Raw genomic sequence first — 49,608 nt, 5'->3', positions numbered from 1 at the left:
CTGGAATCGTACGCATTATGCCCACTGACGATGACATAGATGGGTTGTTTTCGAGTGCATCGAAAGATGCTGGCAAAGGTGAGGGCACACCCGACAGGTACGGCTCAGGCATCGTCTGGGAGGAGTTTCACATGCCTACGAATTACAGGCAGTGAATAATTGGATCGGACACACTTTTTGAAACATAACCCCAATCCTGCAACCTTCTGCCTCACGCAAAAGAAACCACCCCGGAGGGTGGTTTCCTGCATCAGCTATGGTGCCCCCAACGGGAATCGAACCCGTGTCTCAGCCTTGAAAGGGCCGCGTCCTGACCTCTAGACTATGGGGACCTTTGCGTTTTCGTCTCCGAAAAGCAGCCTGAATATTATTGCAAAGGTTTTCTCAAATTGCAAGAGATAATTTTGGAGGAATATTTCAGGGCTTTTTCTCCTGCGCGCCACGGCGTCAACGAAGCGCGGCCGTTTGCGGTATGATAGACGACATGGACAACGAAACCAAGCCAACACTCCTATCGCCGGACATCGAAAAACCCGGCGCATCCTCGGACGAGGCCCTTGAGGCGCGCGCTGGACAATCGCTCGAAGCCGAAGCGAAGCCGGCAGCCAATGCCGCACTCGCCGCGATGGAGCCGGAACCCAAAGAGCCTCGCAAGCCCCTTGTCATCGTCATGCACGCCTCCGTCGGTTCGGGGCATCGCAGCGCCGCGAACGCCGTGGCTCAGGCGTTCGACCTCATGCGCGACGAGCGAAACGCCTACGCCCAAACGGACGCCGACCAAACCGACGAGACGCTTGCCAACCTGGTGCCCGAGGATCTGGAAGTCGAAGTGCTCGACGTGCTCGATTTCGGCCGCGTGGTGTTCGACGGAAACAAGGCGGCATCGCTGTTCACGGGCGCAACGCGACCCATCTACGACCTCACCTGGCGTTTCACGCTGACGGGCCGTCTCCTTTGGGGCGGCGGAACCATATGGAATCACTTCATGTACGGCGCGTTCACCGACTACGTGGAGAAAAAGCAGCCGATCGCGGTGGTCTGCACGCATATCACCGCGGCCAACGTCGCGACGGCCGCGCGCATGCTAACCGGGCAGCGCTTCCCCATCGTCTGCGTTCCCACGGACTACGAGACCGAAGGCCTTTGGCCCCATCGCGCCGCCGACCTGTTCTGCGTGGCGAACGAATCCATGGCCGAAACGCTGCGCCCGCGCAAGGTCGCCGAAGATCGCATCCTCATCACGGGCATCCCCACGCGCGACGATTTCCGCCGCGACTACGATCGCGTCGCCACGCGAGAGCGGCTGGGGCTTCCCCAGAACAAGCGCGTCGTGCTCGCGCTGGCCGGCGCGTACCTGCCGCAGCCTTACGTGCACTTCCGCACCGCACTCGACAAGCTGCTGCCCTACCTGCACAGCCTGAGCAGCACGCTGCACTTCGTGTTCATAGCGGGAAACGACGCCGAGTACGCGCGGCACCTTCGCCAAGAGTGCCAGGAACTGAGCATCGAAAACGTCACGGTGCTCGACTACGTGGAGGGAATGGCCGCGCTCATGGCTGCAAGCGACCTGGTCATCTGCAAGTCAGGCGGCCTTACGGTGACGGAATGCCTGTGCTCGCAGGTGCCGATGATCCTTCTGGGCCGCGCGTACGGCCAAGAAAAGGTCAACGTGCAAATGCTCACCTCGCTCGGCGCGGCCATGCACGTAACCACGGCACGCGAGCTTCTTGACGCTTTGCGCCATATCGCGAAGAACCCCGACAGCGCCCGCGCCATGCTGGTCAACGGAAGCTTCCTGAGACGGCCGAACGCGGCCCGCGACATCGCAGCCGCCACGCTGCGCCTGGCCGCTGCGCCGAAAAACGGCGACGACCCCATCTATCGCAAGCATTTCCTACATTTCTACTGGGGCGACAAGCCCGCACACATTCGCTAAGGAGAACCATGTTGCAATTCAACGAACTCGGCCTGTCCGACCAGGCCCTTGAAGCCGTCGCGCGCCTGGGCTACGAAGCCCCGACGCCCGTTCAGGAACAGGCTATTCCACTTGCGCTGGAAGGACGCGACCTCATCGCTGCAGCTAAGACCGGCACCGGCAAGACCGCTGCGTTCTCGTTGCCCTCCCTTGATCGCCTGGAGCATGCGAAGGGCGGCCAGGGTCCGCTCATGCTGGTGGTCACGCCCACGCGCGAACTGGCGCAGCAGATCGGCGAGGTGTGCACGACCATCGCCACCTCCACGCACCATCGCATCCTCACCGTGGTAGGCGGCCTGTCCTACGAGCCTCAGATCAAGAAGCTCAAGCACGGCGTCGACGTGCTCATCGCCACGCCGGGACGCCTGGTGGACCTCATGGAGCAGCAGGCGGTTCGCCTGGGGGACGTGGAGGTGCTCGTGCTCGATGAGGCCGACCGCATGCTCGACATGGGCTTTTGGCCCGCCATGAGAAAGATCATCGGCGCTACGCCCGCAACGCGCCAGACGCTGCTGTTCAGCGCCACCATCGACGCCTCCATCAAAAACAGCGTGGGCAAGCTGCTCCACGACCCCGCTTTCGTAGAGATCGCGCACAAAGGCGAAACGGCCGACACGGTGGACCAGTACGTCATCCACGTGCCGCAAGCCGTGAAGCCGGCGCTGCTCAAAGCCGTGCTCGCCGAGAAAGGCGCCGATCGCGTCATCGTGTTCGCCCGCACCCGCAGCCGCGCCGACGCCACCTGCCGGCGTCTCAAGCGCGCCGGCTACTCGGTCGAGGCCATCCACTCCGACCGCAGCCAGAACCAGCGCCGCCGCGCGCTCGACAACTTCGCCGCCGGAACGACCGGGATCCTGGTAGCCACCGACGTGCTGGCGCGCGGCATCGACGTGGAAGAAGTCGAGTACGTGGTGAACTACGACCTGCCCACTCAGCCCGAGGATTACGTGCACCGCATCGGCCGCACGGGTCGCGCAGGCGCCGCAGGCTACGCGGTGTCCTTCGTCAGCCCTGAAACCGTCGATGCGCTGCGCGACATCGAAAAGCTCATCAAGCGCCCCATTCCGGAAATGCAGCTCAACTCGTTCGACATGCAGGAAGCCGAAGAAGACGCCGTTGCCAAGGCGCAGCGTGCCGACGCCCGCCGAGACCCGGAGATCAAGCAGGCGGCCAAGGAGCAGGCGGCTCGCGAGCGCAAGAAAACGAAGGCGCGCGAACAGGCCCAAACGGAATCGATGCCGAACACCGGCGGGCCGAAGCGCCGCGGCGGCAAGAAGCCCGCAGGAACACAGGGAGCACAGCCGAACAGGCAAAACCCCGGACAAGCCAAGTCTCAGCGCGCCGGCGGCAACGCGGCCAAACCCGCCGGGCGCAGCACGAGCAGCGGGCGCCCGACGCAAAGCGGCTCGCCCAAGCGCACCGGAGCAGACCTTCGTCCGGGACGCGCCCATCGCGCCGACGTTGCCCAGCAGCGCTCCAGCGGACGCGGCAAACGTCGCTAGCCCGCGCACCGCGCACCGCGCACATTGTCGCCCGAAACGCACGGTTTCCCCTTCGATTCCGTACGTTTCGGGCGACAATTCGTTTTACACCGCCGTTACGGCACGCTTTTCGTGGCGATTACCGCCACGCCGGTACGGCAAACATCTTCGATCAGCACCGCACCAGCTGAAACGGGCCCCTCCAGCCGCAGCGCGCTCAGCGCGGCCAGAACGTCGGCCATGCGGCCCTTCGGCACCGGTTGCGAGGTCTTCACGCTCACCGGTTCCAGACAGCCCGCAACGGGAAGCACCGCCGTCACCATCCGCTCGGGACTGACGGCCTCCTGCGCCGCGTACTCGGCTCCGCGCTTGCATGTGTGACCAGACACTTCGGCCACGGTTCCATCCTCGGCAAACGACACCTCGACCGGACACCCCAGCGGGCAGCGAATGCACGTGAACACGGCAACATCGGTCGCGAACTGCATCAGTCGGCACCTCCCCCGGTCATAGACGGGACGGAAGGCGCTCGATCCTCGTCACCTGCACCCTCGACGCGCACCCGCACACTCTCCCAACGGACAAGCTCAGCCGCGCTCACGGGGATCTGGACCATTTCAGCAGGCACGGCGACCATCGTCTTCGCCCGCTTCACCGTGTGCACGCGTCCCTGCGCATCGACGCCCTCAACGACGAATCGAGGGTTGCGAACGGAACGCGAAACCCGCAGCGAAATCGCCACGTTGCCACTCGGGGAACCCGTCGCGTCCACGGCATGAGGAACCACGTAGCGCACACCCTGCGCGGCCAGCACGGGCACCGACGCACGCCGACGCTCGCGGCGCGCCTCGATCTTGCTGAGCGCGTAAGCCGCAGCGGAAGCACCGGCCAAGTCGCCCTCGGCAGACGCATGGTCCGCCAAATCGTGCACGTGCAACGCGTTTCCGCATGAGAACAAACCCGCCACGTTGGTTTCCAACCGGCTGTCCACGCGCGCGCCGCCGGTAACGGCGTCCAGCTCCACGCCAGCTGTCCGAGCCAGTTCGTTTTCGGGAAGCAGCCCCACCGACAAAAGCAGCGTATCGCACGCCACGCGTTGCTCGGTACCGGGAATCACCTGCACGGTATCGGGATCCACGTCCGACACGTACACAGCGCTCAACCGGCCTTCGCCTTCCAAGCGCGTGACCGTACGGCTCAGGAACAGCGGTATGCCGAAATCATCCAAGCATTGAACGACGTTGCGACGAAGCCCCGACGGATGGGGCATGAGCTCGTAGACTCCCGCCACCTCGGCCCCTTGCGAAACCAACCGCCGCGCCATGATGAGCCCGATATCACCGGACCCTAAGATGACCGCGCGCTTTCCCGGCAAGCACCCTTGCAGGTTCATGAAGTTCTGGGCGCTGCCCGCACTGAACACGCCAGACGGACGCGACCCTGCCACGTTGAGCGCGCCCAAACCCCGCTCGCGCGATCCCGTTGCCAGAACCACGGCCCGGGCGCGAACCGCATGCGCGCCGCGAGGACCCACCACGTGAACCGAAAACAGCCCGTCGGCTCGTTCCCGGGGCGCATCGATCGACATAGCCGTAGCGTCTCGCAGCACGCAAACGCCGGATGCGTCCAACAAGGCAAGCTGATCGGTCTCGCGTTGGGCGTACTCGGGGCCCGTCAGCTCCACGCCGAACCGATGCAGCCCGAACCCGTTGTGCACGCATTGCTTAAGAATGCCGCCCAGCTTCGCCTCGCGGTCGATCAACACCACGCGAGCGCCGCGCATCGACGCCGCATGCGCCGCAGCAATGCCGGCAGCACCGCCTCCCACCACCGCGACGTCGCACTCCTGCGCCATAGCAGGCGCGCGCTCGGCGCGCGCAGCGCTCGCAGCTTCGGCCCCTTCGAAGCTCTGAACGACGCTCGCGTAGTCGCTGCGCGCCGATGCCACCACGGGCGACCCCGACAGACGCTTGTCCAGGCGATCGGGGGTCACGCCCGTTTCGCGCGCGACGATCTTCGCGATCTCGGGCGAGCAGAACCCGCCGTGGCAACGGCCCATCATGGCGCGCGTGCGCCATTTGAGCGCATCGAGCGACAGTACGGGCAACGGTCCCCGCAGGGCCGCTACCAATTCCGCTTCGGTCACCTGACAGCATCGGCACACCACATGGCCCCAGCGGGCATCGCGCGCAACTGCTGCGGCGCGCTCGGCCTCGTCCATGTTCGCAAACGCCTTGAAAACCGTTCTTTGAGCGCAGAATGAATCGTTGATCCGAACATCCAGCAGCGCGGCAACCTCGCCCGCGATGTGCTCTCCCACAGCTGGCGCCGATGTAAGGCCGGGAGAATCGAAACAGGCTACGTTGAAGAACCCGGGGGCATCGTCGGGCTGGCCGATCACGAAGTCGCACCCTTCAGCATTCGACGCGCGCAGCCCGGCGAAATTGGTGATCAGTCCGCGGTCGTTCGCTTCCGGCCACGTTTTGCGCGCGGCGTCCAGCACGAACCGCAATCCTTCGGCCGTCGTCGATGCGTCGATCTTGTCAGCTTGATCCACGGCGTTAGGGCCTACCAGCAAGTTTCCGTGCACCGTAGGAGTTACGAGCACGCCCTTCCCCGCCGACGACGGCGCCTGGAACATGGTATGCGAGAACACGGATCCCTTGTCCGTGTCGTACAGGCAGTACTCGCCCCGGCGCGCCACGATGCGCAGCTTACAGGCACTGGCCATATTGTTGATCTCATCGGAGAACACGCCGGCAGCGTTCACCACCGCACGCGCCGCCACCGCCAACCCCCCAGCGGTGCTCACACGGTACCGATACGGAGCAGCGCTTCGGCGCACCTGCCCGCGCTGCTCGGCAACACGCTCCGCCTCGGCGCTATCCTCAGGCGTCAGACGGTCGAGAGCCGTCACCTTCTGCTCGAACAGAAAGGCAGCGCCGTGCAGAGCCGCCTGCTCGGCGGCGAACAGCGCCACCTCGTAGGGATCGCACACGGCGCCCGTCTCGGCAAGCAGGCCGCCTCGAACATGCGGCGAGACGGAGGGCTCGAGCGCGCGCACGGCAGCCGCATCAAGCTCGCGCACCCCTTCGATGCCGTTTCGGGCGGCTCGCTCGATCAGCTGACGCACCGCGGCCAGCTCCTCGTCGGAGAACGCGAGCACCATCGACCCGTTTCGATGATACGAAAAGCCCAATTCATCGGCCCAGCGGGAGAACAGCTGCGAACCCCGTGCATTGAACCGCGCCTTAAGCGTGCCGGGAGCGGGATCGTAGCCAGCATGCACGATCCCCGAATTCGCGCGCGTTGCACCGCACGCCACATCGTTTCCCGCTTCGAGAACCGTGACATGCACCTGCCAGCGAGCAAGCTCGCGCGCCACGCAAGCGCCCGCCACGCCCGCGCCGACAATCGCAACATCCGTTGTGAGAAAAGATTCAGTATCCATGTCGTTCAGCTTACTATTTATCCCCGTTGGGCGAAAGAGCGAACTTGGCTTGCACGAATAACGGTATCGTAAGCGCAACGAATCGAAGAAAGGAACGAGATGCGCATAGCCGTGGCTAGCGAAGGCCTGAAGGTATCTCCCGTGTTCGGGAAGTGTGCCAGCTTCACCTGCTACAGAATCGAGCGCGGCGTCATCGTTGAATGTCAGAACATGCCGAACCCACTCTTTCCCCCGAACCGTCTTGCCTCCCTTCTGCACGAGCTTGACGTCCGGGTGCTCATAACCGGAACGATCGAGCGCGAAGCCGCGGAAGCGCTGCGCGCCGTCGACATCGAAGTGGTGCCCAACAGGGGCGGTACCGCGCGCCATGCAGCCGAAGTCTACCTGGCCCGCACCCTGATCGGCTCGGACGAAAGCGATGAAGAGGAACTTGACGTCGTAGAGGCGTGAAATCTCGCAAGGCGACCGCAGGGGTCGGCCCCGTTACCGCTTCGCACTATGGCGCAGCCGCGCTGATCGACGCACGAACGGAAAGACCCACGCAGACTCCCTTCGCCCTCGAAGCAAACGAAAGGCCCCTCTTCGGGGCCTTTCGTTCGTGCAGAGCATGAATGCGGTCCGCCGGTTACCGCTCCATGCCCGGCGCGCCCCAAGCAAGAAGGCCCCGCTCGGGGCCTTCTTGCGCGAAGCCAGTGGATCGCCTACGGCCTACGGCGTCTAGAGCGCGTTCGTGCAGGTTGGCGTAGTAAGACAGCGAGAAGCCCCCTCGCGTCGATAATCGACCCGTCTCGCGGCTGAGCGTGCTTTGCACGCGAGGGCAAGCGAGAGAGGGGCGAGGATCGATGCGAGGGGGCTTCGCAGCGTCGAGCGGTTGCGCCGACCTACCGGTCGGCGCAACTAAAAACTACAGGGCCTTCTTGGCAACCTCGACCACGGCGGCAAACGCCTCGGGATCGTTGATGGCCATGTCGGAGAGCACCTTGCGGTCCAGCTGCACGCCGGCCTTCTTAAGGCCGTTCATCAGCACCGAATAGCTCAGGCCGTTCAGGCGAGCAGCCGCGTTGATGCGGGTGATCCACAGACGACGGATCTCGCGCTTCTTGTTGCGACGGTCGCGGTACATGTACTGCAGCGAATGCTGCACCTGTTCCTTCGCAGCACGATAAGAACGGGACTTGGCGCCGTAGTAGCCCTTGGCACGATTGAGGACGGTGCGACGCTTCTTATGGGCGCTGACTGCGCGCTTAACACGAGGCATGTTGTATCACTGCTCCTTTTAGACTAGCGAAGGCCGAGATTACGCGCGATAACCTTGTTATCGGCCTTGGCTACTTCGGTCTCATGACGGAAATTACGCTTGCGCTTCTGGCTCTTCTTCGTCATGATGTGGCTCTTGAAAGCCTTGGAGCGCATGATCTTGCCGGAGCCGGTAACGCGGAAACGCTTCGCGGTGCCGCGATGGGTCTTCATCTTAGGCATTGCCTTCGTCCTTCCCTTCTTCTTTCTTCTCGTTCTCTTTCTTTTTCTTCGCCAACGTCGCTGCAGGCAACGGGGCGATGAGCATGTGCATGTTGCGGCCTTCCATCTTAGGCTGGGTCTCGATGACCGCTACGTCCTTCAGATCGTCGGCCAGCCGCTCCAGGATGGTGAGGCCCTGTTCCGGATGGGCCATTTCGCGACCACGGAACATGATGGTGATCTTGACCTTGTTGCCGCCGTCGAGGAAGCGCAGAACATGCTTCTTCTTGGTGGTGTAGTCGCCCACGTCGATCTTCGGGCGGAACTTCATTTCCTTGGTCTCGATCTTGCTCTGGTTCTTGCGAGCCTGCTTCGCCTTGATGGCCTGGTCGTACTTGAACTTGCCGTAATCCATGATGCGGCACACGGGCGGGTCGGCGTTCGGGGCGATCTCGACCAGGTCAAGGCCCTCGTTATCGGCGATTCGCTGGGCCTCAGATGTAACGTAAATACCCATCTGCGTCCCGTCGAACCCGATCAACCGGCACTCGCGCACGTTGATTTGTTCGTTGAGCCGAGGCTCCTGAGCAGCTATCGCGCTCACCTCCCTTTCTAGCACGCTTTCGCGCGTCAATAAAAAACCCGCAGCTCCGAGAGCTTGCGGGTTTCGCTTTTCGATCAGGCTATGAAGCCGAATATTCGAGCGACCCGTCAGCTGCCGAAGCGCCGAAACAGGTGGAAGATTTCTCCTCACTTGTGTAAACAGCTTGAACATAATACCACAGGGAGATCCAAATGCAACACGCATCGAGAACTTTGCTTCGGCTTTTTCACCGATCTACACAGGGCCCTCAAAAACCAGAACATTCGTAGAGATTATGGACCTGCGGGGAAACCCCCGTGTGCGCCAGAATGCTTGTTTGCTATACTCACGGCATCAAACAAGCCTCCCGCCCTTTGGCGAGCACATCGTTCGACGGAAGGAACCCATGAGTCGCTTGACCCGAATCCTCATGCTCGCCGGAGCCTGGATCGCCTGCATCCTGGGTTGCGTCGGCGTGTTCATTCCCGTGCTTCCTACCACGCCCCTGCTTCTGCTAGCCACGTTCCTCTTCGCCAAATCCTCGCCGCGCTGCCATGCCTGGATCGTTTCAACGAGGGTCTACAAGTCCTATGTTGCGGCATTCAAGGAAGCGGGCGGCATACCGGCCGCCACCAAGGTCCGCATCCTCACGGTATCGTTCGTCGTTATGGGTGCGAGCGCGCTTCTGGTTCAAAAGCCCCTCGTCTGGGGCATCTTGGGGTGCGTGGCGGCATTTCTGGTCTACCTCATGTTCGTGCGCATTCCCACCATATCGCTGGAAAACGTGCAAACCGTCCGTCAAGCTGAAGAAGCCGAATAGAAAACCGCGCTCGGGTCCGCACCCGCAAAAAGGAAAAGCCCGGCCTTCGCTGCTGCAAAGACCGGGCTCGATGCTAGCTCTTGTCTTCGTACAGTTCGATGACGGCACCGTCCATCTCGACAAACGCAAGGCGAATCCCCGGACCCGCATCCATGGGCCCGCAGATAACGCGATCGACCTGCTCGACGTAGCGATCCAGATCGTCCACCGCGTAAGCAACGTGCCAGCGACGGTGCAGCTCTTCGGGGAAAGGCGTGCCCTCCTCGAACTTCAGGTACTCGATCTTCATATCGTAATCGTCCACGTTGGACACCCAGAACTTCATGTCCTCGTTGTAGGTCATGTTCGGCTTTTTCTCCGTGATGGGAATGCCGATGTGCATATAGGTTGCAGTCATGCCGGTTTCCTCTCGTCTCGAGTCGTCCGCAGCGTCAGGCCGACGGAGCCATGGAGAACATATCCATGGCGGCCTCGGCGTCGGCCTGCATGGCCTTTGTTGCCGCGTTAGCCAATGCATGGAAGTACTTGGGGTGCGATTCGGCGATGAGCGCCTCCACGGCACGCACGCCCGCATTGCTCATGTAGCTGAAATAGTTGATCTTGCGGATGCCGGCCGCAATGGCCGCGCGCGTGTCCTCGCGCGAAAGACCGCTGCCGCCGTGCATGACGAGCGGGACGCCGCACACGCGCTTGAGCTCGGCTATGCGATCGAAGTCAAGCTGCGGATCGGCCTGGTAGAAGCCGTGCACGGTACCTACGCTGGCAGCCAGCGCATCGATGCCCGTATCGGCCACGAAGCGAGCGGCCTGCGCAGGATCGGTGTACACGTTCTCGCGGTCGTCATCAGCCTCTTCAAGCCCTTCATGCCCCGTGGTGAACCCTATTTCGGCCTCCACGTCGGCCCCGTAATGGCGCGCCAGCTCCACCGCCGCCCGTGCGAGATCGACGTTTTCCTGGTACGGCAACTGCGATCCATCGATCATGACGGCAGAAAACCCCAGATCGAGCGCACGTTTTACATAGTCGAGATCTTCGCCGTGATCAAGCATGACGCACACGGGCACGCGCGCCGCCTTGGCGCGCGCAACCATAATGGGACCGATCACGTCGATGGACGTCTCGTGCTCGTGCAGTTGAGCGTGCTGAATGATGACCGGCTCGTTGCGGGCTTCGGCAGCCGCGATGGCTGCCAGCAAAAGCTCGAGGTTCGGCGTATCGAACGCCGCCGCAGCGCAACCGCGCTCCTCCGCCCAATCAAGGACGGCACTCATGGAAGCGAGCATACCGACCCCTACTTCTTGAGGTACGGCGTGTTGCAGGGAGCGTTCCACAGGCGCAGCAGCTCGTCGTCCATGCGAGCCATGAACATCTGGAAGCCGGCCTGCTCCTGAACGGTCAGCATCTCGCCGACGAAGTTCGCAACCACCTCGATATCCTGCTTCGCCAGCTCCTTGACCGCGGCGCGGTACACGATAAGCTGCTCCATGAGCGTGGTGGCCCCGGATCCGTTGACGATGAGCATGACGCGCTCGCCCGGCTGGATGCCAATGTCCTTCACCAGCGCGTTCACCATGACCGCCGCCGTTTCGTCGGCCGACTTCATGGGCTGGCGGCCGCCGCCTTCCTCGCCGTGCTGGCCCATGCCGATTTCCATCTCGTCATCGCCCAGCTCCGCCAGAAGCGTTCCCGTCTGAGGATGGGTGGCACCGCGCACGGCCACGGCCAACGTGGCCATGTTGTCGGCGAAGCGCTGCGCAACGGCGGCCACGTCTTCCAAGCTCATGCCCTCGGCGGCCGCCGCTCCTGCGATCTTGTACGTGGGAATGCATCCCACCAAACCGCGGCGGTCGTCGCCGTTTTCGCGCGGAGCGTTGGCGATGTCCTCCTGCGTGACCACCTTCACCACGTTCAAGCCCTGCTTCTTGCACTGCTTCATGGTCATGTTGCCCGTCAGCATGTCGCCTGCGTGGTTGAGCACGATGTAGAGCACGCCCTTTCCCTTGTCGGCCAGCTTGATGGCGTCGACGCACGCCTGCGGACCGGGCGCGGCGAAGATGTCGCCCACCACGTCGATGTCGACCATGCCCTCGCCCACGAAGCCCTCGATAGCCGGCTCGTGCCCGCTTCCGCCCTGTGTGACGATGGTCACGCGGTCGGCTTCGGCCAGCTTCTTGTTGATCACCATGTTATCCTCGCCCAGTTCGAGGATGTCGGAATTGGCCAAGGCCAGGCCTTCGAGCAGCTCCGCGGTAAGATCATCCGGGTCGTTGATGAACTTCTTCATGCTCATAGTACTCCTCCTTGCAAGATGGACGATGAAAAAGAAAGGCCCGCTGCGCTCGGCAGCAGGCCCGATTCCTGAATCAGTGCGACGCACCCTCGGCGAGACCGCGCAAGAACAACGAAGTTGAAACGGCGCCCGCATCGGGCGTACCGATAGTCTGGTCACCGTAACTGCGAGCGCGGCCGAATTTGGAAGCGAAGCCCTCGCTCGCCTTCGCGCCGGCCTCGGCCGCCGCGGCTGCCGCGGCAAACACCGCAGCCGGATCGTCCGAAGCGCACGCCTGCGCCGCCTCGACCGCAGGAATCAGCGCATCCATCATGGTCTTGTCCCCCACCTGGGCATTCGTGATATCCTGCATCTCGGCCAAGCAGCCAGCGAACATCCGGCGCGCCGCATCTGCATCGATAACGCTCTCATCGTCGGCAAGATCGACGCCCAAGCCGCCGATCATCGTGCCGTAAAGCGGGCCGGCTGATCCTCCGCGCACCGCCATGGCGGCCATGCCCAGATCATCGAGGAAGTCTTTGATCGACTGGTCGGAATCCCGTCCCGCAACCTGCTCTTGGACGAGCTTGGCTATCTTGGTGATGGTGATGCCGTGATCCCCGTCGCCGAATTTGGAATCGATATCGCTTAGCACCTCGGCGTTTTCCAGCAGCAAGCGGGCGCTTTCGTCCAGCATGCGCCCGAACGCGTCGCGATCGATCATAGGACCCCTTTCCCGATGAAAGTCGATTGCCCTAACTCTAACGGTAAGCGTAGACGAAATCAATGAGGAAACGAAAACGCCGCCTCGAAGCGGCGGCGTTTTCGCAGAGGTTTCGCAGAGCCCGTCCCTGTCGTAGCAAGGACCAATCCTTACGCGTTGACGTACACGTAGATGATGCGGATGGTGTCGGCCAGGTTGCCCGAGGTGTTCGCCGTAGAGTAGTTGTACAGAAGAACGCTCGACCACTGATGGGGCGCGCCGCCGAACTCCACGGTACCGGAGAAGGAGCATGTTTCCTTCACGAGCGTCGTGCCATCGCTGGCGTACTCGGAGTACGTCGACTTGTCGGACGGCAGTTCCACGGAGCCCTCCGGCACGCTCACGCCGGCCTCTTGCAGCGTTTTCTCTACAATGTGCTCGTTTTTCACGGCATCGACGAAACTCAGCGAGCCATAGCCAAGCGATGCGGTGGCCGCCGAGTAGCCAGCTTGAATGACCTTGCCCTCTTCGTTCAGGCCCAGGTACACCGTAGGCGTGCCCGAACGCGTATCGGCAGGCTCGTCGGTAAGCGCCACCGTCACGTTGGTCTTGACGGGGTTGCCCTCCTCGTTGACCTCCTTGGAGCTGGTTTCGGTCGCGCCGCGCTTGAGTGCTGTCACGGCCTCGCCCTTCGTCATGCCAAGCAGGGACGTGAGCGAGGGGACCTGCGTTTTCTTCGCCACGGTGGTGCTGGCGTCCTTGGTTTCGCTCTGGCTTTGCTGCATAGCGCCGACTTCCTGGGCGCTTTGCTGCTCTTGAGCCTGCTGAGCGGCCACCAGCCTGCTCTCCTCAAACCACTGCCACACGAAAAAGCCCAGCGCGCCCATGAGCAGGATCAGCAGGATAACAATGGCGATGAGAATCTTGCGCATGCGACGTGATTTGCGCTGATGAGGAGGAACGAAGGGCTTCTCCTTCTTGCCGTGCTTGCCCTTGGCCGGTTCGGATTGGACCGCAACGGGATCGTCCCCGAACAGCAAGGGAGGCGCCTCCACGGGCTCAAGGCTCTCGAAGGCGTCAGGGTATTCGTCGGCGTTGTCCCCGCGGTAGCTGAATCCGCCTGCATGGGCGCCGTCCGCCACGGGAGCGAACGCCTCGGTCAGGCCGATTCGCCCCTCTTCGTCAGAACGGTCCTCTGCAGGATCGACGGCGGCGCTCACCGGGGAGAACGCCTCGGTCAGGCCGATTCGCTCATCGGAGGCGAAATCGTCTTTGTGGCTCGAAGTGCCGTTGGGTTCGTTTGCAGCGTGTTTGGGCATCGAAGCACCTTCCTACTGGGCGCAGGCGCATTCGCTAGCGCATAAAGAGTACATAGTACGCAATGAAGCCGACGATGGCCAGAAGCGCCACCGCGATGATGATCTTCTGCATCGCAGGCATCGGTTCGACCTCAAGGTCTTCCGCGGTCGTCTCGCGGTAGCCCTTCTTCGAGTCTGCGCTCGAAGACCTCACGTCGTCGGTCGCCGGCGCCTCCCGCTCGTCCTCAGTCGAAAGACCCACGGCGAAAGAGGGCTCGGACGGCGTCGCGCCGTACGCTTGGACGGACTCGGAGGCATGCGCGGACGGGCGAACGCCCGCCTGGATCACAAAATCGTCATCGTCGTCAGCGTTAACGGTGATATGGGAGAATTTGGTATCGCCAGAAGCCACGGAGTCGTCCTTTCACGTCAGCAAGATTATAGAGGATTATCGGGACGTATACCCTTGTCCAAATAATATCCATCGGGCGCGAAACGCTTGCGATACGTAAGAAAGCAGGCGGAAACGATGGCCACCGTATTGGCCGCCGACAGCATGAGCATGACCACGATCTGGTATTTCGCCGCCGCCAAAGGATCGGCTCCCGCCAAAAGCTGGCCGGACATCATACCGGGAATGGCAACGATCCCGGCCGCCGACATGGTGGCCAGCACCGGCGTCATGCCCGCACCGATAGCCGCCTTGATCGACGGGAACGCCGCTTCTTTCGGCGTAGCGCCAAGCGCCACGAGCGCGAACATCTCGCTGGAGCGCGAATCCATGTCCGCGAACAGCCGGTCGATGGCAACCGCGATGGCCGACATCGCGTTTCCGATGATCATGCCCGCTATGGGAACGAGCTGCCGCGCGTTGTACCAAGGATCGGCGTGCATGACCCCTTCCACCACCACGAAGCCCACGGCGATCGACGACGAGAACAGCGACACGAACACCGCCGCACGAAGCCCCGGCACCGAGCTTTTCACGCGCGAGGCTGCAATCTGCGTGGCCGCCGTCACCATCACGGCCAGCGCCAAGAGGACAAGCCACCAGGTCTGATGCTCGAACAGGTACATGAGCACGAATCCCGCCGCCAAAAGCTGCGCGAACATGCGCGCAGCGGAAACGGCAATGCGCCGCGTCTGCCCCAGCTCGAGCCTCCACGACACCAGGCCCGCCACCAACATGAGCGCGCTCGCGGCGAACAGCTCCACGTACCCGATATCCACCACGCCGCTCACGAACGACCTCCGCTTCTCGCAGCAACGTAAGACAGCGCGCCGCCCTCAAGCGTATAGGTTCCCGCAGCATATCCGTCGGCCGACCGATGCCGGATGCGCAAGCACGTTGCATCGGAGCCGACGTAATCCCTTGTCAAGCGACTGATCGCCTGCGAGGAAGCGGAATCGAGCGCCGCGTCCACCTCGTCGAGCAGAAAGACCTTCGGCTTCGTGGCAAACGAGCGCAGCAAAGCCACGCGCGCCTGCTGTCCGCCCGAAAGGCGCGACGCGTCCCGCGAAAGCTCCACCTCTTCAAGGCCGGCAAGGCACAGCAAGCGAGCAAGTTCGCCGTCGCTCGGAGGCTGGGACGCGGCGTTCACCTTGAGACGCCACGGCAACACGAGATTGTCTCGCACCGTCCCCGCAACAAGAGCGGATTGCTGCGGCACGAGGCACACCTGCCGTCGCCATTCCTGCGGCCCGAACTCGTCCGAAGACCGCCCCTGCAAGTACAGGCTGCCAGCATCTCGAGCGATCATGAGCGCGCACGCGCGCAAAAGCGTGGACTTGCCCGACCCGGAAGCGCCCGTCAAGTCGTAGATGAGCCCGCCTTCCAAGCGCAAGCACGCATCGTGGAACAGCGGTACGGTCCGCCCATCGCGAACATGGGAAACCGAGATATGGTCGGCATGAAAAAGGATCATGCCGACCATGGTACCATCGAGCGGCCGCCAGCGCCACGGCGTGCGCTACAGCCCCTCGATGCGCGGTATGCTGGCGAAGCCGACGGCCAGCTCCTCGTCGGTGGGCTCGTAATCGCCCAGCACGCCCTTGTTGTAAGCGTCGTACGCCTTCATATCGAAGTAGCCGGTTCCGGTTAAGCAGAACAGGATGGTCTTCTCCTCGTTCGCCTCCTTGCACGCCCTTGCCTCCTCCATGGCCTGATAGATAGCGTGCGCGCTCTCGGGAGCGGGCAGGATGGTCTCAAGCCGCGCGAACTCCACGGCAGCGGCGAACACGTCGGTCTGCTTCACGGCGACCGCATCCAGAAAGCCGTCGTGCTTGAGCTTCGACACGATGGGGCTCATGCCGTGATAGCGCAACCCGCCAGCGTGATCGGGACTGGGAAGGAATCCGTTTCCCAGCGTGTACATCTTCGCCATCGGACAGGTGCGGCCCGTGTCGGCGAAGTCGTAGGCGAAGCGCCCGCGCGTCAAGCTGGGGCAACTTGCAGGCTCTACGGCCACGAAACGCGTATCGGGCCTGCTTCCGCGCAGCTTGTCGCGCATGAACGGCGCGATGAGCCCGGCAAGGTTCGAGCCGCCGCCCGCGCAGCCGACGACCACGTCCGGGTATTCCCCCAGCTCTCGAAGCGCAGCGTAGCTTTCCAACCCGATGACGGATTGATGCAGCGCAACCTGGTTGAGCACGCTTCCCAAAGTGTAGCGGCCCTTGTTCTGCGGAATGTTGAGCGCTCGCTCCACCGCCTCGGAAATGGCGGTTCCCAGCGAACCGGACGAATCGGGCCGCTCGGAAAGCATCTTGCGGCCGATTTCGGTGGTGTTGGAAGGAGAGGGCGTCACGTTCGCGCCGAACGTCTCCATGATGTTGCGGCGAAACGGCTTCTGCTCGTAGGAGCACTTCACCATGAACACGTCGAGATTCAGGCCGAAATGCGCCGAGGCTTCCGCAAGCGCCGTGCCCCACTGCCCCGCGCCCGTTTCGGTGGTGATCCCGTCGAGGTCCTGAGCCTTCGCGTAGTAAGCCTGCGCAATGGCGGAGTTCAGCTTATGCGAGCCCGACGTGTTGTTGCCCTCGAACTTGTAGTAGATCTTCGCGGGCGTGCCCAACGCGCGCTCCAGGTTGTAGGCGCGACACAGCGGAGAGGGCCGGTAAATACGGTACATCTCCCGAACGGGATCGGGAATGTCGAAGTAAGGCGCGGCGTCGTCGAGCTCTTGGCGCACCAGTTCGTCGCAGAACACGGGTGCCAGGTCGGCGGCTTCGGCCACGCGACCGTCGGGCAAACGCAAAGGCTCGGGCTTTTCCGGCATGTCGGCCCGCAGGTTGTACCATTGGGTCGGGATCTGGTCTTCGCGCAGGTACAGACGGTAAGGGGCTTGCTCGGTCATGCTGGTTCCTTTCCTGGAATGGGCTCCTGCTCGAACGTTGCAGGAAAAACGGATGCTTGCTGGACGCGCAAAAAAAGAGCCCTCGGATCTCCGAGGGCTCTTCTGATGATCGGTATGCGAGAACAGAAGCCTATGAGACCCGGGATCGATTTCTTCCGTTCCACCACCATGCGCAAGCGAACGCCGTCGCAGGTGCGACGGTGGCAAGAAGCGCGTTGCAAGCGGTCGTGGTCAAAAGACGCCTTTCGTGATAGGACGTTCCGGGTACGCGGCAAGTCTAACCCTCCCGGCGCGGTTTGTGAAGGGGGCAATCGCCGGTTGGCGCAGCAAGGCAAAACGCACGGCGAAAGGAACGGCGAGGCGGCTCATCGGGCGGCGCCGCGGAACCGCTCGAACGGCGGCGGGCGGGACAATTTGCGAAAGCGGTGAACGCGCCGCGCAAGCCGAACGCGCGCGAAGCGTTGTGCGACAATGGAGGAAACTTTCAACGAAAGGCGGAAACGAGCCATGGACCTTGCCAAAGATCAAAAGCTGCACGGCTTCACCGTGCGCACGTGCGAACCGCTGCCGGAACTAGACGGCAACGCCTACACGCTCGTGCATGAAAAGAGCGGCGCAAAGCTGCTCTACCTGAAAAACGAGGACGCCAACAAGTCGTTCTCCATCGCGTTCAAGACCCCGCCCGCCGACGACACGGGCGTGTTCCACATTCTGGAGCACTCGGTGCTGTGCGGATCCGAGAAGTTCCCGGTGAAGGAGCCGTTTGTCAACCTGCTGAAAAGCAGCATGCAGACGTTCCTGAACGCCATGACCTTCCCCGACAAGACCCTGTACCCCGTAGCCAGCACGAACGACCAGGATCTTCTGAACCTGGCCGACGTGTACTTGGACGCGGTACTGCATCCGATGATCTACCGCAAGCGCGCCATTTTCGAACAGGAGGGATGGCACTACGAGCTTGCCGGCAGCGCGGATCGAAACGGCGAAGCGACCGACCCCGCCGATGGCGCGCCCGAGCTTGCGCTCAACGGCGTGGTGTACAACGAGATGAAAGGCGCGCTGTCCGATCCGAACTCGGTGCTTTACGACGAGCTGCAAGCGGCGCTCTTCCCCGACACGGCCTATCGCTTCGAGTCGGGCGGCACGCCGCGCGCCATTCCCGATCTCACTTACGAGCAGTTCCTCGACGAACATGCGCGCCACTACCGCCTGAACAACAGCTACCTCACGCTGTACGGCAACCTCGACCTTGAGACCATGCTGGCGTTTTTGGACGAGCGCTACCTCTCCCCCGTCGCCGACGAGGAAGCCGCCCGCGACGAGGCGCGCCTTTCCGCCGGCGATGCGCCGCTCGAACCGCATGAACTGCGCGAGCAGATGCCCGTGGAAGCGCTCGGCGTACGTCGCACGATGGCGACCGCGCCCGAAAACGCATGCATGGGGCTTGGATACGTGATCGGCAACGTAAGGGACCGCACGCGCATGGTAGCCGTGGACATCCTCATCGATGCCATCGCCGGAAGCAACGAAGCCCCGCTGAAGCGCGCGCTGCTCGACGCGGGCCTGGCCGACGACGTGCAGGCGTTCTTCGCCGATTCGCTGTTGCAGCCCTTCGCCGTGATCCAGCTCAAGGGGCTGGCAGACGGCGCCCCCGCGCGCTTCAGGGCCGTCGCGGAAAGCGCGCTGCAGTCGCTGGCCGACGGGAACTTGGATCGAAATCTAGTGGAAGCATCGCTCTCGCGCGCCGAATTCGTCATGCGCGAGCGCGACTTCGGCATGGCCGACGGCGTGGCGCTGTCCATGGCCGCGCTAGCTGGCTGGCTCTACGACGACGAGTTGGCAACGTCGTACCTGCGATACGAAGACGACTTCGCGTTTTTGCGAACCGCCCTGGACGAAGGCTATTTCGAGCAGCTTATCCGCGACGTGTTCCTGGCCAACAACCACCGAGCCGAAGTGGAGATCGTGCCCGTCGACGAGGACGAGGACGCCTGCGAGGCCGAGCGCCTGGCAAACGTCGCCGCGCGCATGGAGCCCGAGGACTTCGCCCGCGTAGCCGATGAGGAAGCGGAGCTTCGCCGCCTGCAGGAAGAGCCCGACTCCCCGGAGGCCCTGGCCACCTTGCCGCGCTTGTCCGTGTCCGACATCGGGGCCGCGCCGGACGAGCCGGCCTACGGCCTGGAGGAAGGCACGCCCGTCCCGTGCCTTCGCCACCGCGCCGCCGCGCACGGCATCGCCTACGCCTACCGCTACTTCGACCTCAAGGGCGTGCGCTTCGAGGACCTTCCCTACGTGACCGTCCTGAGTATGGTGCTGGGAAAGCTGGACACGGCAACCCGCACCGCATCGCAGCTGGACACGCTCACGAACGGCAAGCTGGGCAACCTGTCCTTCTTCTCGGAAATCTACGAGGACGAGCATGACCCGCGCGCAATCCGCCCGATGTTCGTGGTAAGCGCAAGTTCGCTGTCCGAGAACGTGGAGCATCTGGCCGCCCTCCCGCGCGAGATTCTACTGACGACCGACTTCTCCGACACGGGCAAGATCAAAGACGTGCTGCAGCAGCGCCGCATCGCCATGGAGCAGGGCTTCGCCTCCGCAGGCCACGCCAGCGCCATGGCTCGGCTGGCATCGTACTACCTGCCCGCCGGCGTCGTGCGCGAGCAGCTTGGCGGCGTGGAGTTCTACCGCTTCTTGAAAGACCTGCTTGCCTCCTACGACGAGCGCGCGCACGACCTTTCGCATCGCTTGAACGATCTTGCGACACGCCTGTTCGTCGACGACGGATGTCTGGTCAGCTTCACGGGAGACGAAGACGACTACCGCCGCTTCCAGGATTGCGGCGGCGCACTCGGACGCTCGAACGGTGCGCGAGACGAACGGCTGCGGGTTCCCGATCCCGTCGTGCGCAACGAAGCCTTCATCGTGCCCACCGACGTGTGCTATGCAGCGCTCGGCTTCGATCGACGCTCGTTCGGCGCAAGCTACACGGGAGCCTGGCAGGTAGCTGCGAAAGCGCTTTCGTTCGACTACCTGTGGAACGAAGTGCGCGTCAAGGGCGGCGCGTACGGAGCGGGCTTTCAGGCGGCACGCACCGGAAATCTGCGGTTCTATTCCTATCGCGACCCGCACCTTGACGAAACGCTTGAGCGCTTCGCAGGGGCCTCCGCGTGGCTGGCCGCGTTCGAGCCAACCGACGACGAAATGGAAGGCTACGTGGTGAGCACGGTGGCCGGGTTCGACACGCCGCTCAAAACGCGTCAGCTCGTGCGCCGTCAAGACGGCGACTGGATTGCCGGCAGGACGCCGCAAGCCCGTCGCGAAACGCGCGATCAGATGATCTCCACCGATGCGCGCGCCGTGCGCAAGCTGGCCGAAACCGTTGCCCATTCTGCCGAAGCCGGAGCTTTCTGCGCCTTCGGCAGCAAGGACCTCCTGGAAGGATCCTCTGCAGGATTTCAGGTAATCGACCTGCTGAACGAATAGCAAAGGCCCCGAAGATCCAGCCACCTCGTACGCCCCCGTCTGCATCGGCAGGCGGGGGCGCATTCGCTTTTTCGATGACATTCCCGCCGCTCGCAAAGCTATTTCAAGCTAGAATAAACCGTTGAGAACCAGAGCGCGCACCACGGCGGTTTTGCGCGCTGCCGGTCTTGACGAGATCCGGCTTAAATGATAGTAATAGAGTATCATTTAGACGAGAAGAGACGGAGAAGCTCATCATGCTGGAACTGAAGAACCTTACGTTCGAGGTGCCCTTGCAGGAAGGGTCCAAAGAAACCAAGCGCATCATCGACGACCTGTCGCTCTGCATCCCCGACGACCGCTTCACGGTCATCACGGGCCCGAACGGCGGAGGAAAGTCGACGCTCGCCAAGCTTATCATGGGCATCGAACAGCCTACCTCCGGGCAGATCCTGCTCGACGGCGAAGACATCACGGACCTGCCCATCTCCGAGCGCGCCAAGCGGGGAATCGGCTACGGGTTCCAACAGCCTGCCCGCTTCAAGGGCATGAAAGTCAAGAAGCTCCTCGACATCGCAGCAGGCAAGAAGCTGCCGATGCTCGCTTGCAACGAATACCTGGCCAAAGTGGGCCTGTGCTCCGCGAACTACCTCACGCGCGAAGTGGACAAGAACCTGTCCGGCGGCGAGGTGAAGCGCATCGAGATCGCCACCATCCTGGCGCGCGACCCGAAGCTGGCCATCTACGACGAGCCTGAAGCCGGCATCGATCTGTGGAGTTTCGATCGCCTGACCGAAACGTTCCGCGATATTCACGAAGCACGCGACGGGCGCTCTATCGTGATCATCTCCCACCAGGAGCGCATCATTCAGCTTGCCGACGAGATCGTGCTGCTGAAAAACGGCAAGGTTGCCCAAACCGGCAAGCCCGAGGATCTTATGCCCACGCTCGGCTTCGTAGCGAAGGGTGTTCCCGGCTGCAAGCTGAGCACCCCCACCGAGCTGCACATCACGGAGATCCCCACCACCTGCTAACCCTAGCGCGGGCCGCGCGTCCGCCGCACTGCATACGAAGGAGGCCATCATGGCTGTTGACCTATCCCCCATCGACGAGGGCCTGCTCGCCGAAATCGCCAATATACACGGCATGCCGAAAGGCGCCTTCAACATCCGCAAAGACGGGCAGCTCGTCGAACGCCATTCGTCGGCGAGCATCGAGATCGCCACGAAGACGGACAACCCCGGCATCGACATTCGCATCGCGCCGGGAACCAAAGGCGAAACCGTCTACATTCCCGTCATCGTCACGCAATCAGGCCTGAAAGACGTGGTGTACAACACGTTCTACATCGGGGAAGACTGCGATATCACCATCATCGCCGGATGCGGCATCCACAACGAAAGCCACGCCCCGTCCGAGCACGACGGCATCCACACGTTCCACTGCGGCAAGAACAGCCGCGTGAAGTACGTCGAGAAGCACTACGGGCAGGGCTCGGGCACGGGAGAGCGCATCCTGAACCCCGTCACGAACGTCATCATGGAAGAGAGCTCGCATTGCGAGATGGAGCTCGTGCAATTGCGCGGCGTATCATCCACGGTGCGCGACACGAACGCCGAGTTGGCTGCAGGCGCGAAGCTCGTGCTGATCGAGAAGCTGCTCACGCATGACGAGCAGACGGCAACGTCGAACATGAAGGTAGAGCTTAAGGGCGACGACTCCAGCGTGCAGGTTATTTCGCGCTCGGTCGCACAGGACAATTCGAAGCAGGTGTTCAATCCGCTGGTCATCGGCGAGGCGGCTTGCCGAGGCCATGTGCAGTGCGACGCCATCATCATGGGAAAAGCAAAGGTCACGGCCATCCCCGGCATCGAAGCTGCCAGCGAAGACGCCATCTTGGTACACGAAGCGGCCATCGGAAAGATCGCCGGCGACCAGATCACCAAGCTCATGACGCTCGGCCTTACGGAGGAAGAGGCGGAGCAGGAGATCTTGGAGGACTTCCTGAACTAGCATCGCTTCGCCGGCTCCGATCAGGGTGCGCCCTAATCGGAGCCGGCGGATTCTCACGCCTCGAAACGATCCGCGAAGTGCCAGATGAGCGCCGCGGACGTTGGCGTGCAGCGCTCCCCCGGCAGCTTGGAATCGCAAACGGGAATGCCGCGCGCAAGAATGGCGGCCGTAGCCGGCGCGGGAACGGCCAGCTCGCCATGAGCGCACGCGACCACGCCCTCTCCCGTCTGAACGCTCGTGCAGACGATCTCGTCGGGCGCGAACGCTTCGATCGCAAGGCAAAGATGGAGCGCGTTTCTTATTCCGGCAGCATTGCCAACTTCGTGAAAATGCGTCTGATCGACCGTGCAGCCATGAGCTGCCGCTTCGGCTTCGGCAAGGATGCGGTATACGTCGCGCAGATCCTGCTTCACGCGATCGCTCGCGCAGAGCGCGTCCACCACGGCATGCACCTCGGCCAGATCGTGGCAATGCCCGTCCGGCACGCCCGCCGCGCAGCACCGCTCCTCCACCGCGCCGCAGGCCTCGTCGTCAAGCTGGCAGCAGGTCGCCTCAAGAAGGGCGGCGCGCGTGGCGCTCTCCCGTACATTCCAGAACAGCGTTTTCATCACGCACTCGCTTTCGCATGGTTGATCAGGTGCGCTTGATAGCCAGCACCGAAGCCGTTGTCGATGTTGACCACCGACACGCCGGAAGCGCATGAGTTCAGCATGGCCAGAAGAGCGGCCACCCCGCCGAAGCTGGCACCGTAGCCCACGCTGGTGGGGACCGCGATGACCGGGCACGATGCAAGCCCTCCCACCACGCTTGCCAATGCCCCCTCCATGCCGGCGACCGCCACCACTACGCGAGCGGCCGCGATTTCGTCGGCATGGGCCAGCAAACGGTGCAGACCGGCTACGCCCACGTCGTACAGGCGCGTCACGCGATTGCCCAGCATCTCAGCCGTAACCGCAGCCTCCTCGGCCACAGGCAGGTCGCTCGTACCCGCAGCGGCCACGACTACGCTTCCGTTGCCATCGGGCTCCGGAGGGTCGCCCAGAATGCCCAAACGGGGCAGTTCTCGATAGTCGAACGCCAACGCATCGCAGCCGCCTTCCCTTGCCAGGTCGTTGCGGACCTCCGAAGCCTTCCGTGCTTCCAAGCGCGTGATCAGCACGCGCTGCTGGCCGCCCTCGACGAGGGCGCGGCACACGCCTGCTATCTGCTCGGCGGTCTTTCCCTCGCCGTACACCACCTCCGGCACGCCCTGGCGCACGCCACGATGATGATCGATCTTGGCATAACCCAAATCCGTGAACGGAGCGATGCGCAACGCTCGCTCCGCGTCGTCCACCGAAGCCGTCCCCGCTGCCACTCGCTCGAGCAGTTCGTGCAAATCGCGTTGATCCATGCGCGCTCCCTTGTCGTTCGATTGCAAAATCTATTGAACCACTTGAAGCCCGGTCAGGGTCAAGCCCTGCACGAAATCTCGAAAAGCTCACGGCCGCACCGAACTCCCAAGCCTTAACCTAAAAACCCCGAGCAGCGACTCAACGCTGCTCGGGGCGACAAGGAGCGCGATCGCGAAAGACTACAGATCGCCGCCGGCAATCCAATCAAGGCCCGGATACTCCAGATGGGCGTTGTGCTTCTCAAGCTCGCGCGCAATGGTGATGCGCTGGATGGTGGGAGACCCTTCCTCCAGCCAAAGCGCGCGGCAATCACGGTACAGGCGCTCGGTCGGTCCGTAAGGAGAGTCCTCAAAGTAACCGTCGCCGCCGAATATCTCGAGCATTTCGTCGGACACGAGCTTGACCGCATCAATCGAGAACAGCTTGCACATGGCCGCTTTCTCGGCGATATAGGGATTGCGATGATCCAGGTCGTAATCTTCGGCGAAATCGATCACCATGGTGCGAAGCGCATGGGTCATCGTAGCCATGTTCGCAAGCTTCATCTTGATGGCCTGACGCGTGTTGATGGTCTTGCCGAACGTCACGCGATCGCGGGCGCGCGCAAGCGACATGTCCAACATCCGCTGGCACATTCCCAGATTCGAATCGGCAATGTGCACGCGCGAAATGGCAAGCGAATGCATGGCGACCTCCATGCCCTGGCCCTCTTCGCCCAGCAGATACTTCGGTTCCAGCTTCACATCGGTGAACTTCAAACCCGCGTGCCCGGCACCGCGACAGCCCATCATGTGAGGCATGGGAACCAGCTCGAATCCGGGAGCGTCCATCGGCACGAAGAAAGCGGACAGACGCTCGTCGCCGGTCTTCTCGGGGTCGGTGACGGCGATAACGTAGGCGAACTGCGACACGTCGGTGTGCGAGATCAGCCACTTCTCGCCATTCAGGATGTAGTTGCCATCAGCATCCTTAACCGCCGTGGAATGCACGTCAGCGCCAGTACCGCCGGTCTGCTCGGTCAGCGCGAAGCAGGTGAACACGCTTTTGTCGCAGAACTTGTGCATGTACTCGGCTTTGAGTTCAGGGCAACCGTAATCGTCGAGAATGCGCCAGTTAAGGTCGGCCGCGTAATGCAGGTGCATGCGCATACCGCCGGGACCGCGAGAGAACTCCTCTTGGACTTGCAGGATCTCCTTCTCGGTAAAGCCCCATCCGCCGTACTCCACCGGAAGAGCGTAGCGATACAGGTTGCTGTCACGCGCGAGGTCGATGAACTCCTGCGGGAACTTGTTCGTGACCTCGACCTCCTTCTGCATCTCCTCAAAAGGCCCCTCAGCGAGCTCGCGGCAGGTCTTGAGGAAGCCCTTGAATTCCTCCTGCGTCAATGTGCCCATACGTCCTCCTTAGCCTCTGCATGCAACGTCTCGGCTGCGATACCCGCGAAACGCGGCGCGTTATAATAGTCCCAGTGTGCCCCAGGTGCAGCAAGGGTGTCCAATAGGAAATGACCGGGGTTTCGTTGCGATCTATAGGAAATTCCGATAGGTTTTTTCAAAATCGAGCAGGACCCGCATTGGCTACGGTATTTCTCCAGATCAGGAGATCGTTGGAACGAACGTGACTCGCTAGCTCAACCGAAGGCGGCCACACGTGCAAAACCAGCAAATGCGCACGTTTGGCCAGTGACAAAAAACCGCCTGGAGCTTCGCGGCTCCAGGCGGTTCAGGCCGTACCCAGTGCAAGGCGAAACGCTACGCGCTCGCATTCGGAGGCTGCACGGCGTTCGAGCCCGTCTGGCCCGTCGAGGCGTTCGTCGTGGTCCCATTCGTCTTGTTGGAAGAGGGCGCCTCGGCGCCAGCAGTCAGCGGAATGCTGGACAGGTCGAGCGCAGAACCCAGCCACTTCTTTTCGATAACCGAAATCACGCCGTTGCCTTCGAGCGTGGCCAGCGCGTCGGAAATCGCCTGCTTCAAATCGGAGTTCCCATCGAGCACGCCCGCCGCGTACCCGCTCGGCTGCTGCATGAGCGCCACGATCTTCACGTCGTCGCCCTCGTTATGCGCCGCGTACGTGCCGATGATGGCGTCGGCCGCAACGTACTGCACCTGGCCGGACTCAAGAGCGGCGAACGCGCTCTTCAGGTTCTCGGTCGTGGTGATGGTTCCTTGATCGAACTCGTTCGTAACCGCCCATGCGCTCTTAGAAGACACCTGAGCCGCGATTTTCGGCTGAGAATCATTGGTAGGAATCGCCGTGTTGGAAGGAGCGGAGAACAGGGCCACTGCGGTAGGCAGGTACGCATCCGAAGTCCAGAAGGAATTGCTGGTGTCTGACTTGTCAACGTCCATGACCACGTCGACCTTGCCCTCGGTCAAAGCGCCTTCCGGATCGGTTCCCACGTCCACGACCTCAAGCTTCAAGCCAAGGCTGTCGGCCAAAGCAGCCGCCACGTCCACGGCTACGCCGACAATCTTCGTGGAGTTCTGGGGAGTGCCCGCAAGCGGGACGTTGCCGGTGTTCACGCCCACGCGCAGCACGCCTTCTTTAGCGATCGTCGGAGACGAGAGCTTCGGCGTTGCCTCGGGCGGCGTATAGGTTTGCTGCGATGTGCAGCCCGTCATACAGGCGACTAGGGCCGCCATGCAAGCGACGACGAAACCGCGCGTCGCAAGCGTTTTCAAACGCTTCATAACCGAAGAGCCTCCATCCACTGCATCTCTCATGATAGCTTCTTCCGACTGACCTAGTCTTTGCCCCCACACTCGCGCACTGGAACCGAGCTTGCGCCATTGCCCTCTCGCCCGCCGCGACGGTATGCCGCGTATAGACGGGCGGTGCGTCTTACCTCTAGGATACGCCATGATCGTCGCGCGCTGTGCACGCGGCTTACGTGGGTCCTTTCGACCGCATCTGCCGTGGACTAAGGTTTTCACCCGCAACTACAGACTCGAAAGAAGCATCCGTTAGTGTATCAGATGATGAATTGAGCCGGAAGCACACCCGCAGAATCTGCGGGAAACCCTTGTGCTGCGATACGACGCGGCTGCAGTTTCGAGAAAGGTACGGGACCTCCCGCGCTCCCCGTACCGGATCGGCGCAAAGCGCCTGCTGGATCTGCGCTAGGCTTGTGCTGGATTTTCGCTGGATCCACGTTGGAGAGAAGCTGGGAACGCGCGCGAAAACGTGCGGATTCGCGCTAGAGAGCGCATGGTACGATCCCATTATGATGACGTGGAACGCAGAAGAGACGCCCCTGTACGCCGCGGGCAACGCGCCCGCGGCGCAGCGCTTTGCGAAACGGACGGCGGGCATGCAAGACCGGGTCCTGCATGTCGCAGCCGCGTACGGACGCGGCGCGGCCGAGGCCCTTGCGGAAACGCTCTGGCCTACGCGCTGCGCAGTGTGCGACAAGCCAGGAGAGGTCCTTTGCGATCACTGCCGGCTGAACCTTTCCTACATAGACTGGTGGCGCGCCTGCCCTCGATGCGGCGCGCCGTACGGGTTTACGCAATGCACCGAATGCAACGCGGTGATGCTGAGCGCGCTCGGAAGAACAGAGCCCGCACACGACGGCTGCGTCAGCGCCGTCGCATACGACAACGACGCTGCGCGCATCGTGCGAACCTGGAAAGACGCCGGGGAGCGGCGCCTCGCGCGCACCATGTCCTTGATCATGGCGCGAACGGTTCCTCCCGCATGGCTGGCCGAGAACCCTGTGGTGGTCGGCGTCCCTGCAACGTCGGCAGCGCGTCGAAGGCGAGGCTTCGATCACGGCGACGACTTGGCGCGCGAACTGGCCGCGCAGCTGTCCTTGAGCGTTGCCCCCGCGCTAGCTCGCCCCCGCAGCCGGGATCAGAGAACGCTCGCGCGACGCGGCCGTCTCGAGAACATGGACGGAAGACTTCGCCCCTTGCCCGGCGCAAGCATTCCAACTGCGGCGCTGGTAGTAGACGACGTATGCACCACCGGGGCCACGCTGTTCTCCGCCGCCGACGCCGTGCGCGAAGCGGGCGCCCCGCACGTCCGATGCCTCACCTTCGCGCGCGTCTGGTAAGAGGTCGCAGGTGCCGGGTTCGCAGAGCTGATAGAAGCTGCAGGCTACAAAGAGCGCTCGCGCTTCTGCGCCGCCGCAGCATCGGAGAACTCGGTCACGTCCACCGAGATACTGTGCTGGATGGGCTTCCACTTGCACTTCTTCACCAAGGCCACCAAAGCAATGGGAATGTAGGTGAGCATGAACAGCGGGAAGGTGAACATGTACAGCACCTTCTTGCCCGTGGTGGAGCGGATGGAATCCCATTCAACGAACGTGGTCAGCACGCCGAACATGAACATGAACACCAGGTAGTTCATCAAGCAGAAGAAGATCGACGACAGCGACGAGGCCACCATGATGCCCGTGGACATCATGCCCGTGGACGCGAGCACGATGATGATCGCGTTGAACGTCACCGAAACGATGGTCAGCAACATGCCGGGAGCGATGGTCATGAGCATGTCGTAGCATGCGAAGCGAGCTCCCTTGGGATTGACCACGATGCCCTTCGCCAAGCGGGCTCCGTAATGCCAGAACACCTGGTAAAAGCCCTTCGCCCAACGGAATCGCTGGTTCCAGGAATCTCGGAACGTCGTGGGCTGCTCGTCATAGAGGATGGCCGTGGGACAGTAGCTGATGCGCTGACCTTCCAGAATGCTGTTAGCGGAGAACTCGATGTCCTCGGTAAGCAGATGCCATTTCCACCCGCCATGGCGCTCGATCACGTCGGCGGCGATGAAGAAACCGGTGCCGGATACGGCGCAGCTGGTGTTGAGCGTGAGACGCGCCTGGTTCAAGAACTTCGCTTCGCGCAAGAACCACACGGCGTAACCGGCGGAAATCCAGTTCGAATCGTAGTTCTTCGAGTTGCGGTAGCTGGTGGACGCCTTCGCGCCGTTGTCGTACGTCTTGTTCATCTCGCGGAAGTAGTTCACGTCAAGAACGTTGTCCGCATCGAACACGAAGTACGCTTCGTAACCGCGGTCGGCGTATTGCTCGCGAATAACCTGGAAGCCGTAATCGAGCGCGTAGCCCTTCCCCACTTCCTTGTCGTTGGTACGCGGAAACACGATGGCGCCGGCCTCGCGTGCAACCTGAGCAGTGTTGTCCGTGCAATTGTCGGCGATAACGAACACGTCGATGAGCTCGGACGGATAGTTCTGCACCTTGATCGAATGGATGAGGTCGCCGATGACCGCGCTTTCGTTGCGCGCCGAAATGACGGCTGCGAACTTGTGGTTCTTTTTGGCCGTCAGCTCCTTGGGCTTGCGCGTAAGCACAACGAACACGTAGTACAGCTGATACGTGTAGCAGATCGTGAACGTGATGAACACGCAGAAGTTGAACACGTCGACGAACGAGATCTGCGAAAAAAACTGGTCTAGCACCTTAGCTCCTTATTCGGCTCCCCCCAGCGGAAGCGCACGCCAAATGCGGCCCAAAGGGCACACAGCAAACTTTTGAAAGTATAGCGACTACAAAGCCCTTTGGGGCAGCACCGGGTCCGTTCGTTACCGTTTCTTTCGGTTTCAGCCCAATAAATCACCGGTCTTCACACAGGTTCTGCATACGAACTTCACAAATGGGGTCGGAGACAGCCGTCCGTCTGTTTTATGAAACGGCCGCCGACCTCCCCTTCCGCCGCCCGCCTGTGATACGCTTACCCACGCAACCAAACGAACCATCGCACGAGCATCGGGAGGCAAATCCTTGAATCACGACATCAAAGACATCGCACTGGCAGACGACGGATTGGCGCGCATCGAGTGGGCCGATCGCGACATGCCCGTGCTGGCATCTATCCGTGAGCGTTTCGAGCGCGAGAAGCCCTTGGAGGGCGTGCGCATCGGCGCCTGCATGCACGTGACCACCGAGACGGCGAACCTCATGCGCGCGCTCGTGGCTTCGGGCGCGCAGGTCGCGCTGTGCGCCTCCAACCCCCTGTCCACGCAGGACGACACCGCCGCCTCGCTCGTGCGCGACTTCGGCGTGAGCGTCTACGCCATCGCCGGCGAGGACATGGAAACCTACGAGAAGCACCTCGAGGCGGTCATCGCGACCAATCCGCAGATCATCATGGACGACGGCGCCGACCTCGATACGGCGCTGCACACCACGTTCACCGACAAGCTGCAGCACGTCATAGGCGGCACCGAGGAAACCACCACGGGCGTCGTGCGCCTGATGTCCATGGCGGCCGAGGGCACGCTTGCCTACCCCGTGTTCAACATCAACGACGCCAACACGAAGCACTGCTTCGACAACCATTACGGCACCGGCCAGTCCACCCTCGACGGCATCGTCCGCGCCACGAACCGCCTGCTGTGCGGGCGCACCATCGTCATCTCGGGCTACGGCTATTGCGGCAGCGGCCTGGCGCTCCGTGCGCGCGGCATGGGCATGAACGTTATCGTATGCGAGGTCGACCCGCTCAAGGCGCTCGAAGCGCACATGGAAGGCTACCAGGTCATGAAGGCGCAGGACGCGGCGCGCTTCGCGGACGTATGGGTGACGGTCACGGGCAACTGCAAGGTGGTCGACGGCCCCGCGTTCGAGAACATGAAAGACGGCGCCATCGTGTGCAACTCCGGCCACTTCGACTCCGAGATCAATCTGGAATGGCTGGAACAGCACGCAGTCAAGAAAGAGGAGATCAAACCGCTCGTCGAGGAGTACACGCTGGCGGACGGCCGCACGGTGATCGTGCTGGCGCAGGGACGCCTGGTGAACCTTGCATGCGCGGAAGGACATCCCGCATCGGTCATGGACATGAGCTTCGCCAACCAGGCGCTGGCTGCCGAGTACCTGCGCCTGCACGCCGGCGAGCTGGAGAACAAGGTGTACGACGTGCCGGCCGCCATCGACGACGGCGTGGCCCGCGTCAAGCTGGAAACGCTCGGCATCGAGATCGACACGCTGACCGAAGAGCAGATCAAGTACATGGGTTCCTGGAATTTCGCGACCCTGTAGCCCAATCATGTATCCCTACTCGGACCTGCATACGGATCTGCGTGCCCACGTCGCCAACGCGAAGCTGTTCGACAGCTATCGCTTGGTCGACGTGGGCACGAACCTGGTGCACTCCTACGGCGAGCAAGGCGAAAGCGCCGAGCCCGTGTGCAGCGACGAGGCCTGCTATCGCATATGGAAACGCAGCAAGCCCTGCGAGAACTGCACGTCGCGAGCCTGCCTGGACAAGCAAGAGCAGATCATCAAGATCGAGCACCTCGACGGGCGCGTACTGCTGATCAACAGCATTCCCGTCGAGGTGCGCGGCCGCGCCTTCGCACTCGAGCTCATCAAGGATGTGACCAGCAGCTTGATGGTGGCGGACGAGGTCGCCCACGACAACATCGAGATCACCAGCATGATCGACCGATTCAATACGCTTGCCGTGCGCGACGCGTTCACCATGCTGTACAACAAAACGTTCATCCACAGCGAGCTCGAAACCTTGACGAGCCATGCGGCGATGCAGATCGCCGAAGACGGCAGACCCGCCGCCTTGATCGCGATCGATATAGACCTGTTCAAGCGCATCAACGACAGCCATGGCCACGCCACGGGAGACGACGTGCTGCTGCACCTGGCCCAACAGCTCAAGAAAGTCTCGCGCTCCCTCGAAGACGGATGGGCGGCGCGCTTCGGCGGAGACGAGTTCATGATATGCGCCCCGCACGGACTGAACGATGAGGATTTGAAGCTCCTGGACGCAACGATGTCCGAAATGGAAAGCCACCGGTTCGAAAGCGATTCTTCGCCGTTCGGCATAACGGCAAGCTACGGCATCGCCTACCTTGAAGCGGGCGACACGCGCCGATCGTTCATGGAGCGGGCCGACGACGCCATGTACGCGGTCAAGCGGCAACGGCATCGCGAACTGGGCCTCGCCCTGTAAGCCAAGGCCGCTGGGGCGCAAATAGCCGCAGACGCGCATGCGAAACCGCAAGATGCAGTATCATGGATACGCGCGAGAAAGGATCCCGTTCGGATCCTTTGCGAAACATCCCGAGAACGCGTCCCGGCACACGTTCTCTCTATGGTTTGGAGATGCGGTTTGAGCACGACGTTTCAAGATCTCGGCCTGTCCGAGACCACCCTGGCAGCTGTTCGCAAAATGGGATTCTCAACGCCCACCGAAGTGCAGGAGCAAGCCATACCCCTTGCCCTTGAGGGCCGCGACGTGGTGGCGGCCGCCACCACCGGCACCGGCAAGACCGCAGCGTTCGCGCTGCCCATGATCGAGCGCATCGGGCGCGCCAAGCGTCCTGGGCGACCGCGAGGACTGGTGGTGAGCCCCACGCGAGAGCTTGCCCAGCAGATCGACGCCGCCTGCGTGGAACTCGCCAGAGGATCGGGTCGGCGCATGGTCACCGTCGTAGGGGGCGTGCCGTACAAAAAGCAGCTCGGCAAGCTCGAGCGAGGCGTCGATGTCCTGGTAGCCACTCCCGGCAGACTGCATGACCTCATGGAGCGCGGGGCGGTCAAGCTCGACGACGTGGAGGTGCTCGTGCTCGACGAGGCCGATCGCATGCTCGACATGGGCTTTTGGCCGACCATGAAAAAGATCGTGGCCGCAACGCCGAAAAGCCGTCAAACGCTGCTTTTCTCGGCCACGCTCGACCGACGGATCATGGACAACGTCGCGCAGATGCTACGTGATCCCGCGTTCGTGGAAATCGCCCACAAGGGCGAAACGGCAGAGACCATCGATCAGTTCATCGTCCCAGTCGGGCAGATGCAAAAACCCGCATTGCTCCTCGCCCTGCTCGAAGAGCGCGGCAGCAAGCGCGTCATCGTGTTCACCGGAACGAAAACGCGTGCGGAAATCTGCATGAATCAACTGGTCAGAGCCGGTTATCGCGCGGATTCCATACATTCTGACAAAACGCAGGCGCAACGCAAGCGCGCGCTCGACGCATTCAGCAAGGGCACGGTCGACGTGCTCGTCGCCACCGACGTCCTAGCGCGCGGCATCGACGTGTCGAGCATCGCCTACGTAGTCAACTACGACCTGCCCGAATCGCCTGAAGACTACGTGCACCGCATCGGGCGCACCGGACGCGCCGGCAAAACCGGTTGCGCGATCTCGTTCGTAAGCCCCGAAGCAAAGCCTGAGCTTTTAGAGATCGAGAAGCTGCTCGGCAAGAAGATTCCCGCAACCACGCTGAAAAGCTACGATAATTCGGAAGCGGTAACCGCGCTTGAGAATCGCTTCGTGCCCAAAACGGCGGCCCGAAGCGCAGCAGCGTTCTCGCGGTCCATGCGCACCCGAGGCCGCGGCTGGCGGTAGCGCATCGCCGCAAAAAGCACCTATACTGCTTTCGCCAGCCGCTTCACGTGCCATACATCCATCGCGACGTACAGCACGTGGAACAAAACCGTGGCCGAAGCGGCGATGATCGCGAACAGCGCGGTCATCTCGAACGTAAACGGCTCGATTCCGAACAAGCCGGAAAACAGCGTGGCCCCCAACGCCGTGCCGCCCACCACGACCGCCAGCAAAGCGGCGCGCAGCGGGGTAAACGGCACGGACAGCTTCACGATCAGCAGCATGCCCACCCAGGCGGTCAGCAGCACGCACAGAGTGGAGACCTGCGCGTAGCCGATATGCAAAAGCCCGTACCCCGCAACGTTTGCAGCCAGAACCGAAAGCACCGCGCACACGGCGCTCGGCACCGACCGCACGATCACGTTCTCGAGGAAACGCCCTCTGATGCGGTCCTTGTTCGGTTCAAGGGCCAGCACGAACGACGGAATGCCAATAGTGAACGCGCTGATGAGCGTCATCTGAATGGGCTGGAACGGATACTGCCAGGGCAATAAGATGAACAGCACCGCAAGCGTCATGGACAGCAGCGTTTTCACCAGGAACAGCGAAGCGGACCGTTGCAGGTTGTTGATGGAGCGCCGCCCCTCCGCCACCACCTTCGGCATGGCGGCGAAATCGTTGTCCACCAGCACCAGCTGTGCCACGTTGCGCGCGGCGTCCGACCCGGCCGCCATAGCCACGCTGCAATCCGATTGCTTGAGCGCAAGCGTATCGTTTACGCCGTCCCCCGTCATAGCCACGACATGGCCGCGTTCCTGCAAAGCCACCACGAAGGCCTTTTTCTGTTCAGGCTTCACGCGGCCGAACACGCTGTAGCGCTCGATGGCGGCGGCTATGGCATCGTCATCGGCCAAGGTGGTAGCATCCACGAACTCCTCGGCACGCGGAACGCCCACTTTCCGAGCGATGCCCGACACCGTGCGCGGATCGTCGCCGGATATCACCTTGAGGTCGACGCCTTGCTCTTTGAAGTAGCCGATGGTCTGCGCCGCCGTCGCGCGAATCTGATCATGGATGGCCACGAACCCCAGCGGCGTCGGCGGCCCCGCCATCCCGCCGTCCTCGTCGAACCCCTCCACGCGCGCCAGCAACAAGACGCGCGCATCGGACGCAAGCGCATTTTGCTGGGCCTCGACCGAAGGAAACGCCTCCCCTAAGATGAACTGGCCCGCGCCCATGACATACGAACGACCGTCGGCGAACGTTGCTCCCGACCATTTCTTGTCGGAGGAAAACGGTATCGTACGCGTAGAGTCGCAGGACTTCACGGCAGACCCCGCGTAATGATCCAGAATAGCTAACGCCGTATCGTTCGGATCTTCGTCAGCGCGCGCAAGGGAGGCAAACGCCGCATCTACTTCGGCCTCGTCAGCCCCGGGAACGCATTCTACGGCCACGACCTCCATCTTTCCCGTCGTAATGGTTCCCGTCTTGTCCAAGCAGAGGGTGTCCACGCGGGCGAGCGTCTCGATGCAGTACAGCTGCTGCACCAGCACGCGGCTTTTGGACAAGCGCACGACCGCAACGGCCAAGACCGTGGACGTAAGCAAGATGAGGCCTTCGGGGATCATGCCCACCAATGCCGAAACGGTAGACAAGACGGCGCTGTTGAACTCGGTGCCCGACAGAACATGCTCGCGCGCGAACAGAAGCGCGCCCAAGGGGAAGATGATGAAGCTCACGAACTTGATGATGCCGTTCAAACTGTTCATGATCTCGGAATTCACGGCTTTGTGCTGCTTCGCCTCGGCGCTGATCTTCGCAGCGTAGTTCTCCGCGCCCACATGCACGACGCGCGCCCACACCGTCCCGGCGTTCACGAACGACCCGCTCATCAGCTCGTCCCCCACGCCTTTCTTGATGAGCTTGCTCTCGCCGGTAAGCAGGCTTTCGTTGGCGTCGCATGCGCCCGACACCACCACGGCATCGGCAGGAACCTGATCGCCGCGGCCCAGCTCTATGACGTCGTCGCGCACCAGCTGATCGAGCGGCAATTCGATGGAAGCCCCATCGCGAAGCACCGTGGCCTTCGAGCTTGCCACGATGGACAGCGCATCGGTCGTGCGCTTCGAACGGATCTCCTGCACGATGCCGATCACCGTATTGCATACGATGACCCCCATGAACAGCATGTTCTTATACGATCCCGTGATCAGCACGAACAACGCCAATATCACGTTGATCAGGTTGAACAGCGTGCAAACGTTTTCCGCAACTATCTGCTTGACAGAGCGCGTCTTCACGCCCGCATCGACGTTCACCGCGCCTTCGGCGATGCGACGAGACACCTCCTCTGCGGTCAATCCGAACCGTTCCTCGCCCATCCCGCTATCCCCTAGCCTTTGACGTTCACGCCGAGGCGCCGGGCGATGCCCGCCGCCTGGAACAGGTCCATCGAACATCCGCGCAACTCGCTCATGGTATCCGACAACACGATATCGGACAGCTGGCACGTCGAAAAGTCAACGCCGTCCAAGTTCGCTCGGAAAAAGCTCGTTCCCGCGAAGCGCGCGTCGTCGAGCGAAACGCGCTTCTGACGTACCTCGGAAAAGTCGGATTGAGAGAAGTCCGTCGAATCCGCAAGGAAATCCGCCAATCGAGCCTTCGCGAACGATGCGTAAGCGAACGTGCAGTCGCGCAGCTCGACTTGAGCGAGAACGGATTCGGACAGGTCCGCTCCGGTGAACTTGCACGAAGCGAACGTGCAGCGCGTGAAATTCGCCTCCGAAAACGAGCTGTTGGAAAAATCGCAGCTGGAAAACGCCACGTCGGAAAACGCGGAGCGTGCGAAGTCGCACCTTACGTAGGAGCACCCCTCAATGCGCGACCCCGAAAGTTCGAGCAACTCGAAATCTTGCCCGACCGAACCGTCCCCTGCTGCATGCACGTGAGAAATCTGCAGATCGCCGTCCCCGTCCTCAATCCACGAAGACAAGCTGGCAACTTCGACAAGCTCGCCGGGAATACCGGGGTTGGCAGGGCGCGGGCGCTGCGCGGTTTCGGGCATACGGTCTCCTTCCGATCACGTTCATTCTACCTGATGCCCGCAGAGACTCCGCTCATGCAGCCCGAAAGCACAAGATGAAAAGGAAGCGGACCGCCGCCGGGCTTAGCCCGGCGCGAACGGGATACCGCCCTCCCGTCCGCCCTGCTCGCCCAAGACGGCACCCCGGCCGGCGAGCGATCGCGGCAGGCGGCTTTCGACGACGCTTAGTCGAGGCTCATGCGAAGCAGCGGGAACGGGCGGCCCGCATCGTCTACGGCAGAGCGCTCGGACACCGTGAAGCCCTCGTGTTGATAAAAACCGACAGCCTGCGGATTCTGCTCGTTCACGTCGAGCCGCGTCGCTCCGTGCAGCTCGACCGCACGCGCGAGGAGCGCCTTCCCCACGCCGCATCCGCGCACCTGAGGAGCCACGAACAGCATCTCCAGTTTGCCGTCCTGCACGCCCGAGAACCCGCACGGCTCACCGTCCAAGCAGGCAACTTCAAGAACCTCCACTCCCGCAAGCCCTGCCCGCACTTCGGGACGAAGGGCCACAACGTCTTCTTCCGTCAGGAAGTCGTGCGTCGCACGAACCGACGCCTCCCATACCGAAGCAAGCGCGGAAACCACGTCGTCCGATCGCTCCCCCGGTACCGTTATGCTCAGTTGTCCATCCATAGAAATCCTTTCTCGCACCGCGCATTCTACCCGAATCTGCAAAAAAGCGTGCGACGAGCCGCCGCGAACGCCTCAAGCTCCCCAAGCGTCCCAGGCATTCGCCCCGCACGCGCATCCGTCTTCCGCGCACGCGCAAGACGCTTCCTCCGGCACGATCTCCTCCACGAACCAGCGAGGCCCCTCGAAGAACAAGCAGGTGGTTCGCGAACCGATGCGCACGATGAAGCGCATGCCCATGCCTCCCACTTTGAGGGAGGCGGCTTGACGCACGTCCAGCACGCGATCGATCGCGAACACGCGCCCGTCGTCCCATGCGATGGTCAAAGGAGCCAGCTTGCCGTCTTCGAAATGACGGGCGACCACTTCCACATAGCGTTTTCGCCTGCCGTGCCCATCATGCGGCGGCGCCTTCCGCATCGTCGTCTGCACCATGACGCCCCCTAGCGATGCAGCACGCCGACGGGATGCACGGTGTTCTCGTCTTTGATGTCGGTGCCGACAAGCGTTTCGTCGGCCAGCTCCGCCCCGCGCACAACGCACGTGTTGCCGTAGCGACGCCGCAAGTCGTCGATCGCGAAATCAAGATCCTCCAGATGCGCCCGCCCGTCGTCGACGAACGAGAGCTGCACGGGCTCGCGCATCGACGAGAGATCGGAAGCGCGCACGTGCAGCGCGCGCACCGGATGCTCTTCGTCGAGCGCTTCGTTGGCTTGCAGCAGATCCCAGGCTGCCTGCGCGATCTCGAGCGTGGCCGCCGTAGGACGGCGCAGCTTCGCCTGCCGCCCGTAACCGGACAGATCAAGGCCGCTGCGCACGCCGATGCTCACCGTTTTCGCGCGCACGCCGTCCTCGCGCAAACGCTGCGCCACCGACTCCGACAGCAGCCAGATAAGAGCCTTCGCATCCCGCTCGCACACGATATCGTGCGGCGCGGTCAGCCCGTTGCCGTAGCTCTTGACCGTGCGATCGACGTCGCGCAGGTCAGGATCGTACGGCTTGACGGGGGTATCGTCTTCACCGCGCGCGTACGTGCGCAGCATGAACCCGATCTTGCCGAACCGCCGCTGCAAATAGGCATCGGACGCATGAGCCAAATCCCCTATGGTGAGAATGCCCGATCCGTGCAGCTTTCGCTCGGTTGCCGGCCCCACGTACAAAAGGGAGCGAACGGGGGCCGTCCACACGATATCGCGGTAGTTCGCGCGATCGACGACCGTGATCGCATCGGGTTTCCTATAGTCGCTGCCGAATTTCGCGAACACCTTGTTCCAGCTCACCCCGATCGACACCGTCACGCCCAGCTCCTCTTTCATACGGCCGCCGATCTCCCGGGCGACCTCGTACGCGTCCCATCCGCGCCGCCGCATCGAACCGGTGATATCGAGCCAGCTTTCGTCCAAGCCGAACGGTTCAACCAAATCGGTGTACTGATTGTAGATAGCGCGCGCCATTTCCGAATATGCTCGATACAGCTTGTAGCGCGGAGGGAGCACGACGAGGTCCGGGCATTTCTTGCGCGCCTGCCACAGCGTCTCGGCCGTCCTGATGCCGTACGCCTTCGCCTCTTCGCTCTTCGTGAGCACGATGCCATGCCGCAATTCCTCCTTGCCCGCAACCACCACGGGCCTGCCGCGCAGCTCGGGCCGTTGCGCCTGCTCCACGCTGGCGTAGAAGGAATTCATGTCGCTATGCAGAATGATGCGCTCCAATGGTTCTCGACGCCCCCTTGACTCTTTCGTGTCTCTCGTCGTATCATACGAACTAATGTTCGCATGATAGGTTTCAAAAGTCAACCGAACAAAGCGTGGAGATCTCTCGGAAGGCAAGCGCGGCGCGCTCATGGCCATCGGCAACGCTCAAGCCATCACCGTGCACGGTGACGTGGTTGCCATGCGAGAATAGACCCCGCCGAGCACCGTTTCAACGCACGGCCACCGAAGGAGGACGGAACCATCGACGCCATCGACAGCGCGCGCATACGATCGTATCGACTGCACGCCCATCACCTGGATCGGAAGGTTTCCATCGATCAGCTGCTGCAAGCTGCCAGAGCCTGCGGACTGCAGAACACGCCGCCCGGATCATGGGAAACCTCCCTGTTCAACCGCATAGAAGGGTGCACTCCGGCCCACTTGCGCGAGCAGCTGCACGAACGGAAAACCTTGATACAGGCATGGAGTTTTCGCGGGGCGCCCGTCGTGTTCCCCGCATGCGAACGCGACGCGTTCCTTACAGCGCTCGTCGCGGAACCCGACGAGGAGCCCTGGATCTACACGCGCGGCGCGTCGGGCGCGCTCGATTATATGGACATGTCGTTCGGCGATCTGCTGCCTTTAGTGGAGAAGGCCGCGAAACTGCTCGACGACCGAACGATCGAAGGCAAAGATTCCCTCGACCGCGCAATTGCGGATGCGGTCGAGGCCGACCTGCCGCGAAGCGCGCTCGGCCCATGGCGCGATCCGTCCATGTACGGCAATCCCGACAAGCAGACCATCGGCCAGGCCGCCGTATCGTTTCTGCTGCGCCCATGCTCGTTCAAATCGCTCGTCGTCTTCGGCAGACGCGAGGGGTCCACCCCCTCGTTCTCATCGTACCGGGCATGGACGGGACGGAGGGACGCGCCCGCGCCTTCCCCCGCCGCAGGAAAGCAGCTTGCTCGAAAGTTCCTCCATTGCTACGGACCGACCACGCTCGGCTCCTTCGCCGCGTGGCTCGGAAGCTCCAAGGCTCAAGCCAAACGGCTCTGGTCGTCTATCGAAGACGAGCTTTGCGCCGTATCCGTTGACGGAAAGAAGCGTTTCGCCCACGTTCTCGATATCGACAACCTGCTGCAAGCCGAGCAACCCGCCGCGCGCCTGCTGTTGCTAGGGGCGCATGACCCCTACCTTGACCTGCGAGATCGCGAAATCATCCTGCCCGATCCCCAGCGAAGGAGGCTCGCATGGAAAACCGTGGGCAATCCGGGCGTCGTGCTCGACGAGGGCCGCATCATCGGGGTATGGAACGCAAGGACGGCAAAGAGCTCCCTTGATGTCTCGATACGCCTATGGGAACCCCTCGAACCCGCAAGGCAGGGTCAACTCGAACGGCTTGCCGAAGAACATGCCGCGTTTCGCCAACTCGCCCTGAAAACCTGCACTGTGGAAAGCGAATGAAGACCATGCCGAACATCACCGTCTGCCACGCCACCGAAGGAACGCTTGCCGACGTCTGCCTGGACATTCCAAAGCACGCCCTCACGGTGTTCACCGGGCTTTCCGGTTCGGGAAAGTCGACGCTTCTCGTAGACGTGCTGTTCAACGAATGCCAGCGCCAGTATTTGGAAGCGATGGGAATGGAAGGCATTCGAAAGCCGCGCGTCGAACGTATCACGGGGGCTTCCCCTGCCGTTCTGGTAACGCAGTCCGACGTCAACAGAAACCCCCGTTCCACGGTAGGCACCGCAACCGACATGTACACCGATCTGCGCATGGTGTTCGAAAAGCTGCACGTGCGCGCATGCCCATGCTGCGGCGAAGAGATCTGCGCAGCCGATTGCCAGGAGGAAACCGAGCGAGACGGCGACGAGTTCTTGGTGTTCATGCGCTGCAGCCTATGCGGGCACCGCATGCGCAAGATCACGCGCACCGAGTTCTCGTTCAACACGAAAGAAGGCGCCTGTTCCGTATGCGAAGGAATCGGCAAGACGCTCGCCATCGACTGGAGCCGGGTGCTGCACGAAGATCGGTCGGTGGAAGACGGAGCGGTCGATGTCTGGAACCATCGATACCAAGCCTATCAAGCCGATGCGCTGCAGCGCGCGTTTCGTCACTACGGTCTGCTCGACGCAAAGAGCCTGCCCGTTGCTCGGTTCGACAGCCTGCAGCGAGAAATCCTGCTGCAAGGCACGGAAAGCCCCGTGCTCTCACAGGCGCTTCCAAACGTCGATCCGCCGAAAACCGTTGCCGCGGGTCGGTTCGAAGGCGTAGGGCCCCTGCTCATGCGCCGTCTTGCCGAACGAGAGGGCGCCGCGCGCGACGATCTTGCGCAAGCGTACTTCGCCTGCGCGGAATGCCCCGCATGCAACGGAGAGCGGCTGGGGGCAGCCGGCCGGCAGGCGCATATCGCCGACACCCGCCTGCCGGAATTGGCGAGCGCGACGCTCGACGAGCTGCAATCCTGGGTCGCAGGCCTGGCGGACGCGCTTTCTCGCGATCATCGACTGCTCGTCGAGGACTACCTGCGCGACGTCGAAGCGAAACTGAACCGCCTTCGATCGCTTGGCCTTGATTACCTTTCGCTCGACCGTCGAACCGTCACGCTTTCGGGCGGCGAACTGCAGCGCATGCGCCTGGCCGCCGTGCTCGATTCGGAGTTGACCGACGTCGTGTACATCATGGACGAACCGACGGCGGGCCTGCATCCGCGAGACACCGCAGGCATGACGGCAACGCTGAAACAGCTTCGCGACAAGGGCAACACGGTGCTCGTCATCGAACACGACCCCGACGTGATGCGCGAAGCGGATTTCATCGTGGACATGGGACCCGGCGCGGGACGGCGCGGCGGGCGCATCGTAGCGCAAGGAACCGTTGAAGAGCTACAGCGCTCCAGCGCTTCCATCACGGGCTCTTGGCTGAAAACCCCTCGACCGGGAAAAACCGCGTTTCGCCCCTTCGCGAACACGGCGCTGGAAGTGCGCAACGCCCGCGTGCACAACCTGCAGGGCATCGACGTGCGCATACCCGAGCAATGCCTGATCACCGTATGCGGACCATCGGGATCGGGAAAGTCGACGCTCGTATTCGACCTGATAGCTCAAGGAGACCGTCCCGGCACGCAAAACGCCGTTGCGGGCCTGGATCGTTTCGACCGGATAATCCAAGTCGACCAAACGCCCCTCGCCCGCATGAAACGCTCGAACGTGGCCACGTACGCAGGCGCCTACGAAGGCATCCGCAAAGCCTTCTCCGCCACCGCGCAGGCGAAGGCCGCCGGGCTGACAGCGCGCAGCTTCTCGTTCAACTCCCCGGGCGGGCGATGCGAGCGCTGCGAAGGGCTCGGGCGCGTAAGCAGCAACATGCTGTTCTTCCTGGACGTCGAAACGACCTGCCCCGCCTGCCGCGGCAGGCGGTTCTCCGAAGAAGTGCTCGACGTGCGCTACAACGGGCTTTCCATCGACGAGGCGCTTATGCTTTCCGTTGAAGAGGCTGCACGCGCGTTCGAGAAGATCCCCGGATCGGCGCGCGCGCTTCGTTTGCTCGAAGACGTGGGCTTGGGCTACGTGCAGCTGGGACAAACCCTCGCAACGCTTTCCGGGGGCGAAGCCCAGCGTTTGAAGCTTGCAAAAGAACTGATAACGGGTTCGTCGAAGTCGAATCTGTATCTGCTCGACGAGCCTACGCGCGGCCTGCATCCTCAAGATGTGGAACGATTCTTGAGCCTTGTGGATAGATTGGTGGACGCAGGCGGAACCGCGATCGTCGTGGAGCATAACGCGCACGTGATAGAGCGCAGCGACTGGGTCATCGAGCTGGGGCCGGAAGGAGGCCGCAAAGGCGGGCGCATCGTGTTCGAAGGAACTCCCGCCAAGCTGAGGTCAGCCGAAACGGAAACAGCGCGATACCTGCGCCGAAGCTAACGCACGCATTCCGATCCGCGCCGAATCATGCGCGCCATCGTCGCGCAAGCGACGATGGCGGCGGCCACCACCAGCAACGGCTCGGCTGAAAGCGAGGCGAAGCCGCACAAAGACCCGACGATCGCAAGGCCCCCTTCGCCCCACGGTCGCATGCTGCCCGAACGCAGGCGCACGGCTTCCAGGCCGAAGCTGAGCACGACGGCGGCGTTCAGCGCAGCCGCCAGGACCAGCGCCGGCACTACAGGCGCGCCCGCGGGCAACGTAAACGGAACGGTCGCGCACGAAACCGCCGTCACCAAGCAAAACGCCGGCAAGGAGTCGCCCACGAGCAACGCGAGCGTTCCGTAAGGCAGCTGATCGCGCACGAGCCGCACGCGCATGTCGTCGCGAAACGCGCGCGTGACCTCGCGCGCCGTCGAGGCCAGGCCCACCAGCATCGCCAGCCAGAAGATCGGCCCCGCAACGCCGAATCCGCCGAACAACGCGCTCACGCCGAAAGGCGTTATTCCCGCCCCCAGCATCAAAAGCGCCGGCAGGCCCTCGTATTGCCGAACCAAGGAAAGCGCCGCGCGCGCCACAAGCGCAGCAGGGCCCGCAGCCTGCGACAACCGTAAAAACGGACCGCGCCGGGCCAACTTGCAGCGACGACGGTAATCCCCCGCCGTCGCAGAATCGAGCAGCGAGAAAAACCCGAACGAGCACGTATCGGCGTAGAGGGCGTTCTCCTCCACCATGCGCACCCTATCGACCCGCTTCGCCAGCAGCAGCAATGCCAAGAACCCCGCAGCAAGCAGTCCCACGGCAGCAGCGATTGCCTGCACGACGGCATTCGATTGCGCAAGCGCAACGGGAGCCCAGGCAATCGCAAGCGCTCCATACGCTGCAACCGCGGCCAACGACGCAAGGGCGAGCATCGCGACAGCCTTCCAACGGCGAATCGTGCGCGGCAAGGCGAGGCGCACCGTCCCCACGACCCGGCTTGCCGCAAGCGGAACCGCCGTCCATAGCGAAGCGATCAGGGCCGTCGTCAAAGGATCGACGAACCACCCCGAAGCCGCCCGCATCCCAACGGCAAGCAGATAGCCCGCAGGTGCCGCCACGGCTCCTCCCGCGATCATCGTTATTGCAGCGGATACGCCGACGAGCGCCGTCGACCCGATGGGGCTTGCTGCAACATAGGCGATATCGGGATGGGAAAGCTTGATCCACGATGCGCGCAACCCTCGAAACGAGCTCACCGAGAACATGACCGCCGGCGCCGCGAACGCAAACAGAAGCACGCCGAACGCCAGGTCAGGACCCAATGCGACGAATGCCTCCTGCACCGTATCGAGCAGCCAGAGCCACATCGCGGCCAAGCATATGCCCATGAACCCTATGATGTACGCTTGGTAGCTCCGCTCTCCCCACCCGCGATCGTCAATCAGATCAGAGCCCGTAGCGTGCAGCGCCCGCACCAGGAACGTACGGGCATGCCGCACGCGCAGCCTCAGAAGCAATCGCACATCGCCCATGCCGATCAGCCTCGCTCGAAGCCGTCGAAAAGATCGCCCGGCCGCACGTCGCGTACGGTCGACAACCGCCCGCCCTCAAGATGCAGCAGCAGGTCGGGATTCAAATCGGGGACGTTATGGTGACAGCTGACCAGCACCGCCGCGCCGTCGGCGCGAGCAGTCGACAGCAACGCGCTCAGCCGTCGCGACGCATCCCGATCGAGCGGCCCGTACGGCTCGTCCAGCAACAACAGACGCGGCTTGCGCATGAAGGCCAGCACGAGCGCCAGCTTCAATCGCATGCCGCGAGAATACGACGAAGGGAACCGATCCGCATGCGCTTCAAGCCCCAGGTCATCCAGCAATCGCCGAGCTTCGTCGACGGCATCGGGCACGCGGTTCGCATCCAACACGAAGCGAATATGCTCAGCGGCGGTCAAATCGTCGTAAAAGGACGGCACGTCGGGCACGAAGGCGATCTCCCGGCGCACAGCGCGATCCGAGCCGTCGAACGGCCGCCCGAACACCTCGACCACGCCTTTGCTCGGCATGCTCCATCCCGCCAAGCATCTGAGCAGCGTGGATTTTCCCGACCCGTTCGGGCCGGTCAGAAACGCAATCTGACCAGGATCGATCCGAAAAGACACATCGTTCCACACCTCGCTTCGCGCATAGCGAAACGAAAGGCCCTCCGCCCGCAGCGCCGGCGTCTTCTCCACTGCCTCGACATCCATGCTCTCACGCTCCTTCGCGACGCATCATAGCGCTTTCAGTCGGGCGAGCAAGCCCGAGAAGCACGGCGAGCGCTCGAGATCATCCAGCACGCCGTCGTGCAGGACGCCGTCTCGAACCCGACCTTTCAATCCTGCTTTCCCGAACAGGGCTTGAGCCATGCGCGCCGTCGACGGATCCTGCCCCCTCGCGTCGGAAAGCCGATCGAAAAGAACATCGGACGGCGGCTTCGGCATCGCATCCTCGTCCATGCCTTCCAAAAGGAGGACGAACCGCTCGAGACACGCCGAAGCGCGATCCTCGTCGCCCGCGCGCAGAAACGCCGCGAACGCGTCTCCCCAGAACATGCCCACCATTATCGGATTGTCGTCCTCGAAGGCGAACCCTCGGATCATCGCTTCGCCCGCCCGCGCCAGCGCCTCGACGCGCTGGCGGTCCTCCTCGATCGACAGCTGGAAAACAATGCTGTTGAACGCGCCGGTAGATCCGCAGTACAGCGACTCTTGAAGCAGGCGCAAGCAAGATTCTCGGTCGCCCTTCATGTCGTACAACCCGGCCAGCATGTCGTCGATCGGGGCGCACCGATCGGGCTTGAGCGTTTCCAAAAGACGGATCGCGGCTTCCACGTCGCCCGACACCGTCATCATCGAAGCGCGCATGATCTTCACGCTCCTGAGCAGCTCAAGGTCCTCCGCGCAAGCTTCCACGCGATCGAACAGCGCGCCGGCGCGCCGCACGTTCTCTTCCCGACGCTCTTCGTCCGCCGTCGCTCGAAGAACGTAGAGCGTCCCTATATGCACGAGCAGATCCCAGCACGCATAATACGATGCCGCAAGATCCTCCATACGCCCGTACGCAGCATCGGGATCATCGCCGAACTGCTCGAGCAGCTCGGCGTACAGCTCGCGCACGCGCTCCTTGCTCACCTGAGGACGATAGTCGAACAGCTCGTCGAGCGTAAGATCGAAGTACGCCGCGATGCGCGGCAGCAGGGTCGTGTCGGGCAGGCTTTGCCCCAGCTCCCACTTCGACACGGCAGCCTTCGTCACGCCCATGTGCGCAGCCAGGTCCTCTTGCGTCGCGCCGATCGCTCGACGCTCTCGTGCAATAACGCTTCCAATGTTGATATCGTTCATGGTCGGTCTTTCCGAACGTTGCGGCGGTTACACGGCCCAAGCGCATGCGCGGGCTTGAACTCAGTATGAGAGAACGCCGCCGCTTGACGCAAGCGAGGGCTTGTTGACCGCAAGCCGCTTCGGTCAACCCCTCGCAACCGAAACGGCCTGCTATCCTTGATCAAACGACTCCCGTGATCGGAGGATCCATGAACGCAACGTTCACGCTACCGCCCTCATCTGGTCGCAATCGCAATCTACCCCTGACGGCGGGCCTGCTTGCATGCCTTGCCCTTTACACGGTCGACGCGGTTTGCCTTGCGTTCGTCCCGAACGAAGGACGCACCCTCGCTGCCAATATCGCCGTACCGTTCGACCTGATGGTGTGCGTGCCCGCAGCTTTTTACTTGCTGGTGATCAAACCCCGCAAACTATCGCCTGTAGCCGCGATCCCCGTCATATACGTAGGCTTCGTCGTGTCGATGCTGGTCACGCAGCCCGGATCGTTTTCCCTGTTGACCGTGCTGCTGCCGACGATGCTCGCCGTGGAGGCGGTCATCCTCGTACGCGAAATCGCCCGCTTCGTGCGCGTTTTTCGTGCGGCGCGAAAAGAATCCACCCGCCCGATACTATGGTTCGAAAAGCCGTTTTTCGAGCTCAGCCGCAACGAAACCGCATCGCGCCTCTGCGCGCTCGAATGCTCTATCTGGTATTACGTGCTCGCCTCATGGCGCTCGAAGGCCGACGTGCCTAACGGCGCCCGTCCGTTTTCCTGCCATAAGGAAAGCGGGTACCTGGCGCTTTCAGGAGTGATCATAGCGCTGCTTCCCATCGAAGCCCTGGTCACGCATCTGCTGGTGGCGAAGTATTGCGAACCGGCCGCCATCGTGCTGACCGCGCTTACCGCATACACGCTCGTCTGGTTCGTCGGGAACACGAGGGCGGTGGTCCTCAACCCTCTTCTGGTGGACGACGCGTCCGTAACGGTGCGCTGGGGAGCCTACTTCAGCGAGCGCGTGCCCTTCGCCTCCATAGCGCGCATCGACCACCGGGAAGAACCCGACGTTCCCAAAAGCGAGCGGCTGAACATGGCCGTCATGGGCGCGCGACCCTGCTGGATCGTGCTGCGCGAACCGCACATCATGCGAACCCTTCTTGGAAAGCCGCGCGCGGTGCGAGCCATAAACGTCTCGCCCGACCATGCGTCCGATTTCGAGAAATTGATCGCTGCGCAGCTTCCCAAACGCTAACGATCGGACGCGTCGGCGAAGCGCACGCGAACCCCCGAGAATCTGCAGCCTCCAAGCGAGAACCGTCTGCGCGTCGATGCAATCGAAAAGCGAGACGAAGCATGGTCCCGCGTCTCCATCGAAGCATGGTGCCGCAGCGAGTTCCTGACGTAGGCGAAGGTCCCTCGTGGTGTGTTGTGGGATTTCCATCCCACAACGCACAAAAAAGCCGGACACTGCATGCGCCCGGCCCGGTGTTTCGTGGAGCCAGTGACAGGACTCGAACCTGCAACCCACAGTTTACAAAACTGTTGCGCTACCATTGCGCCACACTGGCCCGTTGCGAAAACGTGCCCGAATATTGTACGACATCGCTCGCGATTCGCAAAGCGCCCGCAAAAAATGCACGATAAGTCGTACCGGTCGAACCGAACCGATTCTTCGCACCTCGAAGCCCTGCGCAGCGCACGTCGACGCGCGTACCGCGCCCCGCAGCGCGCGGCAAACCGAGCGGAACCCCCTACTGAGACGATCCGGGCTCTTCCACCCGTAACGCGCGATACAAGCGATCGGGCACCAAGCTAACCAGATCATCGGTCCAACGCACCAGGTCGGTCGGCGCATCGGATCGGAACCAATCGTTGAGCACCTCGCATTCCAGCTTCGAGAAAATCTCCACGATGAAGCGCATGTTGTCGTTCACGGTAACATGGCGGTACTTTTCAAGCGTTTCCAGAAGAACCGTCTTGCGGTTCTCGGGCATGACCGTCTGGCCGAAAGGCGTGTTGATGCTGTACTGGATCGACTTACGGTAAAAGTCGCGCTCCTGATCGATCAAGCGTAGATGATGGTAGTATCCCGTCTTCCAATCCACGGTTCTCCCGATCTCGTTCAGGTAGAACTGTCGACAGAAAATGGAGTGCCACCAGGGAATGTCGTACTTGCTTTGAAAATGGCGGTAGAACGTCTGGCGCGAGATGCCGGCATTCTCGCATATCTCGGCAATCGTGATGCGATCGAGCGACTTGTCGACAGCGTGCAGTATCTTCATTTTCGTTCGCAATTCAGGCGACCCGAAAATGTCCTGGCCGTGCGCAAGATCCGGCAACATGCGAAGCCTCCTCTTTGAACGTTCCCTTATCCAGTCTCCTGCAAGAAATCTGTCAACCGAATTAAACATACCCCACAAAAACGCCTGACAGCACGTTACATTCTTGCACAATTGTCCAATCTAGTTTACATACAGTCCCTTTGATTCCGCAACACGGACATACTGCGGGCCTTGTGCAAACCCCCCACGACACCCGCCGCGCCACGACCTTTGAATAGCCGCGCGGCGGCCATCACAATATCTTCACAGAGGTGGACATGCCACCCGAAAACCTTGGCGGCAACGCAGGATGCGCTGCCGGAGAAAGGAGACTGTCATGGCGAAGATAGTCAATTCTTGGAACGACTGGGATCCGTTGAAGCGCGTCATCATCGGCCGCTGCGACAACTCGATGATCCCGCCCGAGGAGCCCGCGACCTCCGAGAAGGTTCCCGTCGACTCCGAGATGCGCGGCATGTGGGGCCTTCGCCCGCTGCGCACGGTCGAGGTCGGCAACGCCTGCCTCGAGAACCTCGTCAAGGCCGTCGAGGAGCGCGGCGTGGTCGTCGACCGCCCGACGCCGTTGCAGTGGAACCAGGCCATCGGCACGCCCGACTTCCGCAACGACTCCATGATGACCTGCATGCCGCCCCGCGACATCCTGCTCACCATCGGCAACGAGATCATGGCCTCCGCCAACTCCTTCCGCTGCCGCTACTTCGAGTACCTGGCCTACTGGCCGCTCATGAAGCAGTACTTCGACGAGGACCCGGACTTCCTGTGGACCCAGGCCCCCCGTCCCCGCCTGACCGACGCCTCCTACAAGCACAACTACTACGACGAGAAGATCTCGCTGGAGGAGCGCCTGGTGCGCACCGCCAACAAGGACTTCGTCACGACGGAAGTCGAGCCGATGTGGGACGCCGCAGACGTCATGCGCATGGGCAAGGACCTGTTCATCCAGCACGGCCTGACCACGAACCGCACGGCCATGGACTGGTTCCAGCGCTACTACCCCGAGTACCGCGTGCACGC

General features: G+C 62.3%; 42 protein-coding genes, 2 tRNA genes and 1 pseudogene. 15 read left to right on the top strand and 30 right to left on the bottom strand.

The window, feature by feature from the left end; translation table 11 throughout:
• Positions 1–257: 257 nt before the first annotated feature.
• Positions 258–332 (bottom strand) — tRNA-Glu (locus DMP08_RS08520).
• A 152-nt stretch (positions 333–484) separates the two neighbouring features.
• On the opposite strand from DMP08_RS08520, the gene DMP08_RS08515 reads away from it, so the two are divergent.
• Both DMP08_RS08515 and DMP08_RS08510 read left to right on the top strand, forming a co-directional pair.
• Positions 485–1,936, top strand: coding sequence for a glycosyltransferase (locus DMP08_RS08515; protein WP_244596883.1), 1,452 nt, complete (start codon positions 485–487; stop codon positions 1,934–1,936).
• A gap of 8 nt (positions 1,937–1,944) precedes the next feature.
• Positions 1,945–3,477: a DEAD/DEAH box helicase gene (locus tag DMP08_RS08510; protein WP_123192487.1), complete on the top strand. Its 1,533-nt coding sequence runs from the start codon at positions 1,945–1,947 to the stop codon at positions 3,475–3,477.
• Positions 3,478–3,572: 95 nt separating this feature from the next.
• Here the strand turns inward: DMP08_RS08510 and DMP08_RS08505 are convergent, their stop codons facing one another.
• Together DMP08_RS08505 and DMP08_RS08500 are read right to left on the bottom strand one after the other, a co-directional pair.
• Positions 3,573–3,944 (bottom strand): DUF1667 domain-containing protein, encoded by a 372-nt coding sequence (locus tag DMP08_RS08505; protein ID WP_123192486.1) that lies wholly within the window; start codon positions 3,942–3,944, stop codon positions 3,573–3,575.
• Positions 3,944–6,907 carry an FAD-dependent oxidoreductase gene (locus DMP08_RS08500; protein ID WP_123192485.1) on the bottom strand — a complete coding sequence of 988 codons (2,964 nt, stop codon included), beginning with the start codon at positions 6,905–6,907 and terminating at the stop codon, positions 3,944–3,946. Before DMP08_RS08500 ends, DMP08_RS08505 begins: the two co-directional genes overlap by 1 nt.
• 99 nt (positions 6,908–7,006) lie before the next feature.
• Here DMP08_RS08500 and DMP08_RS08495 point away from each other — a divergent pair, with 99 nt between their 5' ends.
• The gene (locus DMP08_RS08495) at positions 7,007–7,357 is read left to right on the top strand and encodes a NifB/NifX family molybdenum-iron cluster-binding protein (RefSeq protein ID WP_114567439.1); all 351 of its coding nucleotides are present in this window, start codon (positions 7,007–7,009) and stop codon (positions 7,355–7,357) included.
• A 454-nt stretch (positions 7,358–7,811) separates the two neighbouring features.
• Here the strand turns inward: DMP08_RS08495 and rplT are convergent, their stop codons facing one another.
• Genes rplT through infC form a run of 3 tightly spaced genes read right to left on the bottom strand, consistent with a single transcriptional unit; the run spans position 7,812 to position 8,969 of the window.
• Positions 7,812–8,165, bottom strand: coding sequence for a 50S ribosomal protein L20 (rplT, locus tag DMP08_RS08490; RefSeq protein WP_114567440.1), 354 nt, complete (start codon positions 8,163–8,165; stop codon positions 7,812–7,814).
• A 23-nt stretch (positions 8,166–8,188) separates the two neighbouring features.
• The gene (gene rpmI, locus DMP08_RS08485; protein WP_114567441.1) at positions 8,189–8,386 is read right to left on the bottom strand and encodes a 50S ribosomal protein L35; all 198 of its coding nucleotides are present in this window, start codon (positions 8,384–8,386) and stop codon (positions 8,189–8,191) included.
• A complete protein-coding gene (infC, locus tag DMP08_RS08480; RefSeq protein WP_181792600.1) occupies positions 8,379–8,969 on the bottom strand; it encodes a translation initiation factor IF-3 in 591 nt (196 codons plus the stop codon). The genes rpmI and infC overlap by 8 nt, the downstream gene beginning before the upstream one ends.
• 385 nt (positions 8,970–9,354) lie before the next feature.
• Between infC and DMP08_RS08475 the strand changes: the two genes are divergently transcribed.
• Positions 9,355–9,768: a YbaN family protein gene (locus DMP08_RS08475; protein ID WP_123192484.1), complete on the top strand. Its 414-nt coding sequence runs from the start codon at positions 9,355–9,357 to the stop codon at positions 9,766–9,768.
• Between the two features lie 73 nt (positions 9,769–9,841).
• Here DMP08_RS08475 and DMP08_RS08470 read toward each other — a convergent pair whose 3' ends face one another.
• The 9 genes from DMP08_RS08470 to DMP08_RS08430 all read right to left on the bottom strand — a co-directional run bounded on the left by DMP08_RS08470 (position 9,842) and on the right by DMP08_RS08430 (position 17,391).
• On the bottom strand, positions 9,842–10,165 hold the full coding sequence (locus DMP08_RS08470; protein WP_123192483.1) for a VOC family protein: 324 nt from the start codon (positions 10,163–10,165) through the stop codon (positions 9,842–9,844).
• 34 nt (positions 10,166–10,199) lie between these two features.
• On the bottom strand, positions 10,200–11,051 hold the full coding sequence (locus DMP08_RS08465; RefSeq protein WP_123192482.1) for a class II fructose-bisphosphate aldolase: 852 nt from the start codon (positions 11,049–11,051) through the stop codon (positions 10,200–10,202).
• An 8-nt stretch (positions 11,052–11,059) separates the two neighbouring features.
• A complete protein-coding gene (locus DMP08_RS08460; protein ID WP_123192481.1) occupies positions 11,060–12,058 on the bottom strand; it encodes a dihydroxyacetone kinase subunit DhaK in 999 nt (332 codons plus the stop codon).
• 73 nt (positions 12,059–12,131) lie between these two features.
• The gene (locus DMP08_RS08455; RefSeq protein WP_123192480.1) at positions 12,132–12,761 is read right to left on the bottom strand and encodes a DAK2 domain-containing protein; all 630 of its coding nucleotides are present in this window, start codon (positions 12,759–12,761) and stop codon (positions 12,132–12,134) included.
• A 149-nt stretch (positions 12,762–12,910) separates the two neighbouring features.
• Positions 12,911–14,059 (bottom strand): histone-lysine N-methyltransferase, encoded by a 1,149-nt coding sequence (locus DMP08_RS08450; RefSeq protein ID WP_123192479.1) that lies wholly within the window; start codon positions 14,057–14,059, stop codon positions 12,911–12,913.
• A 34-nt stretch (positions 14,060–14,093) separates the two neighbouring features.
• The gene (locus DMP08_RS08445) at positions 14,094–14,450 is read right to left on the bottom strand and encodes an SURF2 Surfeit locus protein 2 (protein WP_123192478.1); all 357 of its coding nucleotides are present in this window, start codon (positions 14,448–14,450) and stop codon (positions 14,094–14,096) included.
• 26 nt (positions 14,451–14,476) lie between these two features.
• Positions 14,477–15,280 (bottom strand): ABC transporter permease, encoded by an 804-nt coding sequence (locus DMP08_RS08440; RefSeq protein ID WP_244596881.1) that lies wholly within the window; start codon positions 15,278–15,280, stop codon positions 14,477–14,479.
• A complete protein-coding gene (locus tag DMP08_RS08435; RefSeq protein ID WP_161555450.1) occupies positions 15,277–15,963 on the bottom strand; it encodes an ABC transporter ATP-binding protein in 687 nt (228 codons plus the stop codon). The genes DMP08_RS08440 and DMP08_RS08435 overlap by 4 nt, the downstream gene beginning before the upstream one ends.
• Positions 15,964–16,008: 45 nt before the next feature.
• Positions 16,009–17,391, bottom strand: coding sequence for a TrpB-like pyridoxal phosphate-dependent enzyme (locus DMP08_RS08430; protein ID WP_123192476.1), 1,383 nt, complete (start codon positions 17,389–17,391; stop codon positions 16,009–16,011).
• 507 nt (positions 17,392–17,898) lie between these two features.
• Here DMP08_RS08430 and DMP08_RS08425 point away from each other — a divergent pair.
• The 3 genes from DMP08_RS08425 to DMP08_RS08415 all read left to right on the top strand — a co-directional run bounded on the left by DMP08_RS08425 (position 17,899) and on the right by DMP08_RS08415 (position 22,869).
• Positions 17,899–20,877 carry an insulinase family protein gene (locus tag DMP08_RS08425; RefSeq protein WP_123192475.1) on the top strand — a complete coding sequence of 993 codons (2,979 nt, stop codon included), beginning with the start codon at positions 17,899–17,901 and terminating at the stop codon, positions 20,875–20,877.
• 236 nt (positions 20,878–21,113) lie between these two features.
• Entirely contained in the window at positions 21,114–21,890 is a 777-nt protein-coding gene (locus DMP08_RS08420) for an ABC transporter ATP-binding protein (RefSeq protein ID WP_123192474.1), read from the top strand.
• 49 nt (positions 21,891–21,939) lie between these two features.
• A complete protein-coding gene (locus DMP08_RS08415) occupies positions 21,940–22,869 on the top strand; it encodes a SufB/SufD family protein (protein ID WP_123192473.1) in 930 nt (309 codons plus the stop codon).
• 53 nt (positions 22,870–22,922) lie between these two features.
• Here the strand turns inward: DMP08_RS08415 and larC are convergent, their stop codons facing one another.
• The 4 genes from larC to DMP08_RS08395 all read right to left on the bottom strand — a co-directional run bounded on the left by larC (position 22,923) and on the right by DMP08_RS08395 (position 26,986).
• Positions 22,923–23,477, bottom strand: a complete 555-nt coding sequence (gene larC, locus DMP08_RS08410; protein ID WP_123192472.1) for a nickel pincer cofactor biosynthesis protein LarC — start codon at positions 23,475–23,477, stop codon at positions 22,923–22,925.
• Entirely contained in the window at positions 23,477–24,262 is a 786-nt protein-coding gene (gene larB, locus DMP08_RS08405; protein ID WP_123192471.1) for a nickel pincer cofactor biosynthesis protein LarB, read from the bottom strand. The genes larC and larB overlap by 1 nt, the downstream gene beginning before the upstream one ends.
• Before the next feature lie 180 nt (positions 24,263–24,442).
• The gene (locus DMP08_RS08400; RefSeq protein ID WP_123192470.1) at positions 24,443–25,657 is read right to left on the bottom strand and encodes an acyl-CoA dehydrogenase family protein; all 1,215 of its coding nucleotides are present in this window, start codon (positions 25,655–25,657) and stop codon (positions 24,443–24,445) included.
• Positions 25,658–26,014: 357 nt separating this feature from the next.
• The gene (locus DMP08_RS08395; RefSeq protein WP_244596879.1) at positions 26,015–26,986 is read right to left on the bottom strand and encodes a substrate-binding periplasmic protein; all 972 of its coding nucleotides are present in this window, start codon (positions 26,984–26,986) and stop codon (positions 26,015–26,017) included.
• 404 nt (positions 26,987–27,390) lie between these two features.
• Here DMP08_RS08395 and DMP08_RS08390 point away from each other — a divergent pair, with 404 nt between their 5' ends.
• On the top strand, positions 27,391–28,317 hold the full coding sequence (locus tag DMP08_RS08390) for a ComF family protein (RefSeq protein ID WP_244596878.1): 927 nt from the start codon (positions 27,391–27,393) through the stop codon (positions 28,315–28,317).
• A 44-nt stretch (positions 28,318–28,361) separates the two neighbouring features.
• On the opposite strand, the gene DMP08_RS08385 is transcribed toward DMP08_RS08390, so the two are convergent.
• A complete protein-coding gene (locus tag DMP08_RS08385) occupies positions 28,362–29,687 on the bottom strand; it encodes a glycosyltransferase family 2 protein (protein WP_123192467.1) in 1,326 nt (441 codons plus the stop codon).
• A gap of 322 nt (positions 29,688–30,009) precedes the next feature.
• Between DMP08_RS08385 and ahcY the strand changes: the two genes are divergently transcribed.
• The 3 genes from ahcY (at position 30,010) to DMP08_RS08370 (ending at position 33,592) form a co-directional block, all read left to right on the top strand.
• A complete protein-coding gene (gene ahcY, locus DMP08_RS08380) occupies positions 30,010–31,269 on the top strand; it encodes an adenosylhomocysteinase (protein WP_123192466.1) in 1,260 nt (419 codons plus the stop codon).
• 7 nt (positions 31,270–31,276) lie between these two features.
• On the top strand, positions 31,277–32,197 hold the full coding sequence (locus tag DMP08_RS08375) for a GGDEF domain-containing protein (protein ID WP_123192465.1): 921 nt from the start codon (positions 31,277–31,279) through the stop codon (positions 32,195–32,197).
• Positions 32,198–32,356: 159 nt separating this feature from the next.
• Positions 32,357–33,592: a DEAD/DEAH box helicase gene (locus DMP08_RS08370; protein ID WP_420541194.1), complete on the top strand. Its 1,236-nt coding sequence runs from the start codon at positions 32,357–32,359 to the stop codon at positions 33,590–33,592.
• 20 nt (positions 33,593–33,612) lie between these two features.
• Here DMP08_RS08370 and DMP08_RS08365 read toward each other — a convergent pair whose 3' ends face one another.
• From DMP08_RS08365 to DMP08_RS08345, 5 genes are all read right to left on the bottom strand, one after another.
• Positions 33,613–35,955 (bottom strand): cation-translocating P-type ATPase, encoded by a 2,343-nt coding sequence (locus DMP08_RS08365; RefSeq protein WP_123192463.1) that lies wholly within the window; start codon positions 35,953–35,955, stop codon positions 33,613–33,615.
• Positions 35,956–35,966: 11 nt separating this feature from the next.
• Positions 35,967–36,638 (bottom strand): pentapeptide repeat-containing protein, encoded by a 672-nt coding sequence (locus DMP08_RS08360; protein ID WP_123192462.1) that lies wholly within the window; start codon positions 36,636–36,638, stop codon positions 35,967–35,969.
• A gap of 203 nt (positions 36,639–36,841) precedes the next feature.
• Positions 36,842–37,294, bottom strand: a complete 453-nt coding sequence (locus tag DMP08_RS08355) for a GNAT family N-acetyltransferase (RefSeq protein ID WP_244596876.1) — start codon at positions 37,292–37,294, stop codon at positions 36,842–36,844.
• 72 nt (positions 37,295–37,366) lie between these two features.
• Positions 37,367–37,726: a hypothetical protein gene (locus DMP08_RS08350; protein WP_337959669.1), complete on the bottom strand. Its 360-nt coding sequence runs from the start codon at positions 37,724–37,726 to the stop codon at positions 37,367–37,369.
• Between the two features lie 8 nt (positions 37,727–37,734).
• Positions 37,735–39,003 carry a Y-family DNA polymerase gene (locus tag DMP08_RS08345; protein WP_244596875.1) on the bottom strand — a complete coding sequence of 423 codons (1,269 nt, stop codon included), beginning with the start codon at positions 39,001–39,003 and terminating at the stop codon, positions 37,735–37,737.
• A 189-nt stretch (positions 39,004–39,192) separates the two neighbouring features.
• Between DMP08_RS08345 and DMP08_RS08340 the strand changes: the two genes are divergently transcribed.
• A complete protein-coding gene (locus DMP08_RS08340; RefSeq protein ID WP_420541195.1) occupies positions 39,193–40,449 on the top strand; it encodes a winged helix DNA-binding domain-containing protein in 1,257 nt (418 codons plus the stop codon).
• A 5-nt stretch (positions 40,450–40,454) separates the two neighbouring features.
• Positions 40,455–42,914 carry an ATP-binding cassette domain-containing protein gene (locus tag DMP08_RS08335; RefSeq protein WP_123192488.1) on the top strand — a complete coding sequence of 820 codons (2,460 nt, stop codon included), beginning with the start codon at positions 40,455–40,457 and terminating at the stop codon, positions 42,912–42,914.
• On the opposite strand, the gene DMP08_RS08330 is transcribed toward DMP08_RS08335, so the two are convergent.
• The 3 genes from DMP08_RS08330 to DMP08_RS08320 are packed head-to-tail and all read right to left on the bottom strand — an operon-like array spanning position 42,911 to position 46,275.
• On the bottom strand, positions 42,911–44,428 hold the full coding sequence (locus DMP08_RS08330; RefSeq protein WP_123192460.1) for a hypothetical protein: 1,518 nt from the start codon (positions 44,426–44,428) through the stop codon (positions 42,911–42,913). The genes DMP08_RS08335 and DMP08_RS08330 overlap by 4 nt on opposite strands.
• 5 nt (positions 44,429–44,433) lie before the next feature.
• The gene (locus DMP08_RS08325; protein ID WP_123192459.1) at positions 44,434–45,141 is read right to left on the bottom strand and encodes an ABC transporter ATP-binding protein; all 708 of its coding nucleotides are present in this window, start codon (positions 45,139–45,141) and stop codon (positions 44,434–44,436) included.
• Between the two features lie 24 nt (positions 45,142–45,165).
• The gene (locus tag DMP08_RS08320) at positions 45,166–46,275 is read right to left on the bottom strand and encodes a helix-turn-helix domain-containing protein (RefSeq protein ID WP_123192458.1); all 1,110 of its coding nucleotides are present in this window, start codon (positions 46,273–46,275) and stop codon (positions 45,166–45,168) included.
• 188 nt (positions 46,276–46,463) lie between these two features.
• Here DMP08_RS08320 and DMP08_RS08315 point away from each other — a divergent pair, with 188 nt between their 5' ends.
• Positions 46,464–47,504 (top strand): hypothetical protein, encoded by a 1,041-nt coding sequence (locus tag DMP08_RS08315; protein WP_148042347.1) that lies wholly within the window; start codon positions 46,464–46,466, stop codon positions 47,502–47,504.
• A 241-nt stretch (positions 47,505–47,745) separates the two neighbouring features.
• On the opposite strand, the gene DMP08_RS08310 is transcribed toward DMP08_RS08315, so the two are convergent.
• Positions 47,746–47,820, bottom strand: a tRNA-Thr gene (locus DMP08_RS08310).
• Positions 47,821–48,003: 183 nt separating this feature from the next.
• Positions 48,004–48,594 carry a TetR family transcriptional regulator gene (locus DMP08_RS08305; RefSeq protein WP_114567474.1) on the bottom strand — a complete coding sequence of 197 codons (591 nt, stop codon included), beginning with the start codon at positions 48,592–48,594 and terminating at the stop codon, positions 48,004–48,006.
• A 316-nt stretch (positions 48,595–48,910) separates the two neighbouring features.
• Between DMP08_RS08305 and DMP08_RS08300 the strand changes: the two are divergent.
• Positions 48,911–49,608: pseudogene (locus DMP08_RS08300) on the top strand (serine/threonine protein kinase); the annotation flags it as partial.

The organism is Paraeggerthella hongkongensis (assembly GCF_003726035.1).
Lineage (GTDB): Bacteria > Actinomycetota > Coriobacteriia > Coriobacteriales > Eggerthellaceae > Paraeggerthella > Paraeggerthella hongkongensis.
Note: the sequence above shows the minus strand (reverse complement) of the source record. Positions and strands in the feature narration are given on the sequence as shown.

Excerpts from the sequence above, each read along its gene's own strand:
- DMP08_RS08435 (WP_161555450.1), bottom strand. The coding sequence starts at position 15,963 with ATGATCCTTTTTCATGCCGACCATATCTCGGTTTCCCATGTTCGCGAT.
- DMP08_RS08355 (WP_244596876.1), bottom strand. The coding sequence starts at position 37,294 with ATGGATGGACAACTGAGCATAACGGTACCGGGGGAGCGATCGGACGAC.
- DMP08_RS08400 (WP_123192470.1), bottom strand. The coding sequence starts at position 25,657 with ATGGGCACATTGACGCAGGAGGAATTCAAGGGCTTCCTCAAGACCTGC.
- DMP08_RS08395 (WP_244596879.1), bottom strand. The coding sequence starts at position 26,986 with ATGAGAGATGCAGTGGATGGAGGCTCTTCGGTTATGAAGCGTTTGAAA.
- DMP08_RS08475 (WP_123192484.1), top strand. The coding sequence starts at position 9,355 with ATGAGTCGCTTGACCCGAATCCTCATGCTCGCCGGAGCCTGGATCGCC.
- DMP08_RS08500 (WP_123192485.1), bottom strand. The coding sequence starts at position 6,907 with ATGGATACTGAATCTTTTCTCACAACGGATGTTGCGATTGTCGGCGCG.
- DMP08_RS08430 (WP_123192476.1), bottom strand. The coding sequence starts at position 17,391 with ATGACCGAGCAAGCCCCTTACCGTCTGTACCTGCGCGAAGACCAGATC.
- DMP08_RS08460 (WP_123192481.1), bottom strand. The coding sequence starts at position 12,058 with ATGAGCATGAAGAAGTTCATCAACGACCCGGATGATCTTACCGCGGAG.
- rpmI (WP_114567441.1), bottom strand. The coding sequence starts at position 8,386 with ATGCCTAAGATGAAGACCCATCGCGGCACCGCGAAGCGTTTCCGCGTT.
- DMP08_RS08515 (WP_244596883.1), top strand. The coding sequence starts at position 485 with ATGGACAACGAAACCAAGCCAACACTCCTATCGCCGGACATCGAAAAA.
- DMP08_RS08375 (WP_123192465.1), top strand. The coding sequence starts at position 31,277 with ATGTATCCCTACTCGGACCTGCATACGGATCTGCGTGCCCACGTCGCC.
- DMP08_RS08465 (WP_123192482.1), bottom strand. The coding sequence starts at position 11,051 with ATGCTCGCTTCCATGAGTGCCGTCCTTGATTGGGCGGAGGAGCGCGGT.
- DMP08_RS08325 (WP_123192459.1), bottom strand. The coding sequence starts at position 45,141 with ATGGATGTCGAGGCAGTGGAGAAGACGCCGGCGCTGCGGGCGGAGGGC.
- DMP08_RS08495 (WP_114567439.1), top strand. The coding sequence starts at position 7,007 with ATGCGCATAGCCGTGGCTAGCGAAGGCCTGAAGGTATCTCCCGTGTTC.
- DMP08_RS08365 (WP_123192463.1), bottom strand. The coding sequence starts at position 35,955 with ATGGGCGAGGAACGGTTCGGATTGACCGCAGAGGAGGTGTCTCGTCGC.
- DMP08_RS08425 (WP_123192475.1), top strand. The coding sequence starts at position 17,899 with ATGGACCTTGCCAAAGATCAAAAGCTGCACGGCTTCACCGTGCGCACG.
- DMP08_RS08420 (WP_123192474.1), top strand. The coding sequence starts at position 21,114 with ATGCTGGAACTGAAGAACCTTACGTTCGAGGTGCCCTTGCAGGAAGGG.
- DMP08_RS08350 (WP_337959669.1), bottom strand. The coding sequence starts at position 37,726 with ATGGTGCAGACGACGATGCGGAAGGCGCCGCCGCATGATGGGCACGGC.
- DMP08_RS08415 (WP_123192473.1), top strand. The coding sequence starts at position 21,940 with ATGGCTGTTGACCTATCCCCCATCGACGAGGGCCTGCTCGCCGAAATC.
- DMP08_RS08320 (WP_123192458.1), bottom strand. The coding sequence starts at position 46,275 with ATGAACGATATCAACATTGGAAGCGTTATTGCACGAGAGCGTCGAGCG.
- DMP08_RS08505 (WP_123192486.1), bottom strand. The coding sequence starts at position 3,944 with ATGCAGTTCGCGACCGATGTTGCCGTGTTCACGTGCATTCGCTGCCCG.
- DMP08_RS08510 (WP_123192487.1), top strand. The coding sequence starts at position 1,945 with ATGTTGCAATTCAACGAACTCGGCCTGTCCGACCAGGCCCTTGAAGCC.
- DMP08_RS08470 (WP_123192483.1), bottom strand. The coding sequence starts at position 10,165 with ATGACTGCAACCTATATGCACATCGGCATTCCCATCACGGAGAAAAAG.
- rplT (WP_114567440.1), bottom strand. The coding sequence starts at position 8,165 with ATGCCTCGTGTTAAGCGCGCAGTCAGCGCCCATAAGAAGCGTCGCACC.
- larC (WP_123192472.1), bottom strand. The coding sequence starts at position 23,477 with ATGAAAACGCTGTTCTGGAATGTACGGGAGAGCGCCACGCGCGCCGCC.
- DMP08_RS08360 (WP_123192462.1), bottom strand. The coding sequence starts at position 36,638 with ATGCCCGAAACCGCGCAGCGCCCGCGCCCTGCCAACCCCGGTATTCCC.
- DMP08_RS08330 (WP_123192460.1), bottom strand. The coding sequence starts at position 44,428 with ATGGGCGATGTGCGATTGCTTCTGAGGCTGCGCGTGCGGCATGCCCGT.
- DMP08_RS08450 (WP_123192479.1), bottom strand. The coding sequence starts at position 14,059 with ATGCCCAAACACGCTGCAAACGAACCCAACGGCACTTCGAGCCACAAA.
- DMP08_RS08335 (WP_123192488.1), top strand. The coding sequence starts at position 40,455 with ATGCCGAACATCACCGTCTGCCACGCCACCGAAGGAACGCTTGCCGAC.
- DMP08_RS08305 (WP_114567474.1), bottom strand. The coding sequence starts at position 48,594 with ATGTTGCCGGATCTTGCGCACGGCCAGGACATTTTCGGGTCGCCTGAA.
- DMP08_RS08315 (WP_148042347.1), top strand. The coding sequence starts at position 46,464 with ATGAACGCAACGTTCACGCTACCGCCCTCATCTGGTCGCAATCGCAAT.
- larB (WP_123192471.1), bottom strand. The coding sequence starts at position 24,262 with ATGGATCAACGCGATTTGCACGAACTGCTCGAGCGAGTGGCAGCGGGG.
- DMP08_RS08455 (WP_123192480.1), bottom strand. The coding sequence starts at position 12,761 with ATGATCGATCGCGACGCGTTCGGGCGCATGCTGGACGAAAGCGCCCGC.